This is a genomic window from Vibrio sp. QJM3NY_15, from assembly GCF_057785995.1.
On the sequence record NZ_CM173517.1, the window covers coordinates 2,249,190 to 2,306,860 of the forward strand.

A 57,671-nucleotide genomic window follows, 5' to 3' on the forward strand; every position below is an offset into this window, starting at 1 on the left:
ATCTCGATCGAACTCTGGGAAATCAACCGCGATCATCGAGGTATCAACACCGATCAAAGCAATACGTTCAACAAGAGTCGCCTTGTCTGAAAGCGGGTCACCCAATCGCTTCAAACCTTTCTGTTTATAACGTTCAATATTGAGTTCAGAAGCGGTTTCTAGCACGGAATAGGTCGCCTTGAATTGGTCAAAATCTCCAACAGGCGGAGCGTAGGACAATACCATTTCTAATAAGTAATCGTTGGTGACACTGCTTTTCAATCTCATCAGAATATGAGGAGAAGGCGCAGGTAATTTAGAATGCAGCTTACCCGAGAAATACCACTCTTTACCGGCAAGTGGTGCATTCTCAATATAGCTTAGGTAATAGATAAAGGTGTCGGTTAACAAGATATCCAATTCTTGCCATTGACCACGAGATTGATACTGGCGGATTTGTTTTAACTGACGATCAAAAAGAGGCGCCATTTGTGCTTGTTCTAAAAGCGACAATTGGAATTCAAACGCCTTAACAAGTTCAGGCGAATCCCAAAGAATTGGAAGAGAAGAGTCTTGATAAATGCTCTGGGTTAGCTCTGGATAAATCAGCATAAAAGAGAGCTCTGAATCAGCCGGAATAAATCGGCTCTCGTCAGAACTCGTATAGCCCCATGCATGCACAGAAACTAACACCAATAATCCACAGAAGTATTTCGCTAACATGCTTAACCCCATCACCAATCATCTCATAAGTATGGCAAAGAAATAGGAGTAAGCATGTTATTTTTTAAGGAGTTTTATGAACTAAATTGCACTCCAGTGGTTATCCCACTGGACCGATGATTGTTGACTGGATTTCTCATAAGGCTTGCGTTGGCTCACCACACTGCCCGCTCCAGAGCTGAGTCGAAATTCACCATCAAGCAGCACGGCACCAGAAGCATCAGACAGCGCAGAGAGTTCTACCAATTCTTTGGTTTCTTTAGACCAAATACCGTAGCAGTTGCCTCTTGGCGAAGTCGCAATAATCCAATCATCTGACGCAGCAATACTTGCGATATAGTGATTAAATCTTGCCCATTGCTCAGGCTCCGCATTCAGTGATTCAAACTGTCCACCTTTAGTATGCATCGCCAACAGCGAAGGATACTCGTCTGGCTCGCCACGATATTGCTGACCACAAAGTACAGTTTCAGCACCATCATGGGCTAAGTGTCTAATGCTCAGCTTCTTGTCGAGCAATTCAACCTGATCAAGCAGCGCACCTTCAGGTGAAACATAACTTAGACTCGGTTGCATCGAATCGAGGTTTTTCGGTGTTCTACCGTCAGTATGAACGCCGCCAACGCCAATCGCGAGGTTTCCATCCGGCATGATGATCACTTCATGAGGGCCAATACCAAAGCCAGTGAATTCCTCGACCTTACGATAGCCTTGTGCGACATCGTAAACGCCAATCACACCTTGGCTGCTGTCCGTTTTCCCTTCAGTGGCATATAGTAACTTGCCATCTAATGAGTAAACGCCATGACCATAGAAGTGGCGATTGTTACCTTTCACGACCATCTTTATCTGCTGACCATTTTTATAGTCAAACACCATAAAATAGTCACCAGGACGACGAGCAAAAACCGCCGCATGTGATGATGTTGGGCAAATCGCGACGCCGTGACCACGAGCGGGAATCTGCAATTGATTCAATGGCATTCCATATTCGTCAGCCACAACTGCTGAATATTGGCCACGACCATTAAGCGCACAACCAATCAACTGGGGATCGTTCGACGCACTCGCCCCATCCTTTCGACTCGCACAGCCAAATGGAAGCACAGGAACAGCTGCACAACCCAGTGCAGCCTTGAGTAGCGTTCTTCGCGTAGTATCAGTCACCATCGGTAGCATTAAATCCTATTACCACGCCAAGCTCTATCGCCACTTCTTCATGAATCAGGTACTTCAAACGTTCTAGTTTGTTGTATTGAGTCAGCACATCTCGGTAGCCCTCTTTGCTCTGCAATAACTCAAACAAGCTAGAGTCTGTAGGCCAAGTATCTAGCGTCAATGTGAACTGCTCAGCAACACGATCAGCAAGGTCGTTTAAGCCCTTCTCTCTTAACAAGCCATCAAGACCATTGCCATCAGCCAGATAAAGCTTTTGAAGTGCTGCTACATTCGCTTTTAATTGAGTCATCGAGGTTTGTGCACGCCATGATTCAGAGAAGTAAGGACGCGGATGACCGATTTTCGCCATCGGGCGACTCAGCTTTTTCATGCTGTAATCAAGTTGGTTGGTCAATAAAGCGATGTATTCAGACTCCCAACGGGTCTCGTCTAACGCTAACCAAGGGTTAACCTGCCATGCCTGTGCAATCGAAGATGACTTAATCGCTAAGTTTTCAGTAATTGCTTGTGACGACTGGCAACCTAGCGCTTTGTCTTGAAGCAGTGGCGATTGCTCGTCATAAAGCGACCACTCCAATGCGCCAAGTCCTTGCACTGTCACACTCTGGTGAGCAATTTCGTCTTGAGACCAAACTTTATCTTGCTGAGTCAGCTGGCGCATTTTTAGGCCTGTGGTGTTCTTTTTGTCTGGCCAGAATTGAACATTCCAGCTCTCTTCAAGCGCCGCTGTTGGGCCTCTTTCTTGGCCTTGCAGTGCCATCCAACTGTTCATGGTGAGCTGCCACTGATTTTTCAAGGCATCTAACTCAACATCATTGGTTTGGCAGTAACCCTGCATCAAGACTTCTAGCTCATTTGCTTGCTTGGCGAATAGAACGGCTGAATCAAACTCTTGTTGATAGACACTGCGACTGATGTGATCGGTCGTGTCTGCTTGATAAGACACACCGTTAACCTCAGATGAAGCGGCTTGCTCACCCGATGATTGGCAGCCTGCCATGATTAATACCGACAAAGGCATTAACAAAAATTTATGTGTCATGCTGTTACCTTACTTCCTAATTTTTCTTCTAATTATATGAGTTCATTAAATACGAAACGACCGCTGACCCCGTATTCCTACAAGTTCAGCGGTTATGTGCTTTAGGTTAACTTATGCTTCGGGTTAACTTGTTCTTTGGGTTAACTCGATCGTTGAACGACTGAATCTCAGACCGACTATAGCGAATTCAAAAACGCCAGTAGTGCTTCACGCTCAGTGGCATTCAAAGACAGAACGTTTTGTTTCGCCATTTCTGCTTCACCACCATGCCAAAGTACCGCTTCCATAACGTTTCTTGCTCGACCGTCATGAAGCAGGAACGTATGACCATTCACTTCTTTGGTATAGCCTAATCCCCATAAAGGTGTTGTGCGCCATTCTTGGCCATTGGCAAGATACTCAGGTCGATTGTCGGCTAAACCTTCACCCATATCGTGCAACAACATATCTGTATATGGGCTAATTAACTGATTAGACAATGCAGGTAAGCCTTCACGCTCAGCCGTGCGGAATTCAGCTTGGTGACAACTTTGACAACCCGCGTCTTTAAACAGCTTTTTACCTTGCACAACAGCAGGGGTATCGATGTTACGACGAATAGGCACGGCTAAATGCTGCGAATAGAACTCAACAAAATCTAAGATGTTATCGCTGACTTCTGGCTCGCCACCATTCGGAAAATCATCACAGGTTGATTGCGCTGATGTGCAGTTCTCATTCGGGAACAAGCGACTGGTTAAGCCTAAATCACCATTAAATGCCGCCGCGTTTTGCTGCATTAGATTTGGTTGTCCTGCTTTCCAACCGAAACGACCGAGCGTCATCTCATTGGTTTGAACATCAAGAACATGATTAGCTTTACCTGAAATACCTTGCTTGTCCGCTAATTGCTGCTCAGCAAATCCAAGAATCGTTTCTTTTGAAATGCTCTCAAGTAAGCCAAGGCCAATCATTGGCGGCGCAACTCGAGCAGAAAATTCAGTTTTAGGATGCATCTCGCCGAAGGCAAGATCCGTAATCTTTAAAGTAGGTTTACGCAGAGTAACGACGGTGCCGTCTTTGAATTCAACAGGTACATCGGTGTAACTGATGTTCACTTTACCCTCTGGTTTCACACCTTGAAGCGCGAAATCTTGTAACTGGCCGCCGTATGTCGGTTCTGGAATGCCACCATCGCGTATAAAGGCTTGTCGCTGCTCTGGCGTTTCAGCAGGAATGCTTAAGCGAACCAACATTGAAACCGCGTTCTCATCGCCTTTTTCAGGCGCGTGACCACGACCATCTTTGATGTGACAGTTTTGACAACCGTTAGTATTGAACAATGGACCTAATCCATCACGCGCATCGGTTGATGATGGCGCAGGTACCCAAGGGTTTCTAAAGAAGCTGTTACCTACGCTGAAATCCAAGCGCTTGCTCATTGGCAAGTTGGCGGCAGGAAGAGAAAAAGCGTTCGCGCCCTCTTTCTTTACTGTGGTTTTGCCACCAGAGTAGGTTTCATGGGCGTGCAATGGAGATAAGAAAAACAGTGCGGTTAATAGTGAGGCTGAGAGATACGACTTCATACATTGCCTTGCTGTGTTTTGATTTTAGTTTTTATGTGGGTGTCACTTTCTTGAGTAGCAAACAATTAAGGGCTCCATAAGAGCCCTTATATTGGTTCTATACCAATCACAGTAAGTAAGTGTTCAGAAATTGCGCAGGAAAAAGGCTTGAGAACAAGGCGTAATTTTCTGATAAGTAGTTATTCTACAATCAAAAATTACAACGCAGTTATCGAGCGTTTTAACTAGCTAGGCTGACCAGTTATTTACTACGATTGGTATTAGCCTCGGGTTCTTAGAACTCGTGATCCGCTGTGTCTGGGTTTAGGCTATCAATGCCAATAACACCCGCAGCACGCTCAATTGCAGCTGTTTGAGACACTAGAGCAACAATTGTTTTGTTTACTAGTGCATTACCTGCAGCGTTGTCAGCAGCAATTAGCTGATCGAAGTGCTGGTTGTTTTTCTCTGCAGAAACAACAAGCTGACCAACTTGTGCACGTGCTAGATCAAACTGCTTTTGAATCTCTTTTGCAGCTTGCTCGTCTTTTTGTTCAACTAGGTCAAACAGGCTAGGGCCTGAAAGTAGAGAACCATCTTCACGCTTGTACAAGCCAGTGTATACGTTGTAGATACCTTGCTCGTTGTAGTAGTGAGAGTTGTGCGTGTTATCAGAGAAGCAGTCGTGCTCATCTTCAGTAGAGTTTGCTTCTAGTGCAACCTTCATACGCTCACCCGCTAGTTCACCTAGAGACAGTGAACCCATGCCAAATAGCATTTTACGTAGGCCGTTCTCGCTAGATTCAGAAAGAAGCTCTTGACGGTAGTTGCCTTTCTCGCCTTCAGCCCACTGCTTTTCCATCCATTCTAGGTCTTGGATAAGAAGTTCAGCTGATGCTTTTAGGTATGCACCACGACGGTCACAGTTGCCATTAGTACACTCTGCGCCAACAACGAAATCAGTGTAAGCACGCTCACCTGCACCGCTGTTTGTGCCGTTTAAATCTTGGCCCCAAAGTAGGAATTCAATCGCATGGTAACCAGATGCTACGTTTGCTTCAGAACCACCGATCTCGTTAAGATCTGCGATTAATTCAGGAGTGATGTTGGTTGCGTCTACTGTAGTTTGACCAATTTGGAATGTTTTGTTCGCAACGATGTTTGCGCTAGCGCCTTCGTTACCAAGCTCATATTGGTAATCAGAAGAAACGTAATCGATAAGGCCTTCATCTAGTGGCCATGCGTTCAATTGGCCTTCCCAGTCATCAACAACAACGTTACCAAAGCGGAATACTTCAGACTGTTGGTAAGGTACACGAGACTCAAGCCAAGCTTGTTTTACTTGTTCGAAATTGCCAGCAGAAGGAGAAGCTAAGAAGGTATCAATAGAAGAGTTCAACGCTTTTGCTGTAATTACTGAATCTGCAAACACTGCATGAGCAATATCTGCGTAATGTTCTACAACTTGATCTTGAGTTACTGCTGCGAAAGAAGAAGCAGAGGCAAAAATGAGTGACGAAGTTACGGCTTTGGTCACTAAAGATTTAATGGTCATGAAGCATCCTTGTTGAGCTTTAAATTATTATTCGTAGTAATAGTGCAAACCATTATCATTTACACTACGGATTGGAATAATACAAACTTACAATTTTATTGCAAGATAAATACAAAAAAACCTCACATTTGTGAGGTCTTTAAACATTTTTGTGTTAGGCGCAACAGTGGAGGCTAATCAGATGTCCAGATTATGCTTACCGTGTGAAACTTTGGCCTTCAAGTAGCTTTCGTTACCCGATTTAATGTGGGCCGAAGTGTTGACCACTTCTGCAATCTCAATACCAAACTCTTTAAGTTCGTTGATTTTCTTAGGGTTGTTGGTCACCAAGCGGATTTTTGTGGTACCCAAAGCACGCAGCATTTCTGCAGCTTCGGTGAAATCACGTAAGTCGTCGCCAAAACCCAAGTGGTTATTCGCTTCGTAAGTGTTCATCCCTTCGCTTTGAAGGCGGTACGCATCAATCTTGTTGTATAAGCCGATACCACGACCTTCTTGGCGTAGATAAAGAATCACACCGCCAGTTTCACCCATGATTTGAATGGTTTCGTCTAGCTGCTCGCCACAATCACAGCGAGATGAATGAAAAACATCACCAGTCAGACATTCAGAGTGCATACGAACAAGAGGTATGTCTTGTGTCTTATCGGCTGATTTAAATATCACAGCAACATGCTCTTTATCTGTTTTCAATCCATGAAAAGACAGAAGCTCAGCATCAATACTGCTTGTTACCCCTACTTTGAAATCTATTCTGGCACGTACTTCCGCCATATTTATACTCACTTGAAAATTCGATGTATTTAAAAACACTACATTATTTGTCTAAACAAGTTTTTGTAGCCAACTATCTAATGATAGACACTATGGGGCTGTTAACAATTTTTTTCAAGGTCGACTACGCACAAAGTGTTACATTATAACAATTAATCATCAAACAAGAAAAAACCCCACATTGGTGATACCAACATGGGGTTATAAATTAATCAGTTGCGGCTGAGGTTCTACTTTTTACAGAACGATCAACTTACTTGAGTTTGCTTCCAAATGACGAGTTGAACCCAAGCATTCTCCAGCTCTGTCAGTTCTTCTTGCGTGAGTGTAGAAATACTCGACTTGGCACTGTATTTTTCTCCCCACTTGTCCGATTGGACATGGGTATGGAATTCTTTTTTCAAATTTGAGATTAGGTTATCCACAAATACATCCTTATATAACAGTGCTCAGCCTTTATAATCTCTTAATGTTACAAAATACAGGTTAATTGGTAAACAGTAATACGTAATTTTTATGAGCTCTTTCTAACACTTTTTACTGATAAATATATAAATAAGAGAAAAAGAACGACCGGTAAGAGCCAAAGTAATAGCGTTGAAGCACTCATTGCGGGCTTGTAGAGTACAAATTCACCAAACCTTTCCGTCATGTATTGAGTGATTTCGTTATTACTCTTCCCTGCTTTCACCATATTAAACACAACAAGACGCAAGTCTTTTGCTATTGGAGAGTTCGATTCAATCAGATTTTGATTCTGACATTGTGGGCAGCGCAGCGATTTTGCCAAACTAATAGCACGCTGTTGTTGGTTAGGGCTTTCAAACTCAAATAACTCTACCTGAATGCTTGTATCTTTATCACCCGCCGTAAACAGATCTTCAGCTAATACAGGGAAGTTGACGACAATAGTAGCGCTCAGTATGAGCACTATGTTGAGCAGGAACTTCATCATCCATTTGTACCTTTAAAATAGTGAGCGAGTTCTTTGCGCCAAACCGATTCATTAATCACGCCTAGCAACTTCTTAACTATTTGGCCTTCAGCATCAACTAGATACGTCTCAGGAGTACCGATTACGCCCAACTCTAACGCCAACTTCCCTTTAGTATCGCTGATCACAGTTGAGTACGGGTTGCCGTCGTTGGACAATACATTAAGCGCAGCACCGGGGTTATCTCGATAATTGAGACCAACAATTGGAATGCCTTTCTTCTGTAGTTCGAGTAAAAAAGCGTGCTCGGTTTTGCATATTCCACACCATGAAGCCCATACATTGACCAGTTGATAAGGGTGTTGAGTAATATCAGCGAGCGTAAGCTTAGCCGTTTCAGAGCTTAATATTTCAGAACTTAATGCTTCAGAATCGAATGGCTCATTTGTAACGAGCTTTGCTGCCGTAAATTCAGGGAAAGCCCTTTTTTGCTCTGAAACGCTGGTCGTTTGTTGCTTACTGTCGAGCGCATATGAAAATGCAACGACCAAAGCAACAGCCACTGAAAATAGAGCAATGAGTTTATTACGAACGCTGGTATGCATACTGTGCAGCCTTAACGGTTTTCTTTTTACGATTGATCAGTGAAAGCACAGCACCTAGAATTGAGAACAGCCCACCAAACCATATCCAACGAGCATACGCTTTGTACTGAACTCGAAATGCATAAGCGGTAGCGTCAACTTTCTCACCCATGGTGATATACACATCGCCATGCCAGAACCATTTCATTGCGGGCTCGCTCATGTTCATCACTCGAACTTGGTAATGTCTTCTTTCCGGCGAAATAGAAAAACTTTGCTCGCCAGTATCTAGCTTAAGTATCGCCTTTTCAGCGGTAAAATTTGAGGCGACATAAAGCTCTGTATCTTCATGAGTAAGCGTCCAGTCCATAAACTCCACTTGTTCATCTGGGCTTAATTTATAACTGCGCTCAAACGAGTGGTAACTGTTCATTGCAGCGCCTACAGCCAAGACCGCGACACCAACATGGGCAAAGGTCATCACCCAGACTTTTCGTTGGAACTTGGAACTGCGCGTTACCGCTAAGCCATAAACATGAGTGAGTAAAACCCAAAATGCGAGTGACCATGTCATCAGAGCCATCACTTGTCGGTGGACTTGTTCCACTTGCCATGAATAACAAACGTAACCCAATGCCAACGACACCAAAGCTAACAATGAAATAACACCTTTGGTTGCTTGAGGTTTAACACTCAACAATGGGGCTAAGCCAACCACGCCAAGTGCGAGCAAAGCCAAAGGCGCAATCAACAGATTAAAGTATGGTGCACCGACCGATATATTACCTAATCCAAGCAGCTCAAAGACCATTGGATAAAACGTACCAAACACCACAACAGCGGTCGCCAGTACAAAAATGAGCACCGCAACTAGGCTTAAAAAGCTCTTACTGGCGAAGCTAGTAATCGGGTTAGATTCAAAAGACTCCCCTCTAATGATAAGAAGAGAGAAAGAGCTCACTAGCACCAACATCAATATAAGCAGCAGTGCGATACCTTTGGTCGGGTCGACAGCAAAAGCATGCACCGATGTGAGTACGCCGGAACGAACAATAAAGGTGCCTAAGATACTCAAACAAAATGTAATGAAAGCAAGGCTTAGAGACCACTTCAGAAGCTGTTGTTTGCCCTTGGCAACACCTAAACAATGCAGCAGGGCTGTCGAAGTGAGCCACGGTAACAAGCTGGCATTTTCAACAGGGTCCCAGAACCACCAGCCGCCCCAACCTAATTCGTAATACGCCCACCAAGAGCCAAGAATGATCCCGGCGGTTAAAAAGATCCAAGCGACTAGACACCAACTGCGACAATGGGCAACCCAATCAAACTCAATAGGATCAACCAGCAAAGCGGCAACGGCAAATGCCAGCACCACAGAAAAGCCGACATAGCCAAGGTAAAGTAATGGAGGGTGAAAGATCAGGCCGACATCTTGCAACATTGGGTTAAGGTCACGCCCTTCTAGCGGCAAGATCGAATTCATTTCAAATGGGTTTGATGCGAATAAGGTGAACCAAGAAAATATCGCGAGCAGTAGATTCATTACCCACAACACACGGCTTTGGTATTCATTCGAATAGTGTTTTTGTAAGGCAATCACGCCAGACCAGACGCTGATCGTCAGTACCCAAAATAACAAGGAACCTTCATGGCCCGCCCATACGGCTGCTAGCTTAAAAAATGAGGGTAATTGAGTATTTGAATGTTCAGCGACATAGAGAATAGAGAAGTCATCACTGACAAAAGCATAGCCAAGCAATGCGACAGAAGTGAGAGAAAACAATGCACTTGAAAGAGAGAAACTGCGGATTAAACTTATATTTTGCGTCCGTTTGTTTAGCATTTGATAAAACGAATGCACACCAATAATGCTACTGAGTACAGCAACCAACACTAAACTAAACAGCCCCAAAGAACCGACCATATCACCTCAATAAGGCTCCGCTAGAGCAGAGCCGATCTGAACACACATCTCATGCTTACTAAAAGCATGTTCATTAATAAGCAGATGTCTAGTATCCAACATCTGCTCACTAATAAACTTGCGCGAAATTAAGCTATCGTTAACTGCCCTGCATAAAGGACAAAAGTTCGCAGCATTAATACGCCCATTAGGCTTAGCGAAGTCACGGAGAAAATATACACCGAGCTATGGCGGATTGAGGTTGGTGTCACTGCATTCAGCAACAACGGTAAAACCATACCAACACCGATGACGCCATACCAGAACCAACTCGCCCAGAAACCACTGCCAATTGCGTTCCATACTGCTTGTTCACTTTGACCACCAGCGAAGATAAGTCCAGTAAAGAAAGTAATAAGAACAAACAACTCAAACATCACTACCGGGCGTTCAAATCCGTGGATCCATGAAATACTCGGGCTATGAGGTGATTCTTTAAAAACCAACACACCGAATAAAATACACGCCGCCGCACCCGAAGATAAACTCGAGAACAAGAACAAAATCGGCAGTACTGGGTTATTCAATAGTGGGAAGGTATTTAAAGCTGATAGCAAGAATCCGGTATAAGCGGCAAGCATCAGAGCAAGAACAGCTAAGAATATTTCCAAAGCATTCTCGAACACTTCTAATTTGCCAATCCAGTTACCAACAAAATCGAGTCGTCCTTTTAACCATGTTTGGTCATTCAAGAACACGACAATTTGATCTCTAAATATAATGCCGATCCAAAGGAACAAGATCACCATATACACTTGGAATAAGATCACACCCATCGACATCACAGACGTTGGATTATAGAAGATCATGATCTTCCAAAATGACAGTGGTTTTGTCAGGTGGAAAACCAAAATCAGCAGACCTGAAATGATCCCAAATGGCGCAAGAAAAGCTGTCGCCTTTAACACACCATTATGAGCAGGATCGCCTTCAATAACCTTGCGCTTAAGATAAATAGAGATCATTACGGCACCCGCCGACATCCCCGCGAGAAATAGATAGATTGCTATAATCCAGTCCCATACCACGGTACCAGACTGAAAAGCTGCGTCCCATGCACTCATAATCAAATCTCCCCTTTTTGGTGTGGCACTTTATAGAGTTTTGGTTGAGTGCCTAGATAGGCTTTATCTCTGTAAACCACCTCGGATTGAAGTACTTGGTTTATCTCACTCTTAGGGTCATTCAAATCGCCGAATGTCAGCGCTTTGGTTGGGCAAGATTCGACACAAGCAGGCAACTTCCCTTGTGCTAGATTGGTATCACGACAGAAGTTACATTTATCGGCTGACTTGTTCTCTGGATGGAAAAAGCGCACTTGATATGGACACGCTAACAAACAGTAACCACAACCGACACACTTCTCTTTGTGGACATCAACAATGCCCGTTTTTTCATCTTTGTAGGCTGCACCTGTTGGGCAAACCATCACACACGGCGCGTTATCACAATGTTGGCAAGAGTTACGAGTAAAACGGTAATCAACATTTGGATATTCGCCTTGGGGTTCACTCTTAATAATTTCTAAGCGCGACACGCCTTCAGGCACTTTATTCACTTCACGACACGCTTCTGTACAAGCAGTACAACCAATACACGCGGTTTCGTCATGAATCATTCCATAACGTTTAGCACCATCTTCTTGAACATTGGCCAACGTTTTACGACTTGTCACCGCCGCAGTTCCCGCTACACCCGTGGTAAAAATAACGGCACCAGCGCCTGCTAAAAAGTTTCTTCTTGAGCAGCTCATAGATTACTCCCCTTCTTTCTTCTGGTTGAAGTCTGAATGGCAATCCACACACAGCTTAATGGTTTGCTTTTTATCTAAGCCCAACACCTTTGCTTCAGTCGCATGAACATCATGGCAATTTGAACACGTTAAGTTTTGCGCGTGAACATCGTGGGTCCAGCTAGCTTCACGCAGATCATCAGGTTTGTGACAATCGATACATTGGCTATTGGCATCCAAAATTAAGCTAGGATCGAGGAAAACCTTTTCGGTTCCTGGTTGTGATTGAGCCGCGCGATACTTCACCACTTCTGGTGCACCTTCACGGTGATCGGGGCTAATTGAACTATGACAATCGGTACAATTTACTTCACGGCCAAGTAAAGCGTGTGCACTTTCACCATGTGAACCCAATACCGTTTCTTTTGAATCTTTATGGCATTGAACACACTTGTAGTCTTTGTCGCGGATTAATTCGACTTCATGTCTTGTTGATTCTCCTACTGGCGTAACAGCAGGCTCAGCAACAGCATGAATGGAATAACCATAGAGGCAGAATGCTAGAAGGGATTTAAGCATTATGACTATGGCCAATTTAATATTGCCCATTTTATCCTTTCCTTATACCGGCATTATTTAACTCTCAACTAAATAATATTCCGGTTAAACAAAAGTACCCTTAAACGATATTATTACCGCTTAAATGATATCAATTCTTATTTTGGATAAGCCACAACGCTTTCTATAGTTAGAATATACCTCTAATTAGGTAATACGAAATTTGGATGGGTTAATCTGTGAACGCAATCACCCTATTTATATCATGGTCAATCTAGGTAATTGATTGTTATATATGATAATAATTCTCAATTGAATTTTAATACCACTAACCACCAATACCTCTTTAGGGGTATATAAACTTCAACGTGATTGAAGTCACTACCGTTAATTGATCTAAGACAAGCTATATCCAACACGTAACAAAATGTGTTTGTTTATGAATTAATATAAACAGGAATTCTCCAGTTCTTAATTTGAATAGCAAACTCACAACGCTTGGTATAAGAATCAGTATATTGGAGATATCACTGTGAAAAAGCATTGGATACGTAATTCGGTCACAGCACTATTAATGGTTAGCGCATCACTAGCAAGCGCGACCAGTTTTGCTGCGTCTGAACAAAAAGAAATTGGCGACCCTCGTAACGACCAGTTCGAGCAAAACCACCCAGATCAATATCATTCATGGAGACAGACTTCAGAAAGCGAAGTTATTGAAGACGCACTAAAAGAAGATCCAAACATGGTCATCATGTGGGCTGGCTACGGCTTCGCAAAAGATTACAACAAAGCACGCGGCCACTTTTATGCCATTGACGATGTAAGACAAACACTTCGTACTGGCGGCCCAACGGACGAAAGCTCTGGCCCAATGCCAATGGCGTGTTGGAGTTGTAAGAGCCCAGATGTCGCTCGTGTTATTGAAGAACGTGGCGAAGATGGTTATTTCGAAGGTAAATGGGCGCGTCTTGGCAACGAGATCATTAACCCTATTGGCTGTTCAGACTGTCACGATACCCAAAGCGAAGGCTTTAAGAATGGTGAGCCAGCACTGAAGGTGACTCGTCCTTATGTTGAACGTGCATTTGAAACGATTGGTAAAAAGTTTGATGAACAAAGTCGTTTAGACCAACAAGCTTCTGTTTGTGCTCAGTGCCACGTGGAATACTACTTCACAGGGCCAACCAAAGGTGTGAAATTCCCTTGGGACCAAGGTACAACCGTTGGCGACATGGAACGTTACTATGATGCAATCAACTTTAAAGATTGGACGCATAAAGTATCGAAAGCACCCATGCTGAAAGCACAGCACCCAGGTTTTGAAACATGGCGCGAAGGCATCCACGGTAAGAACAAAGTCGTTTGTGCTGACTGTCATATGCCGAAAGTGACCAAAGAAGATGGCACCGTTTATACCGACCATAAAGTGGGTAATCCATTCGACCGCTTCGAAGATACGTGTGCAAACTGCCACACTCAATCGAAAGAAACCATGCGTAACATCGTTTCAAGCCGTAAAGCACAAGTACTGAACATGAAGCTGACAGCAGAGAAACAAATCGTTGCTGCTCACTTTGAAGCAGGCGCAGCATGGGAAGCGGGTGCGACAGAGCAAGAGATGGAGCCTATCTTACTCGATATCCGTCACGCTCAATGGCGCTGGGACTACGCTATCGCGTCTCACGGTATTCACATGCACGCACCTGAAATCGCTCTAGAAGTGCTAGGTACTGCCGTTGACCGCGCCGCGGATGCTCGTACTAAGATTGTTCGTTTACTGGCGAAGAAAGGCATCACCGATCCAATCGAGATTCCAGATATCTCGACAAAAGAAGCGGCTCAAAAAGCGCTTGGAATGGACATGGATAAGATGAACGCTGAGAAACAACACTTCTTAGACACGGTTGTTCCTAAATGGGAAGAGCAAGCTGAAAAGCGTGAAGCCAACTACGAATACTAGTTTCTTCAATTAGACCATTAAGTAAAAACCAGTCACACTATTGTTGTGTGGCTGGTTTTTTTAGGTTTTGGGGGAATACACATCAATATCGCCCCCCCCCCCCGATTCGCTCGCCAATTCAAGGAATAAACAATGAAAATCTTACTTTCACTTTCGGCATTATGTATTGCACTACTCAGTTCAAGCGTTCACGCATCTGAGCGTGCTGAAACAGGGTGGGAATTAATAGAGAAAGGCGCATTAGTGGTTGATGTCAGAACACCTGCAGAGTTCGAACAAGGGCATCTAGACAACGCCATCAACTACCCTCTTTCTGAAGTGGCTACTCACTTTGCTAAGATAGATAAAGACCAACCCATAGTATTGTATTGCCGTAGTGGCAATCGTTCAGGGCAAGCTTATCAATTCTTGCGTGCTCAAGGGTTTACTCAAATCCACAATGCTGGTGGCTTAATCGAAATGCGGGAAAACCAATAGTCTTAGAGATGAGAGCTTAAGTAAGATCGCCTCTTTAGCAATTAGCCAAGCTTAACGGATCATCTGTTTGGCTTGGTTGATCGAATGGATAATAGAGACACGATCAATGCCCTTCTGATTGGAATCTAAGATTTGAGTCCACGCATCGATCGCTTGTTGATAGCGCATGCTGATGAAGTGATCGGTCGCAATCAGCATCAATGCCGTACGATCATTGGGATCAAGCTGCATGGAGTGCTCCAACAACGCATTAACATCATCACTCATCGCTTGAGAGCTCAGATAATAAAGTGCGGTTGCTTTGGCAGCATAGAGGCCAGAAGGCGCTTGAGGATCTAAGCGAATCGCATAATCGTAGCAAGTGAATGCCGCATCAAACTCCCCTCTCTGCATGTACACACCACCAAGCTTAAACCACAAGTCGGATTGATTCGGGTCTTGTTTGAGGCTTTGTTGCAGCTCATCTTCGAAATCTGTCGCCGTGTAGTTATTGCTGTCATCCAAAGGAAGTTGAGGTAACTCTTGTTTCAGTTGAGACCAGACCAGCACGCTCAAAGCCACTGCAGTAAGAGAAATCACCACATTGCCTTTTAGATGGCTGCCATTGTTGCTCGCGGCAATAACGACCGCGATCAAAAACAGACTCATTAGTACCAACGCAACCAACAACCAGATATCCATTCCACATCCCTTTTATTTAGATCCATCTCTACTCTATCGTTTTCGTACTGCCTCGTTATTGATCAAAGTTTAGCGTTCGAGATTTAGTGATCAAACTTTCGCATAAAAGCGACGGGGGAAGGTTGGTACTGAGACCTAAGCCATAATCCAGAAGAGAAGAAAAGTGAAATGACAGGCAATAAAAAACCGAGCACTTAGGCTCGGTTTTTTCATTGGTAAGCTTAATTACTTAACGTAATCGAGATTACTCAGTGTCTTGCTCGCTATCACTTTCAGAGTCAGAAGCATCAGATGCTTGCTCTTCACTTGATTCAGAAACAACAGCTGTTTCAGCGTTTACTGCGTCAGCATTTGCTTCTTCAGTCTCTTCGCCTTCAACAATCTCCGCTTCTTCTACTTCGTCGATACGTTGTAGACCTACAACATTCTCGTCTTCAGCAGTACGAATCAGTGTTACACCTTGAGTGTTACGACCAACTTGGCTTACTTCCGCTACGCGAGTACGTACTAGTGTACCTGCGTCGGTGATCATCATCATTTCATCGCCTTCTTCAACCTGAACAGCACCAACTACTGGGCCATTACGATCAGAGACTTTGATAGATACTACACCTTGCGTTGCACGGCCTTTCGTTGGGTATTCAGCCAGCTCAGTACGCTTACCGTAACCGTTTTGAGTCACAGTTAGGATATCGCCTTCGTTTGAAGGAACAATCAGTGAAACCACTTGATCGTCTTCTGGAAGCTTCATACCACGAACACCAGAGGCAGTACGACCCATTGGACGTACTTTGTCCTCGTTAAAGCGAACAACTTTGCCCGACTTCGAGAACAGCATGATGTCGCTATTACCGTCAGTAATATCAACGCCAATCAGTGAATCATCGTCACGTAGGTTAACTGCAATTAGGCCGTTAGCACGTACGTTTGCGAATTGATCCAGTGATGTCTTCTTAACGGTACCGTCGCCTGTTGCCATGAAAATGAATTTCTCGTTAGAGAACTCAGAAACAGGCAGGATAGCCGTAATACGCTCACCTTCTTCTAGAGGAAGAATGTTAACGATAGGCTTACCACGAGCGGTGCGGCTTGCTTGAGGCAGTTGGTAAACTTTCAGGCGGTACGTTTTACCACGAGTAGAGAAACATAAGATGTTATCGTGAGTATTAGCAACAAGCAGACGCTCAATGTAATCCTCATCTTTCATCTTAGTTGCACTCTTACCTTTACCACCACGACGCTGAGCTTCGTAGTCGCTTAGGATTTGGTACTTAACGTAACCTGCGTTAGAAAGCGTTACTACAACGTCTTCTTGAGCGATTAGCTCTTCCATGTCGATGTCATGAACCGCTGCTGTGATTTCTGTACGACGTTCGTCGCCATAGATATCACGTACCGCTTCAAGTTCTTCACGGATCACTTCCATCAAACGCTCAGTGCTTGCAAGGATATGCATTAGCTCAGCGATCTCTTCTAGAAGTGCTTTGTATTCGTCTAGAATCTTCTCGTGCTCAAGGCCAGTTAGGCGGTGAAGACGAAGTTCTAGAATAGCTTGAGCTTGAGTTTCCGTTAGGAAGTATTGACCATCACGGATACCGTATTGGTCTTCAAGCCAATCTGGACGAGCTGCATCAGTACCAGCACGTTCAAGCATTGATGCAACGTTACCAAGATCCCAACCACGAGATACTAGACCAACTTTAGCTTCTGCTGGTGTTGGTGCGTTCTTGATCAGTTCAATGATCTCATCAATGTTTGCAAGCGCTAAAGATAGAGCTTCCAAGATATGTGCACGGTCACGCGCTTTCTTCAATTCGAAGATAGTACGACGAGTCACAACTTCACGACGGTGATCAACAAAACACTTCAACATATCTTTAATGTTGAAAAGTTGCGGTTGGCCGTTGTTCAGAGCAACCATGTTGATGCCGAAAGTTGTTTGCAGTTGAGTTTGTGAGTAAAGGTTGTTTAGTACAACTTCACCGACAGCATCACGCTTACATTCAATAACAATACGCATACCATCTTTATCAGATTCGTCACGCAGTGCACTGATGCCTTCAACTTTCTTGTCTTTTACAAGTTCTGCAATCTTCTCGATCAGACGAGCTTTGTTCACTTGATATGGAATTTCAGTAACGATAATTGTTTCTTTACCGTTCTTTTCCATTTCAATGTTCGCGCGAGAGCGCATGTAAACTTTGCCACGACCAGTCTTATATGCATCAACAATGCCCTTACGGCCACTGATTAATGCTGCTGTCGGGAAGTCTGGACCAGGGATGTAGTCCATTAGCTCATCAATAGTGATGTCTTCATTATTGATAAATGCTAAACAGCCATCAACAACTTCGCCAAGGTTATGTGGCGGGATGTTGGTAGCCATACCTACTGCGATACCAGAAGCACCGTTAACCAATAGGTTTGGTATTTTTGTTGGTAAAACTGCTGGTATTTGCTCGGTTCCATCATAGTTAGGAACGAAGTCAACCGTATCTTTATCAAGATCCGTTAATAGCTCACCAGCTATTTTTGACATACGAACTTCGGTATAACGCATTGCCGCAGCTGAATCGCCGTCAACCGAACCAAAGTTACCTTGGCCATCGACTAACATATAGCGTAGTGAAAACGGCTGAGCCATACGAACAATTGACTCGTATACCGCACTATCACCGTGTGGGTGATATTTACCGATTACATCGCCTACTACACGAGCAGACTTTTTATATGCTTTGTTCCAATCATTACCTAGTACATTCATCGCGAACAAAACGCGGCGGTGTACTGGTTTTAGGCCATCACGCACATCTGGAAGGGCACGACCAACGATGACGGACATCGCGTAGTCTAGGTATGAACCTCTAAGCTCATCTTCAATATTTACGGGCGTGATCTCTTTCGCTAGATCGCTCATAGAGCCATTTTCCCTCTATAGTCAGATCGTATTTTTGAATACGTATAAGACCGAAAAATATAACACAAATTTACCTACGGAGGCATCACTTTCCCTCTCCTTTTACCATCTTGTGACCCTTGTAGCCAATCTATTGATGAGAAATTGCACCTCAGCGTCATATCTTGCTGAAACATGGTCACTTTACATCCAATAAACTAGCAAAATTGTAGATCTTCTGGTCAGCAGGAAAAGGCAAGTTATAATGCCTGCAATTTCATGGATGCATTATTTAACTTGGAAATGCCGATTATGACTAAATCACAGAACGTAGACCCAGCAGAAATCAAAAAATTCGAAGACATGGCGTCGCGCTGGTGGGATCTAGAAGGGGAGTTTAAGCCACTACATCAAATCAATCCGCTGCGCTTAAATTACGTGCTAGAGAAAACCGAAGGCCTATTTGGCAAGAAAGTCCTTGATGTTGGCTGCGGTGGCGGTATTTTGGCTGAGAGCATGGCTGTAGAGGGTGCGGTAGTTACCGGCCTAGATATGGGTAAAGAACCGCTAGAAGTCGCTCGTCTGCACGCATTAGAAACCGGCACCAAGCTAGATTACATCCAAAGCACCATTGAAGACCATGCTGAGCAAAACCCACAAACTTACGATGTGGTGACGTGCATGGAAATGCTAGAGCACGTACCAGATCCACAATCGGTTATCTCGGCTTGTTCAAAGTTGGTTAAACCGGGCGGACATGTGTTCTTCTCGACATTGAACCGTAACTTTAAGTCTTACCTGTTCGCTATTGTTGGTGCAGAGAAGCTACTTAAGATTGTGCCAGAAGGTACTCACGACCACGAAAAGTTCATTCGACCAGCTGAACTCATCAAGATGATCGACAATACACCTCTGCAAGAATTAGGCATTACTGGGCTGCATTACAACCCACTAACAGACACGTATCGTTTAGGGTCAAATGTCGATGTGAATTACATCGTCCACACTCAAAATTTCGCCCAATAACTGTTCCTATCTCTAACAGTATCCCTACCGTAAAATCTTTTATAAAAAAGCCCCATGAAAAGAGTTGCAATTACCATAAGATTGCGACTTTTTTCAGTCTAAATTTCGTGCGCCAGCTTCCATTTTGACCACCTCGATTTAAATTTAATCACCTAAAATCCATCGCCCATTTTGCCCAAAGATCAAGGGATTTTTTTTTATGGGAGTGCAAAAATAAAGCATCATTAAAAGGCGGCTTTTATACAATCAAGTCACATCTAACCTCATCAGTTAGTGGTCACTTACAGTTTTTTTTAATCCACCACTTATCCACAAGCAACCCAATTTCTTTACCTTGAAAAATATCAGTTGTAGCACTATCTTGTAACCCAACAAACAAATGACCCCCATATGTTGTGTTTGAACTACAATGTATGGGTAGACCAAGATCACAAAGCCGAAACGTAATTTACAAAAATTACACAGAAATACACAAAAACACGGCCTTGTTCAGTTTTGTTAGGGAAATTAAGCAGAATGAACCAACAACTTACTGTTACCAAGCGTAACGGGCGCAAAGAAACGATCGATTTAGAGAAAATCCATCGAGTGATCACATGGGCAGCTGAAGGCTTGCACAATGTTTCTGTATCACAAGTAGAATTGAAAGCTCACATTCAGTTTTACGATGGCATTACCACGACTGACATTCATGAGACAATCATTAAGTCAGCAGCGGATTTAATCTCTGAAGAGACTCCTGATTACCAATATCTAGCAGCACGTCTGTCAGTGTTCCACCTACGTAAAAAAGCGTACGGTGAATACGAGCCGCCTGCTCTTTATGACCACGTTGCAAAACTGGTTGATATGGGTAAATACGATAGCCACCTTATGGAAGACTACACGAAAGCTGAATTCGAAGAGCTTGACGCGTACATCGACCACAAGCGTGACTTAAACTTTTCTTACGCGGCGGTTAAGCAGCTTGAAGGTAAATACTTCGTGCAGAACCGTGTAACAAAAGAAATCTACGAGAGTGCTCAGTTCCTTTACATCCTAGTTGCTGCGTGTTTATTCGGTAAATACCCGAAATCAACTCGTCTGGATTACATCAAACGTTTTTACGACGCCTCGTCTACGTTTAAGATTTCTCTACCTACACCAATTATGTCTGGTGTACGTACGCCTACTCGTCAATTCAGTTCATGTGTACTGATTGAGTGTGGTGACAGCCTTGATTCTATCAACGCAACAGCAAGCTCTATTGTTCGTTACGTATCTCAACGTGCTGGTATTGGTATCAACGCAGGTCGTATCCGTGCGCTTGGTTCTGAAATTCGTAATGGTGAAGCGTTCCATACTGGCTGTATCCCTTTCTACAAATACTTCCAAACAGCAGTAAAATGTTGTTCTCAAGGTGGTGTTCGTGGCGGCGCAGCAACCGTGTTCTACCCACTATGGCACGGTGAAGTTCAGTCTCTATTAGTACTGAAAAACAACCGCGGCGTTGAAGAGAACCGTGTTCGTCACATGGACTACGGTGTACAGCTGAACAAGCTTATGTACTCTCGTCTTGTTCAAGGTGGCAACATCAGCCTGTTCTCACCTTCTGACGTACCTGGCCTTTACGACGCGTTCTTCGAAAACCAAGAGCGTTTTGAAGCGCTTTACGTTAAGTACGAAAACGATCCTTCAGTGAAGCGTGAAACGGTTAAAGCCGTTGAGCTATTCTCTCTGCTAATGCAAGAGCGTGCTTCTACTGGTCGTATCTACATTCAGAACGTTGACCACTGTAATACACACAGCCCGTTTGATTCTGAAGTAGCTCCTGTTCGTCAATCGAACCTATGTCTAGAAATCGCGCTACCAACTAAGCCGCTTTCTAACGTAGAAGATGACGAAGGTGAGATTGCACTATGTACGCTTTCGGCGTTTAACCTAGGCGCAATCAACGAGCTAGACGATCTGGCTGAACTTTCTGAACTGGTTGTTCGTGCTCTAGATGCACTACTTGATTACCAAGACTACCCGCTTCCAGCAGCACGTAAGTCGACAATGAACCGTCGTACTCTAGGTGTGGGTGTAATCAACTACGCATACTACCTAGCGAAGAATGGTGTTAAGTATTCTGATGGCAGCGCAAATGGCCTGACTCACCGTACTTTTGAAGCAATTCAATACCACTTGCTAAAAGCGTCTGTTGACCTAGCGAAAGAGCAAGGCCGTTGCCCATCTTTCCACGAAACCAACTATGCGAAAGGCCTACTGCCAATCGATACTTACAAAAAAGATATCGACTTAGTATGTGAAGAGCCACTGCACTACGATTGGGACACGCTACGTGAAGAGATCATGGAGCACGGCTTACGTAACTCTACACTGACAGCGCTTATGCCTTCTGAGACTTCGTCTCAAATCTCGAACGCGACTAACGGTATCGAGCCACCACGTGGTTATGTATCAGTTAAAGCGTCGAAAGACGGCATCCTGAAACAAGTTGTTCCAGATTTCCTAAATCTTAAAGACAACTACGAGCTACTTTGGAACATTGGTACTAACGACGGTTACCTGCACTTGGTGGGTATCATGCAAAAATTCGTTGACCAAGCTATCTCTGCAAACACTAACTATGATCCAAGTGTTTACGACAGCGGTAAGGTACCAATGAAGCAGCTGCTTAAAGACTTGCTAACAGCGTACAAGTACGGTGTTAAGACGCTTTACTACCATAACACGCGTGATGGTGCTAAAGACGACCAAGGCGATGCAGTTCAAGTGCCGGAAGAAGATTGTGAAGGCGGCGGTTGTAAGATCTAAACCGCAATAAACATTAAGACCCCAGAGCAGTTATCTTCTCTGGGTTTAAAGCATTAACAGGGTTCGTTTTATTACGGGTCCTTAAAGGATTTGAGGCATTTATGGCTTACAGTACTTTTTCTCAACAAAAAAATGACCAATTAAAAGAACCTATGTTCTTGGGTCAGTCGGTAAACGTTGCACGTTACGACCAACAGAAATTCGAAATCTTCGAAAAATTGATCGAAAAGCAGCTTTCTTTCTTCTGGCGTCCAGAAGAAGTAGACGTGTCTAGCGACCGTATCGACTACAACAAGCTTCCTGAGCATGAAAAGCACATCTTCATCTCTAACCTGAAGTACCAAACTCTTCTAGATTCTATCCAAGGCCGCAGCCCGAACGTTGCCCTACTTCCTTTGGTATCACTGCCAGAAGTTGAAACTTGGATTGAGACATGGTCATTCTCTGAAACGATTCACTCTCGTTCATACACGCACATCATCCGTAACATCGTGAATGATCCAGGCGTAGTATTTGACGACATCGTTGAAAACGAAGAGATCCTAAAGCGTGCGAAAGATATCGCGTTTTACTACGACGACCTAATCAAGCTGACGGCTGACTACCACCGTTACGGCGAAGGTAACCACAACATCAACGGCGAAGACGTTAAGATTTCACTTCACGACCTGAAGAAGAAACTTTACGTATGTCTAATGTCTGTAAACGCACTAGAAGCGATTCGTTTCTACGTGAGTTTTGCATGTTCATTCGCATTCGCTGAACGTGAGCTAATGGAAGGTAACGCGAAGATCATCAAGCTAATCGCTCGTGATGAAGCACTTCACCTTACTGGCACACAGCACATGATCAATTTGCTGCGTAACGGCCAAGATGACTTCGAATTCATGCAGATCGCTGAAGAGTGTAAGCAAGAATGTTTCGACCTATTCAAAGAAGCGGCAGAGCAAGAAAAAGAGTGGGCAGAATACCTATTCAAAGATGGCTCTATGATCGGTCTAAACAAAGACATTCTTTGCCAATACGTTGAATACATTACCAACATCCGTATGCAAGCGGTTGGTCTAGGTACTGCTTACCCAGAAGCGACATCGAACCCAATCCCATGGATCAACGCTTGGTTGTCTTCAGATAACGTTCAAGTTGCTCCACAAGAAGCTGAAATCAGTTCTTACCTAGTTGGTCAAATCGACAACGAAGTAAAAGCTGACGACTTTGAAGGATTTGAGCTGTAATGCCAACAATCAAAATCAACAAGCTGACTTCGATTGAATCTAACCCGTCGAATACTCTATTGGAAACGATGGAACAGGCGGGCTTAGAACCAGAATACAACTGCCGAGATGGGCACTGTGGTGCTTGTCGTTGCACGTTGGATTCGGGTGAAGTTGAGTACGTTGGTTTTGCTATGGCTTACACACAAGGCGATGAAATTTTGCCATGCATCTGCAAAGCAAAAACCGATTTATCGCTGAGTAACGTAACTCACAGAAGTAAGCAGAAGCGCGCCTAAGCCAATCAGCTTAAGTTTGTTTCGTTTCATTTAGAGTTGCGTGAATTCAAATGTTTTTAAACACTTTAGGTTTAAAGCAACGCTTCTTCAAAGATAACAAGTATTAAAAAGGGTCCGCCTCCTCTTGGAATGCGGACCCTTTTTCTATTTATGCCTTTAGGTATCTGAGACGACTCTCCTATCACTCTACCAAAGTCTTCCTGTTGGTTTGTGTCATACGAAGCCAAACGTTTATTGCTGAGTCAGGCTAAGAGTCACAGAGCCAATGTAACAAGCGCTTCGGCACTCTCCGCAACCATTACACTTATCTTTGTCCACTGTAGGCAACTCTCCTACTTCAATGTGTATCGCACCTGCTGAACACGCAATTTGGCATGCTGAACAATCCATTTGCATGTAATTATTGCAGCTATCAGCAAAGCTCGGCTTGAGATCAATATAAGGCGTGACCGTTGGATGAAGTGCGCCAGTCGAGCACACTTCACTGCACTTATCACACAGCGAACAACTGTTGTAATCCAAATTCAGCAGCGCACTGCCCTCTAGCATCTCAATAACGCTATTTGGACACGCTTGCTCACACAAACCACAACCGTCACAAAGACGCTCAAACAGCACCTCATCAACCGCTCTTGGCGGCCTAGCATGTAGGCGCAGTGATTTCTCTTCATAACTTGCCGCAGCTTTAACCGGCTTAGAGAGTCGAGTTAAGAAACCACGCCTATTTGAATTTATTTGCTCAGGCATTAGTCGATATATAACTTTTTGGTGGCTACGTTTAAATTATATTCAGATGTTAATTGATTAAGCCAATTTATTACATCGCTTGATAGCTTCTTATAAAATGATAAATCTGATGCTGTATTTAATTTCTCTAAATAAACAGAAGACCAAGTCAATAAATGACACTCAATCAATTCACGGGCTGAATTAATATTATTATTTTCTAACAAATACGCATGGGCGAATAGCATTAAACCAAATTGATCTTCTGGCTCTCTTAACCCCGTGTCTAGTTCAATCTGATTCAATTCTAAAAACTGGCGATACTCAACCGTAGAAGCGCCGAACACAACGCGGTCTTTATCTAGGTACACAGAGCCCCAAGGTGGTGCAGGCATGTCTCCAACACCTTCAAACAGGCGGCTAAACTCTGTAACTAACGCATCTTCCTGTTCATTTTGAAGTGCCAGCAAGCACGCTTCTGATAGTACTTCACTCTCGACCAATGCTTCGACAATGGTTAACAACTGTTCTTTACTTGCCGCTTGATAAAATAGCGAACCCAATAATTTATGCGTATCGATAATCATTATTATTTATACCGTAATAGGTTTTAACGACAATTATATTAATTAAACCATTCCATTCTTTGATCTAATTTATACATTCAATTCATAAACTTTAAATTGAGCACTTATTTGATTCCTATCAATCAACATTTAAAAATTAAAAGACAAAAACAAAACTACCTATAAAGTGCTAGTCATCAATAACAAAAGGCATCTTAGAATGACGAATAAGAAAGAATCTGGGGTAATGAATCTTACTCGAAGAGGCTTCATGAAAGCTTCTTCTGCGGTAGGTAGCGCAGCAGCTCTCGCGGGCGGCATCGCTTTACCTTTCAAATCCAGACCAGTAGCGGCTGCAGTTGCTGAGAGTGTGGATGAGAAAATCGTATGGAGTGCATGTACGGTAAACTGTGGCTCTCGCTGCCCATTACGTATGCATGTGCAAAACGGTGAAATCAAATACGTAGAAACCGACAACACAGGTACTGACGAATACGGTCATCACCAAGTTCGTGCTTGTCTACGTGGACGCTCTATGCGCCGCCGTGTTTACAACCCAGATCGCCTGAAATACCCAATGAAACGTGTTGGTAAACGTGGTGAAGGTAAATTCAAACGTATTAGCTGGGAAGAAGCTTACGATGAAGTTGCTGGCACCATGCAACGCCTTATCAAAGACTACGGTAACGACACCATCTACCTAAACTACGGTACAGGTACGCTAGGTGGCACTGTCACAAAATCTTGGCCACCAGCACAAACGCTGATTGCTCGTCTAATGAACCTAAGTGGTGGTTACCTGAACCATTACGGTGACTACTCAACAGCGCAAATCGCGAAAGGTTTGAGCTACACCTACGGTGGTTGGGCAAACAACAACTCTTTCTCTGATTTAGAGAACACTAAGCTTAACATCCAATTTGGTAACAACCCTGCTGAGACTCGTATGTCTGGCGGTGGTCTGATCCACCACTACGTAGAAAGCAAAAACAAATCGAACGCAAGAACGATCATCATCGACCCTCGCTACACCGACACTGCTGGCGGCCGCGAAGATCAATGGATCCCAATCCGTCCTTCTACGGATGCTGCATTGGTTGCTGGCCTTGCGCACGTGATGATCACTGAAGACCTTGTCGACCAACCGTTCTTAGACAAATACTGTGTCGGTTACGACGAGAAGACGCTTCCAGCATCTGCACCAAAGAACAGTGACTACAAATCTTACATCCTAGGTTTAGGTGAAGACGGTGTAGAGAAGACGCCAGAGTGGGCTTCTAAGATCACAGGCATTCCCGTTGATACTATCGTCAAGCTTGGCCGTGAGATGGGCACTGCAAAACCATGTGCTATCCATCAAGGTTGGGGCTTACAACGCACTGCAAACGGTGAGCTAGCTTGTCGTGCAATCGCAATGCTGTCGCTACTAACCGGTTCTGTTGGTGTATCAGGTGGTTCTACAGGTGCTCGTGAAAGTGACATCAACATTCCATTTGTTCGCTTCCCTACTGTGCCAAACCCAGTTGAAACTTCCATTTCAATGTTCATGTGGACAGACGCGATTTACCGTCACGATGAAATGACCGACATCACTGATGGTGTTCGCGGTGCAGAGCGCCTTAAGAACCCTATCAAGATGATCTGGAACTATGCAGGTAACTGTATTATCAACCAGCACTCAGACATCAACAAAACACACGAGATCCTTCAAGATGACACCGCGTGTGAAATGATTGTTGTGGTCGATAACCATATGACATCTTCTGCAAAATACGCCGATATCATCCTGCCTGATTTAACAACATCAGAGCAAGACGACTGGTGTATGGATGGTAAAGCAGCAAACATGCCTTACTTCATCTTCGCGCAAAAAGCGATCGAGCCTCAGTTCGAAGCCAAATCTATCTACGAGATGTGTTCTCAATTGGCGAAACGCATGGGCGTGGAAAAAGAGTTCACAGAAGGCCGTACTCAAGAGCAATGGATTGAGCACCTTTACGCGGAAACTCGTAAGAACGATCCAACACTACCAACCTTCGAAGAGATGAAAGAGCTGGGTATCTACAAGCGTAGCTACGACCACCACTACATCGCTTACGAAGATTTCCGTAAAGACCCAAAAGCGAATCCACTGACCACACCAAGTGGCAAGATCGAGATCTACTCAGAGCAACTGGCTGATATCGCGAAAACGTGGAAGCTGAAAGAAGACGAAGTGATTCACCCACTTCCTATTTACGCGGATTCTTTTGAAGGCCACAACGACCCACTAGCAGAGAAGTACCCACTTCAGCTAACGGGTTTCCACTACAAGGCTCGCACCCACTCGACATACGGCAACGTTGCAGAAATCAAAGCAGCAGCACCACAAGAGTTGTGGATCAACCCTATTGATGCGAAAGAACGTGGTATCGAAAACGGCGACATGGTGAGTATTTTTAACGACCGTGGCGAAGTTCATATTCCAGCGAAAGTGACACCTAGGATTCTTCCTCGAGTTGTCGCGCTAGGCGAAGGTGCATGGTACGCACCAGATGGTCAGAAGATCGACCATGCAGGCTCTATCAACGTGCTGACCACTCAGCGCCCGAGCCCACTTGCTAAGGGTAACCCTCAGCATACAAACCTAGTTCAAATCAAAGCGCTAACGAAAGCATAAGGTAGGTTGGAATGAAACAATACGGCTTTTACATTGATTCAAGTAAATGCACGGGTTGTAAAACCTGTCAGCTTGCTTGTAAAGATTATAACGATCTAGACATCAAAACGAACTACCGTCGCGTATACGAATACGCAGGTGGTGGCTTCACTCAAGATGGCGATACCTGGGTTCAGAAAGATGTCTTTTCTTACTACCTTTCTATCGCTTGTAACCACTGTACTAACCCTGCGTGTGTGAAAGTATGTCCTTCGGGCGCGATGCACAAGCGTGATGAAGACGGTTTGGTTGTGGTTGATGAGAGCGTGTGTATTGGTTGTCAGCACTGTAGTAATGCATGCCCTTACGGCGCACCGCAATACAATGCGAAGAAAGGACATATGACCAAATGCGATGGTTGTTACCAACGTGTTTCTGAAGGCAAGCAACCTATCTGTGTTGAGTCTTGCCCACTTCGTGCATTGGAGTTTGGTGAAATCAACACACTTCGCGAGAAGTACGGATCTGGTGCAGACGTGGCGCCACTGCCATCTTCAACCGAAACACTGCCAAACATCGTGATTAAGCTGAACAAGAACGCGAAGCCGACTGGCGATACCAGTGGTCACCTAGCAAACCCGAAGGAGGTGTAAGATGATTTTTCATGAGTGGTCTTTGATCTTCTTTACGGTACTGGCTCAAACTGCGGTTGGTGGTTACTTACTGATTGGCGCACGTGCACTGGTACTTGGTCATGACGAAGAGATGCTGAACAGCTACAAGGTTCCAATGTTCATTCTATGGGCACTGATGGGGCTTGGTTTCATGTTCTCGACAACGCACCTTGGTTCTCCACTGCGCGCGTTTAATGCCTTTAACCAGCTAGGCTCTGCTTGGTTGTCTAACGAAGTGTTCTTCGGTGCAGCATTCTTCGCTGTCGGTGGCCTGCAATGGCTATTGTCTGTGCTTAAGAAAGGTGGCGTTGCTATCCAGAAAGCACTGATGGTTGGCGCGATGGTGTTGGGTGTTATCTTCATGTACGCGATGATCAACGTATACATGATCAACACCGTACCGACATGGGACAACATCTACACACCACTGAGCTTCATCATGACCATGGTTGTGGGTGGTTTGCTGCTGTCTCAGTTCGTGATTGTATTCGCCAACGACAGCCGCTTTACCGTTGACCGCAACATCACGATGCTGGCTGTTATTGCCGTTGCTATTAGCTTGATTGTGACAGTAGGAAAACTGAACCTAATCGGCGACATCCAAACTTCAGCAGCAAAAGCCTCTGAGTTGGTTGACGGTTTAGGTAGCTATGTAATTCTTCAAGTGGCATTGCTGATGGCAAGCTTGCTAGTTTGGATTCTACCTATGCTGAACAAAGCAAAAGTGAACCCAGTAAACCTTGGCTTAGCATTGGTACTGTTCTTAGCTTCAGAACTCATTGGCCGTGGTTTGTTCTACAGCTTACATATGACAAGCGGTTTGTAATCACAGCCCTCTTGTTTAGTTATCTAGAAGGCTAGATAAACTAAAGGCCCAACACCTATTTAGATGTTGGGCCTTTTTATTTGTTCTGATTTAACCTTAGTTGCAGAGGTCTTGGCTCAAGAGGACCTGGTTAACTAAAAGAGCTGCTTACTTGATGATAGCTGAAGGAATAAACATGTCTTTCAATCGCTTAACCGAAGAGTAAGTGCCAAACATAGGTTTGTTGTCTAAGTGTCTTCTCAGCATATCTGCCGCAACGGTTTTGATGATAGTACGCGCGTCTTCACGATTGTACTGGCGGTAAAACTCAAGCACTTGGCCCCACTCGCCTGCTTCGCTCGACAGTGCAATACTGAATGTATTGCCTTCCAACTTGCCCGTCACCAAGGCTAATTCAGTACCACACTTTTCTCTTGTTGCGCCTGCTAATGCAAAAGTCGCCGCTAATGGATCGCTCTTTTCAAGCTCACTATCTTTTGGTTCAGCCATAACCCAAGAATGCCCAAAGCAATCTTCAACCTGCTCATTCGATTGTAACCAAGCCGACAATGCACCTTTGGTCGACACTTCAGACACAGACAAGGTTTTCTTTCTCTCCGCCATGATGTGGCCAATATGATCAATCATCGGCTCATCAACACTGACTACATTGCTCTCTAACAGCTTGTACACCATTTGTAGCAGCTTAACGCGGGTTTCTAAGCCAGACTTAGGGCCAAACAGTTTAACTTCAATGAACGGCAAATAAGAGCGATAACCCAACTCATAGCCTTCAGGAAGCTTCAGTTGGTCCAACACATCAGAGATACCTGACTCAGATAAGCCAAAGGTAAATAGACGACTGCACTCAGAGGCAACCACTTGAGGATAAGCGCGCGACAAATCAGGTAGGATTTCAAACGTCACCATGCGCTTGAATTCACTCGGTACACCCGGCGTGAAATAGAACGTCGCATCATTGATTTTCAGCTTGAAGCCACATGCTGTGCCGACTGGATTATCGACAATCTCAGAGCTTGCTGGCAACAAGGCTTGTTTAAGGTTGCTGTCAGGCATCGGCATGCCACGTCCAGCAAACATCTCTTCCATGCGATCTAGCCATTCAGGGAACATGACTAACTTCTGCTCTGACGCTGCTGCAGCGGCGGCCGCACTCATGTCATCCGTTGTTGGCCCTAAACCGCCATTGACGATAACCACATCATAGTTAAAGCTCAGCATCAGCAGTTCTTCAATGAGAGCATTCATTTGGTCACCCACAGTAGAACGTTTGGCGAGAGCAAAGCCGTGTTGGTAAAATTCTCCAGACATCCAAGCTGCGTTTGTGTCTACAATGTCTCCATGAAGAACTTCTTCACCTGTGCTTAACATTGCGATTTTCGTCATATTTCTATCCCTTGTGGTCATAAAAAGACACTGCATTATTCATAAACTGGTCTATGGTTGAATTTGAGACATTCCAGCTTTTCACAAATATTATTAATGTTAAATCTAAGGTTTTCTTAGGAAAAGCGACAAATTATTAGTTCCCTAAATCAGGCATTTAATAGATAATTGTGACTCTGATCAATTCTTAACTTCTCATGGAGACCCTTGTGGCCAAATCACCGTTACTAGCGAAGGTTACTGCTGCATTTTCAATGCTAATGTCAGTTAACTCGGTTGCAAGCCAATACGACTTCGACCAGCCAATCAACCTTTCTTATTCGGATGAATGTGCTCAAGACTACTGTGTTAATGATAGCTTGTACACCTACAAGCCAAGTGCCAATTACGCACTGAGCGAATCAAGTGACGAGTACGACTTCTCAATCCAACAACCAAAACATATGTTGGTGAGTCAAGAGAAGGATTGGGATTATCTAATGGGTCAAACCTACACTATTCTGGGTTTAAGTGTCGCTACAGTGGGTCTAATGACTCTGCTACCTGAAAGTATCACTAAGTGGGATGATGACCAACGTGATATCAGCTCATTAGGTAAAAAGTGGAAAGATAACGTGTCTGAAGGCCCAGTATGGGACCGCGATGAACACTTCCTAAACTACGTGATGCACCCATATTTTGGTGGTGTTTACTACACCGCAGCTCGACACGCAGGTTACGATGAGTTTGAGTCTTTCTTATACTCTTGGACCATGTCGACCTTCTTCTGGGAATACGGTGTAGAAGCATTCGCTGAAGTGCCTTCTTGGCAAGATCTGTTCATCACTCCATTCTTTGGTGCGGTTGTCGGTGAATTGATGCTAGAAGCTGAGCAAGACATTGTGGCTTCAGGTGGCGAAGTGATGGGCTCTCAAACCATGGGTGATGTTTCTCTATTCTTCCTAAACCCTGTTGGCCATATCCACTACTGGGTAAGTGACGCTTGGGGCGGTGATGCAGAAGTTAACCTGAATACCAACCCTTGGTGGGATAACCAAGATGCAGCAAGATTCGCATACGATGCAGGCGCACCTTATGACTCTCAGTTTGTTGGTATGAACTTTAAAGTTACGTTCTAAAATAGCTTTCAGTCTCTGAACTCTAAGTTACTGCATTCCCAGTAACAACGACGACTCTTCTAAAAAGCGGCTCTCTAGCCGCTTTTTTTGTGCCCTACTCTCCATTCTCTTTTTTTGCATCACAGCTTAGTTTCAAAAATTGACGCAGGTCAAACATTGTTCGATGTAAACTTCTACACTGAAATTAACGAACTTTATCGCGTGATATCAAACATTTAATTAGCAACGATTAATTGAGACTTTGGGGGCTGATATGAACAGTACATTTATCGTAAACTTTATCGGAAAAGCATCACCAGCAACAATCAAGCAACTTGCTGCGGTTACTCACGAAAACGACGGGAAATGGCTCATTAGTAAAGTTAACTTTATTGAAGACCAAGTCGCAGGCGTACTCAAGGTTCAACTTCCAGCCATCAACGAATCAATTGTGAAAGAAGCTTTCAGCGCCAATGCTGATCTTATCGTGCAATTTGTTGATTCAGACCATACTCACAACGCACAAGATACGATCCATCATCTACGACTCGACTCTAACGACCGAGCTGGTATCGTGAATGAAGTAACACACGTATTAGACAGACAAGGCATCAGCATTCTAGATATGGATTGTCACCGCGTGTTTATCGCCGGAGGCGGTGGTGTTAGCTCTAGTTTATTTACTTCCAAGATTGCGGTTAAGCTACCAATCGAAGTTCAAATTGATGACGTGGTTAACGAGCTAGAAACACTCAGCGAAGATACTCGAGTGATGATTGAGGGTTAGTTGTTAGCACTTAACAACACAAACTAAGCGTTATCTAAAAATAAAAAAGAGCAGCTCATCGGCTGCTCTTTTTATTGTTCTAAAGTAAGATTTCGCTACTTAACCGACCATTGTGACAATGAACGTTTGAAGTCTTCATAGCCGAATTCATTTAGCTTCTGAACTTCGCCACTGCTACGTTCGCAGTAGATTGATGGCATTTTTAGGCCATTGAACCAGTTTAGTTTCACCATGGTGTAACCCGCACTGTCTAACAGATGCAGTCTTTGACCAATTTTCAGCGGCTCATCAAAGCTTGCTTCGCAGAACTGATCGCCTGCCAAGCATGAACATGAACCAATCACGTAGTCATGGTTACCGTTTTCAGAGGCTTCCAATACGGACGCTGGTTCATTGTAGATAAGCGTATCAAGGCGATGAGCTTCGGTTGCCGAATCGACAATTGCCGTTTTCTTCACGTTCTCGACAATATCAACCACAGTCACTACTAAGTCAGTTGTCTTGGTAATGATAGCTTCACCCGGCTCTAGGTACATCTGCACGCCGTGCTTTTCAGAGAAGGCTTTTAGCGCAAGACCCAGTTTCTCGATGTCATAACCCGGCCATGTGAAGAACACACCACCGCCCATACTCACCCAGTCCAACTTATCTAAGTGCTCACCAAACTGTTCTGAGATTGAATCAAGCAGGCCGATAAAGGCATCGACGTCTTTGTTCTCACAGTTCATGTGGAACATCACACCATTAATCTCATCGAAGATCTCTGGTTTGATGTGATCTGCTTGTACACCCAAACGAGAATATTGACGCGCTGGGTTTGCCAGATCTTGTCCTGCGTAGCTCACACCTGGATTTAAACGTAAACCCAGCGAAGCCTTACCTTCAACAATATGACGGTAAGCGGCAAGTTGGCTTTGAGAGTTGAAGATCATCTTGTCGCAGATATCCGCAACTTCTCTCACGTCATCTTCGCTGTAACCCACACTGTAAGCGTGTGTTTCACCACCAAAGGTTTCGTGGCCAAGCTTCACTTCGTATGGGCCAGAGCTTGTCGTGCCATCGAGGTAAGGTTTGATGATGTCAAACACACCCCATGTCGAGAAACACTTGAGTGCCAATACCAACTTCACACCTGAAATCTCTTTCAGCTGCTTAGCTATCTCTAAATTCGCGATCAACTTGTCTTCGTTGATCATAAAATAAGGCGTTTTTAGTTCGTTGTTTTGCATGTTAATACCTTGCGGCCCTCAAGTTCACGAAGGCACATGATAATCGAACAAAGCCGACGCAACAGCATCGGCTTGTAATTATACGTTCTCGTCAATCATATGACGTTGAATGGAATTCGCAGAGCTTTGACCTTGTCGCTAGGACATCGCGCGGAGTTTACGAACGTAAATGAGCACGATGGACAACGCGACGAGGGCAAAGAGCCAGAAATTACTTCAAAGTGTGGATCAGAGGTAAACCAGCTGTAGGCTCTAGCTCTTGAACGTGCCAATCTAGACCGATTTCCGGCATAGTTGCTAGGAACGGGTCTGGGTTTAGCTGTTCCATGTTGAATACGCCTTTATCAGCCCATTCGCCACGGAAGAACTGAAGTGCAGCAGTAATTGCTGGAACACCTGTTGTGTAAGAAATCGCTTGGTGCTCTACATCTTCGTAAGCCACTTCATGGTCTGCGTTATTGTAGATGAAGACACTGCGCTCTTTACCGTCTTTCTTACCTTGAACCCAAGTACCGATACACGTTAAACCAGTGTAACCCGGAGCTAGAGATGTTGGATCTGGTAGTAGTGCTTTAAGAACATGTAGAGGCTGAACCACAGTGCCGTCATGTAGCGTTAGTGGATCAGGGCTAAGAAGACCGATGTCACGCATGCAGTTGAAGTAGTTCAGGTATGCATCACCAAAGCCCATCCAGAATTCGATACGCTTAGCTGGGATGAACTCTTTCATTGAACGAACTTCATCGTGCGCCATTGAGTAAACTTTGTGAGAACCACAGTTCGGGAATTCAAACTCAAGCATACGAGAGTGACAAGGTACTTGCTTCCACTCTTCATTTTCCCAGTAGAAAGAATCACCTTGGATCTCAAGCATGTTAGTTTCTGGGTCAAAGTTTGTCGCAAACTTCTTACCGTGGTCGCCAGCATTCACGTCCATTACGTCAATTGAGTCAATCTCATCGAACAGGTGCTTAACCGCGTACGCTGCAAAGATTGATACCACACCTGGATCGAAACCCGCGCCAAGAATACCTGTGATGCCCGCTTCAGCGAACTTCTCACGGTAGCCCCACTGCCAATCATAAGCTTGTGGTACTTGTTGGCCTTCAGAACATAGATCAACCGCAACCGATGTATCTAAGTAAGATACTTTCGATTGGTAACACGCTTCCATGATCGCCATGTTTACCCAAGGAGGACCAGCGTTGATCACTAGATCAGGTTGAACTTCTTTAATCAAAGCAACAAGTGCATCAACATCGTCAGCGTCTACTGAACGAGCTTCTAGTTTCTTAGTAGAATCTTTAAGGTTGTTTTTGCCCTTGATAGATTCGATGATTTTTTCACACTTCGCGATTGTGCGAGAAGCGATTGTGATATCACCCAGTACTTCGTTATTTTGTGCTGCTTTGTGTGCAACAACCCAACCAACGCCGCCTGCACCAATTTGTAGAATAGCCATAGTTTTAATTACCCTTGTTGTTCTGCTAGCTCAATGGCTAGAGTTTGAATTTTGTTAATTAAAGATTTGAAATCTGATGTCGTTAAGCACGGATTCAAGATGGTGAATTTCAGCGCGCTTTTACCATCAACGACCGTTTCGCCAAGTACTGCAACGCCACGAGTCAGCGCCTCCAGTCTTAACATTTGATTCAGTTTGTCCAAATCCATAGCGCTGTTTGCTGATTGCCCATTGCTAGGCACCGAACGGAACAGCACAGTCGACAGTGACGGCTCAGCAAGAAGTTCAAAATCATCATGCTTCTGAATCAGGTCGGCAACCTCAAGCGTCTGCTCTAGAAGATGATCGTACATATCACCCAGTTGCTTTGGTCCAACACTTTGCATCGTCATGAAGACTTTCAGTGCATCGAAACGCTTGGTGGTAGCGATAGACTTATCGACTAGATTTGGCAGCTCATCGTGCTCGCGATTCAAGTAGTCTGCGTGATGCAGTAGGTACTTAAAGTTCGCTTTGTCTTTCAGCAGCACAGCGCCACAGCTGATGGTTTGGAAGAACAACTTGTGGAAGTCGACACTCACTGAGTCCGCTTTTTCGATACCTTTTAAACGAGCTTTGTGGCTACTTAAGATAAGCGCGCCACCGTAAGCACTGTCGACATGGAACCAAAGATCTTGTTGGTTGGCGATGTCAGCAATCGCTTCAAGATCATCAATAGCACCGTGATCGGTTGTGCCCGCAGTACCAACCACAGCAAAAGGAATCAGACCTTGAGCTTTAAGTGCTTTCACTTCTGCGTCTAGCAAATCTGGCTTTATGGTGCCATTTGCATTCGTATCAATGCAGCATACTGCCGCTTCGCCTAGCCCTAGTAGAGAGGCTGACTTTTGAACCGTGAAGTGAGATTTCTTTGAACATAAGATACGAAGCTTGCTTGCGTAGTCTGGTAAGCCAAGCTTTTGGATTGAGTGGCCATTGTGCTTATCTGCAACCCAGTCTCTCGCAAGCAATAAGCCCATTAGGTTACTTTGCGTGCCACCGCTTGTGAAAACACCGTCAGCTTGTGCGCCAAGTTGGTATTTGTCACACATCCAATCCACCACACGCTGCTCAACATAAGTCGCAGCAGATGCTTGGTCCCATGAATCCATTGATTGATTCAACGCCGCGATAATCGATTCCGCAGCTACCGAAGCCATAAGAGGAGGAGTGTGAAGGTGCGCAATGCAGTCTGGGTGTTGCACGAAGATGGAGTTTGCAGCGACAAGGTCTGCAGTGCTATCTACAACATCAACCAAAGCGTGTTGATTGTTATCGAGATCAACAGCATTGATAGCAGCTTCTAGCACTTTTGGTTCTAAACCTGAATAAGGGGTTTCAACTTGTTCAAAAACGGCTTTCATCGCTTGAGTGGTTTGGTTCATCACGCTAGCAAATTCGTTGCTACCGCCTAAACCTGTCTGGATGAAATGCTTATTCCATTCTTGGTTAGTCTGTTCGCTTGAAGCTGGGTCTTGTTGTAAACCACCACCCGCTGCGATGATCGCTTCTTCCATGACGCGTAACGCAAAGTCGATCTGCTCAAAAGAGATAATCATTGGCGGAAGGAAACGAATGACAGAACCATCACGACCACCCTTTTCAACCATCAAGCCGCGCTCTAATGCTGCTCGTTGAATCGCTAACGTCAGTTCGCCGTCTGATTGTGGTTCGCCAAATTTGTTGAGTTCACCGTTTGGTTGTTTGATCTCAGCGCCAAGCATCAGGCCTTTACCACGAACTTCAGCAATACAGTTCACACGCGATTGAATCTTCTCAAGCCCATGACGTAAATATTGGCCTGCGATGTTCGCGTGCTCAACCAAACCATCACGTTCGATGATTTCCAACGCCTTAGCGCCAGACACCATTGCTAATTGATTACCACGGAATGTGCCAGTGTGCTCACCCGCTTTCCAAGTATCGCTGCTCTTATCGAATACAAGCAGCGACATAGGCAGTCCGCCACCAATCGCTTTAGACAAGCACAAAATATCAGGATTAACGCCTGACTCTTCAAACGCAAATCGATGACCTGTTTTGCCGACACCACACTGGATTTCATCAAAAATCAGTAGGATACCATGCTCATCACAGATGCGACGTAGACCTTGTAGCCAAGACGCCGGAGCTGGAATCACACCGCCCTCACCTTGTACAGGCTCAACGATCATCGCGGCAGGTTTCATGATGCCAGATTCGTCGTCATTCAACATACGCTCGATGTAACGAATGCTCGCGTTAGCACCCGCTTCACCACCAATGCCAAACGGGCAACGAAGGTTGTATGGGAAAGGCATGAAATGTACGTCAGACATTAAGCCACTACGACGTTCTTTAGTGCCAAGGTTACCCATCATGCCCATGGTGCCGTTAGTCATGCCGTGGTAAGCACCACGAAAAGCAAACATGGTGTTGCGACCTGTAGTTTGCTTGGCTAGCTTGATCGCGGCTTCCACAGCATCAGCGCCAGACGGGCCACAGAATTGAAGAACCGAGTTCGTTGAAAAGTCTTGAGGGAGAAAAGCTTTAACTCGCTTGATAAACGTCTCTTTTGCTTGAGTCGTAATATCAAGAGTCTGGTATGGCAAACCTGAATCGAGTTGGTCTTTAAGTGCTTGGTTAATCTCAGGGTGGTTGTAACCCAGAGAAAGTGTACCAGCACCGGCTAAGCAATCGAGAAAGAGTTGGCCACGAGTATCTTCAACTAAAACACCACATGCTCGTTTAATAGCAATCGGTAGGCGTCTTGGGTATGAACGAACATCCGATTCATGCTGTTCTTGCTCAAGCAAAATAGCGTCAGGTGTTAGGTCGTAAGTTCCCTCTACGATAGGAACCATAGTTGAAAATGAATTTGCGATAGTATTAATATCGACTTCAAAGGCGGTAGTCATAAAAGTCCCCTTGAATGTGTTCATACTCACCTCCATCAGACGCAATTGCACACCGTCCCTCTATTGATTTAGAGAGAATTCATAGTGAAACACGCGTATTGTCTAGAAATGAGATATAGCTGTACGCTCGCATAAGTCAAATGACGAATACGAAATTAGGCCGTCTTAGGACAGCAAAAATTAGTTAGCGTGAGCTCAAGGTTCAGTAATGCTACTGTTTTGAAGAATTGGACATTTGTGCAGTATCGGACAGCTATGAAGAACTGGCCCTTTTGGAAATGCAGAGCTGATTAGCAATGTTGTTATTAGTGTGTTCAATGTTGGGTTTCCCATTAGCATGGCGAATTGCGCCATAAGTATCCCGTCTATCAGCTAAAGGCTAGCTGATACCTACCCTACGTAATGTCCCAATCAGCAAGAATGGTCACTACGCGTATCCCCCAGAAGCAATCGTTGCTCTTCTTGAACATTGTTCATTCCGAGATTGCGCGGGAAAGTAACATAAAGTGAAATGAACGATCAATAGTTTTTAATAATCGCTTGATAAATAGGAGCGGTGACCGACAAATTGCTGAAAATATCGTCAACACTATCGTTAGGGAAAGAGGTCCCCGGTTCATTCGTTCCTCATGCCCGAGGATGACGACGCGTGTGTAAAAACGTTGCTAGTGAGGTTTTGAGATCTCAGCATCCTTTCGTCACTCCCTAGTACGAAGAACGAGCTCAAAGGGAATCTCGCAGTTAATGAGTCTTAAAGACCAACAAAGTAATAAGATGAGTCAGCCTCAGAGGTCATTTGAGCACAAACGTCATTCCCTAGCACGAGGAACGAGTTCATAGGGAATCCCTCTTTTAAAAACTAACTTATCTAAACGAACTTGATTACGAAATTATGAGATAGAGATAGGTATGAATTCTAAGTGTGGGTTCGAACAAGAAGAGTACTGACATGTAAAAGCTAAAAGCCAAAAACCAAAAAGCCCGAACATTTCTGTTCGGGCTTTTTAATTTGGAGCGATACATCGGGTTCGAACCGATGACCTCAACCTTGGCAAGGTTGCGCTCTACCAACTGAGCTAGTATCGCATTTGCTACATCCGTTAAGACGTAGACTTTAATAGATGGTGCCCCGGGCCGGACTTGAACCGGCACAGCGCGAACGCCGAGGGATTTTAAATCCCTTGTGTCTACCAATTCCACCACCAGGGCACGCAATTCTTTATTGCGATGCCGATTACTGAAAAGTAAAACACCATCTTAATGCTGACGCCAATCAACATTACAAATTTTGGAGCGATACATCGGGTTCGAACCGATGACCTCAACCTTGGCAAGGTTGCGCTCTACCAACTGAGCTAGTATCGCATTTTCATTACTCTACGAAAGAGATAATGGAGGCGCCTCCCGGAGTCGAACCGAGGTCCACGGATTTGCAATCCGCTGCATAGCCACTCTGCCAAGGCGCCTTAGTAACTCCAATCGAATCGCTTATTGCCATCCTCTTGGGTACGGGATGCATTCTACGGATTCGAGCGTTTGAGTCAATATTATTTTTGTATTTTTAATTCGTTTGAATAGATTTCATACGAAACAGGCTAAATAGCTGACTTTGTGTGCAAAGCACTTTGTGGACAGGCTATTCAAAGGAGATCTATATCACATTAGATATCCACTATTGATAACTTAACCTTAGGTTAAAGATCAAAAAAGCGAGCCTCAGCTCGCTTCTTCATCAATGGTGTTTTTCGTCTAACAAATCATCTTTGGCCGCCATCAAGTATTGCGCCATTGACCAGTAAGTAAGAACGGTTGCAACATAGAGTGCAATGTAACCCACCCAAACCATCCAGTCGTCGTATCGCCAGATAAGTACCCAAAGAGCAAACATCTGAGAAACGGTTTTCACTTTACCAACCCAAGATACCGCAACGCTTGCACGTTTGCCGATTTCAGCCATCCATTCACGAAGCGCCGAGATAATAATTTCACGACCAATCATGGTCACCGCAGGAATCGTCACCCAGATCGAGTGATAATGCTCGGTAACTAAGATAAGAGCAGTAGCAACAAGCACTTTATCCGCCACAGGGTCAATAAAGGCACCAAAGCGAGACGTTTGTCCGAGTTTACGAGCCAGCATGCCATCTAGCCAGTCAGTAAAACCCGCTACCCAAAACACCATTGCAGCAGCAAAAGGAGCCCATTCATAAGGTAGGTAAAAAACAACAACGAATACTGGGATCAAAAATAGTCTCAGTAAGGACAAAATGTTAGGTATATTCAAACGCATATTATTAGGCTCTTATCAATTGCGCTTTAATGGTGCGGGATTTTTACTATTGTTTCAATGCTTGATAAATGTTTTCTGCCAAAGAATGACTAATGCCCGGCACTTTGGCTATTTCTTCGACAGTTGCACGCTTAAGTTCTTGTAAGCCACCCATATATTTCAACAAAGATTGACGACGTTTAGGTCCTACCCCTTCGATTCCTTCCAAAGCACTGGTTCGGCGAGTTTTACCTCGTTTCGCTCTGTGCCCTGCTATCGCGTGATTATGACTTTCATCACGGATGTGCTGGATAAGGTGCAACGCTGGTGCATCGCTTGGTAAGTTAAATTCCTCACCTTCAAGAGTAACTAAGGTTTCTAAACCCGGCTTACGGGTCACACCTTTCGCGATACCCATCATTCTTGGTCGAAATGGCCAATCACCCCAATATTGAGAAATGATCTCATGAGCGCGGTTGAGCTGACCTTTACCACCGTCGATAAAAATGATGTCTGGGATCTTATCGACATCAAGTTGCTTCGAGTAACGCCTCTCAAGCGCCTGAGCCATTGCTGCGTAATCATCACCACCAGTGATGCCAGTGATGTTGTAACGGCGGTATTCCGGCTTAACAGGGCCTTCCTGATTGAACACCACACAAGACGCTATCGTGCTTTCACCCATGGTATGACTGATATCGAAACATTCCATGCGCTTGATAGCATCCATCGACAGCACTTCTTGAAGCTCTTTAAAGCGCTGGTTGATGGTCATCTTGTGATTAATCTTGGTGGTAATAGCCGTCAATGCATTGGTATTCGAGAGTTTAAGGTAACGACCTCGAGTACCTGAAGGGTTGGTATTGAAGTGAATCTTACGACCCGCCACTTCACACAAGGCTTCTTGAATCGGTGTAATATCTTCCATCAAATCGGCATTGAGAATCAAACGAGTTGGGATGGTTCTCGCTTCATTATGCGCAAGATAGTATTGGCTTAAAAAGCTCGAAAAAACCTCTTCTCGCACCGTATTGTTGGGAATTTTTGGGAAATGGCTTCTACTGCCTAAAACCTTGCCTTGGCGAATCATCAAGATATGAATACACGCTACGCCATTCTCTTGAGCAAAGCCCAACACGTCCATATCTTCCATTGAATCGTCAGATACATATTGTTGTTCTTGCACGCGTCGAATCGCTTGGATTTGGTCACGGAACGCGGCAGCTTGCTCAAAGCGAAGCTCTCGGCTTGCTGTGTCCATCTTATCGATGAGCGTCTCAAGGACTAACTTGTCCTTCCCTTGCAAGAACAGACGAACGTAGTCGATAAGTTCACTGTACTCTTCATCAGAGATGATTGAGCTGACACATGGCGCAGCACAACGGCCAATCTGATACATCAAACACGGGCGCGTTCTGTTGGCATAAACCGTATCTTCACACTGGCGAGCAGGAAAGATTTTTTGTAGTAGGTGCAACGTCTCACGCACAGCGCCGGAATCAGGGTAAGGACCAAAGTATTCGCCCTTTTTCTTTTTAGCACCACGATGCATCGACAAACGAGGATGCTTGTGACCGCTAATAAAAATATAAGGGTACGACTTATCATCACGCAAAAGTACGTTGTATTTAGGCAAGTACTGCTTGATGTAGTTATGCTCAAGGATGAGCGCTTCTGTTTCCGTGTGCGTTACAGTGACATCGATCTTGTCAATATTGCTGACTAAAGCGCGTGTTTTTTCACTGTCGACTTTTTTACGGAAATAACTGGAAAGGCGTTTTTTGAGGTTCTTAGCTTTACCGACGTAAATAACAACAGCCTCGGCGTTATACATTCGATAAACGCCGGGCTGCTCTGTTACTGTCTTGAGGAATGAGACTGAGTCAAACAAGTTGGTCACTATACGATCTCAGTGTTAAAGGGTCTCAGTGTCTAACATTCCATGTCTAATCGCTAAATGCGTCAGCTCTACATCGCCACTGATATCCAGCTTACTGAACAAGCGGTAGCGGTAACTGTTGACTGTTTTAGGACTTAGATTGAGTTGTTCTGAAATATCCGTCACTTTCTGACCTTTGGTAATCATCATCATGATTTGAAGTTCACGTTCAGATAAGTCTGCGAATGGATTTTCAGACGCAGGCGAGAATTGGCTCAAAGCCATCTGCTGCGCAATTTCTGGCGAAATGTATCGTTGGCCACTATTAACCACTCGAATTGCATTTACCATTTCATCCGGACCTGCCCCTTTAGTAAGGTAACCAGCAGCTCCAGCTTGCATCACTTTAGTTGGAAACGGATTTTCCGTATGAACAGTTAAAACGATGATTTTAACATCAGGGTTGAAACGCAAGATTTTCTTGGTTGCTTCTAAGCCACCAATACCAGGCATATTCATATCCATCAAAATAACGTCAGTATTGTTAGTACGACACCATTTTGCAGCATCTTCACCGCTTTCAGCTTCCCCTGCTACGTTCATTCCACGGACGTCTTCAATAATACGTCGTATCCCTGTGCGAACCAGCTCGTGATCATCTACAAGGAAAACATTTATCAAACTTGTATCTCCACACTATTAATTGGCTCTGCAACCACTGTGTCATTTCATCTGTTTGAAACAATTGAACAAAGGAACAGTGAATCGCAGCATTGAGTATATCTTAACTTAATTACTAAAAAAAAGCTCTGTTGAATATGTGCTGAAACACGAACTTTAGCAAGTACTTATTAACAAACAAGCCAACTAAAACAACAAGCTTTTTCTAAAAATCAACCAGTTAAAACAACACCCAATAAAATTACACAAGATAAAGATATTTTCAATACCATTGAATAGCCATTCGCGACAATTTCACTTATTTGCTTATAGAGTCCCGTTATTTGCCTCTGTTAACTAGGATTTAGTTAGTATTTTTGCTGCCTGTTATGCGCTGAGGGTCGCTAGGTGGTAGTATTCGATTCCCAATTTCAATAGGTTACTACATTGGATATTCAGCAAGGCTTTGTACTCACAAGACAAGCAAGAGACTTTTCAGGGCGCACACAAATCGACTTGTGGTTAAGCACTCCTCAAGGCCCTACTCTACTGACTATTCAAAATGAAAAGCCTGTATTTTTTGTCGCGCAAAATGATGTTGAAGCATGTCAGGCTATCGCAGCGAAAGAGTCTATCAATTGCCAGTTAAAGCCTTTAGAGCTAGCAACATTTGACCAAACCCCTTTAGCCGCTTGTTACACCTCTCTGTCGAGAAGCAGCTTCGGGTTAGCTCAAGCCTTTAACGGTGAAGAGATCCAAACCTTTGAAAGTGATATTCGACTGGCCGATCGTTTCTTGATGGAACGCTTTATCAAGGGCAGTATCGAATTCACAGGCACTATCACCCCAAAAAGACAGCATCGCAGAGTATCGAACGCAAAATGTCGAGCTGGCGATTACTTGCCAAACTTGTCTGTGGTTTCGCTTGATATTGAGTGTTCGGAAAAAGGTGTGCTTTATTCCATAGGCCTAGACAGTCCAATGGATAGCCGAGTGATAATGATTGGCGATCCACAAGAAGCAGACACCAATATCCAATGGGTTGCCAACGAGAAAGCGCTGCTTGAAGCTATGATTGCGTGGTTCTCCGAGTTTGACCCGGACATCATCATTGGTTGGAATGTCATTGATTTCGACTTTAGGCTGCTGCACAAGCGTTCAGAATGGAACGAAGTGAAACTCAGTATTGGTCGCGACAATCAACCGAGTTTCTTTCGCAGCTCCGCACAAAATCAGCAGGGCTTCATTACCATTCCTGGTCGCGTGGTTTTAGATGGTATCGATATGCTTAAAACAGCAACCTACCATTTCCGCTCTTGGTCTCTTGAGTCCGTGTCACAAGAGTTGCTGGGCGAAGGCAAAGACATCCATAATGTTCATGACCGCATGGATGAAATCAATCGAATGTTTAAGTTCGATAAGCCTTCACTTGCCAAGTACAACCTTCAAGACTGTGTGCTCGTAAACCGAATCTTCGAACACACTCACCTACTCGATTTTGCTATTGAACGTTCTCGCTTAACTGGTGTTGAACTTGATCGCGTTGGCGGCTCTGTCGCTGCGTTTACTAACTTATACATGCCTCAGATACACCGAGCGGGTTACGTCGCGCCTAATTTAGAGCCCGAGAACTGGATCGCTAGCCCCGGTGGTTATGTGATGGATTCCATCCCTAACCTGTACGACTCGGTTTTGGTACTCGATTTTAAGAGCCTTTACCCATCGATCATTCGATCTTTCTTGATTGACCCAATGGGCCTGATTGAAGGGCTAAAGCTAGAGCTAGGCTCCGAAGAAGACCAAGCAGTGGCTGGATTTCGTGGCGGTCAATTCCACCGCTCTAAGCACTTTTTACCAGAGATGATCGAAAATCTCTGGGCAGCGCGTGATGTCGCAAAGAAAAACAACGAGAAAGCTTTTTCTCAGGCGATTAAGATCATCATGAACTCTTTCTATGGCGTGCTGGGTTCTTCTGGTTGTCGTTTCTTTGATACTCGCTTGGCATCCTCTATCACCATGCGTGGGCATGAGATCATGAAGCAAACCAAGGTTCTGATCGAAGATAAAGGGTATCAAGTAATTTACGGAGATACCGATTCAACTTTCGTGTCTCTTAATGGCAGTTTTGAGCAAGAACAAGCAGACGAGATTGGTCACTCCCTTGTGGCTTACATCAACGACTGGTGGACGAATCACCTGAAAGAGGTCTACAACCTCACCTCAATACTTGAATTGGAATACGAAACCCATTACCGCAAGTTTCTAATGCCGACCATTCGAGGCTCAGAGACAGGATCGAAGAAACGTTATGCAGGTCTAATCAATCAAGGTGGCCAAGAGAAGATCATTTTCAAAGGTCTTGAGAGTGCAAGAACCGATTGGACGCCTCTCGCACAGCAGTTCCAACAAACCTTGTATGAGATGGTCTTTCACGACCAAGATCCAAGTGATTATGTTAGACAGTTTGTCGATGAAACATCCGCGGGCAAACACGATGACCTACTGGTTTATCAAAAGCGCTTGCGCCGTAAGTTGCATGAATACCAGAAGAACATTCCGCCACAAGTTCGCGCTGCTAGATTAGCCGATGAGATCAATGCCCAGCTTGGTCGCCCACTTCAATACCAAAACAAAGGACGTATTGAATATTTGATTACGCTGAGTGGCCCAGAGCCCAAGGAGTATTTGAAGAGCGGTATCGATTATCAACATTACATCGACAAGCAGATTAAACCGGTCGCAGAAGCAATTTTGCCGTTTATAGGATTGGATTTTGAAAGAGTTAGCGGGCAGCAGCTAGGTCTGTTCTAGATTGAATTCTCTTTTCGAAGCGCCATGAGACTCGAGATATCTATTAAAGCTCGAGCCAGACATAAAAACGAAAATAACAGATGAGTGCTTAACTCACTCTGCTTTTTCATATCAATGGATAGCTTACGATCTTGATAGCTTACGACCCCCTACCCGATTCGAAACTCAGTTTTCTGATACTGCTTAACCAGCCATTCACCAAAACCATCAAGAATTCCTATCACTGAACGTTTTGGAATCGCTCGCCCAGACAGCAATATACCCAACCTTTGAATCTCAACTTCTTTCTCTGGATGATATCTCAAGAACTGTTGACCGCACTCCATAGGCGCATCGAACCAGTTCTTATCTCGGTACATAATCAAAGAGTAACTGGCTCGCAGAAGCTTCTTGGCAATAATCACCTGCGCGGCGACTTGTTGTTCTGGCGTTGTTGCTCGGGCAATCTTATTACGATAAACCGCTAACCAATTCTCCGCGTCCATATTCCAGTGTTTGGCAATTTCCCAACTCGTTTCGAAATCGCCATAGCAGTCTGATAAATCTTCACCATGCACACACACCGCTAAATGCTTAAGCATGAAGCCCCAGGTAAAGATATTGTCGAAATCAACTATCTCGCTCACCAAGGTGGTTTTGATCGCCACTTGAGTGACCTGAGGGAAGCTCTTTTGGAAGCGCCATTTGATGGTATTCAGCAGCGTGGTTCGTTGATCTGGGAAAGGACGATGGGTAACCACAACCACATCTAGATTCGAGCGACCGACAACGGCTTGTTTGCGTGCCACGCTGCCATAAACATAGACACTGTGCAGATTAGAACCTAACCCACCTTTTAGAAAGGTAATCAGATCGTTAACCACAGGTTGAAATTCAGGTTGAAATGGCTGTGTTGGGTCAATAACAGGTAGCTGCATAGGTCGTTTCGGTAAATAAAATAATGATTTAACTGTCTCTCTATGATCGCTTAGGTGACTTTATGATTCAAGCTATTCCTATTTATAGCATCTACGAGATATAATCACCGGATAGACCCAATAAGGACAAACACAAAATGCCTAGAGCAAGTGAGATTAAAAAAGGTTTTGCGATCAATGTTGATGGCAAAACAGTACTAGTTAAAGATATCGAAGTAACAACACCAGGTGGCCGTGGCGGTCAAAAGATTTACCGCTTCCGTGGTCACGATGTAGCAACTGGCGTTAAAACAGAAGTTCGTCACAAGGCTGACGAAATCGTTGAAACGATCGACGTAACTAAGCGTGCAGTGATGTTCTCTTACGTTGATGGCAACGAGTACATCTTCATGGATAACGAAGATTACACACAATTCATCTTCAACGGTGAAATGATCGAAGACGAACTGCTGTTCATCAACGAAGATACGCAAGGTATGTACGCGATTCTTATCGACGGTACTGCGGCGACTCTTGAGCTACCAACTTCAGTTGAGCTAGTAATCGAAGAGACAGACCCTTCAATCAAAGGTGCATCTGCTTCAGCTCGTACTAAGCCAGCTCGTCTGTCTACAGGCCTTACTGTTCAAGTTCCTGAGTACATTGCAACTGGCGACAAAGTTGTTGTGAACACAGCTGAACGTAAATACATGAACCGCGCAAGCTAAGATACTGATTATGACCGAAGCTAACGACCTAATGTCTTACGACGACGCAATTGACACTGCATACGACATCTTTCTAGAGATGGCTGCTGATAATCTTGAACCTGCAGACGTGATCTTATTCACCGCTCAGTTTGAAGATCGTGGCGCTGCAGAACTTGTTGAAACTGGTGACGATTGGGTTGAACATGTTGGCTTTGAAGTCGACAAAGAGATCTACGCTGAAGTACGCATTGGTCTTGTAAATGAAGCTGATGATGTCTTAGATGACGTATTCGCTCGTCTGCTGATCAGCCGTGACCCTGAACACAAGTTCTGTCACATGTTGTGGAAACGCGACTAGGCTCTTCTTAAACCAGCTCAGAGTACTGAGCTGGTTTTCTTACGACTTCATAGCCTCATCACTTTACCAAACTGCAACTCTACAAAATTATGACCAAAGCAAAGACAGATACCCTATCCAAAGGCTATGCCTGTGTTGGATTAGTAAATCCCAAAACCCCTGAAAATGTTGGCTCAGTAATGCGAGCAGCTGGTTGCTACGGAGCAAACTCTGTATTTTATACTGGCACCCGTTATGACCACGCTCGACAATTTCATACCGACACCAAAGAAAAGCATCTTGAGTTGCCTTTGATTGGTGTTGAAGATCTTAAAGACATTATTCCTGTTGGCTGCGTGCCCATCGCAGTTGATTTAATAGAAGGCGCTAAGCCTCTACCTGATTATAAGCACCCACCTCGTGCTTTTTATATCTTCGGCCCTGAAGATGGGACTCTAAAAAAAGAGATCACGGACTTCTGTCGTGAAACCATCTACGTTCCGACTAATGGCTGCATGAACCTTGCTGCCGCGGTCAATGTTATTTTGTATGACCGCATGGCGAAGGGTGACAACTTCTCGAATCATTTGAAAGTGACCTAATACCAATCGTAGTCCATAGTTAGTCACCCTAGCGAGTGAAGCACTTCTAGCTAGTTATTCACTTCTACTTGGTTAAGCACTTCCACATGATTTGAACTGCGTCATATTCAAGACATAAAAAAACCTGCTAAGTTAGCAGGTTTTTTGTATTCGAAACGTTGGATTAAGCTTAAGAACTGTAGCAACTACTGGTGTAATTACTTACGTGATCTTGGCTTAGCCGGTTTAGCCGGGCGTCCGTTGTTCAGTTTAGGCTTTTTGGTAGACTGAGGTTTACCATTGGTCGCTGGAGCACTACGACCTGAATCAGGTGTTGTAGTACCGCGAGTTGCAGGCTTCTTACGCTTAGTCTGGTTGCTACGGCCTTTAGGAGCATTTGCGCGCTCTTCGTGACGCTTAACAGCACGACGAATTTTCTGGCTGCGAGAACGCTCACGCTTACGAGAAGTGTTTGCAGGATCAAGGTCCAACAATGTCTCTTTTTCTGGCTGAAGTTCAACAAGCTCACGCAAGTAGTTTACTTCTTGAAGATCTAGCTCTTTCCAACCGCCACGAGGCAGTTTCTTATCAAGGTAGATATCACCGTAACGTACACGTTTCAGACGGCTTACTGTTGTTTCTTGTGATTCCCAAAGACGACGAACCTCACGGTTACGACCTTCGTTAATTGCTACGTAGAAAGTATGGTTCATACCTTCACCGCCAGCGTAAACCACATCTTCGAAACGAGCCATACCATCTTCAAGTTGAACGCCACGAGTCACGTTCTTAACTTTTTGCTCGGTTACTTCACCAAATACACGTACTAGGTACTCACGCTCAACCTGACGGCTTGGGTGCATTAGGCGGTTAGCTAGTTCACCATCGGTTGTGAACAACAGTAGGCCTGATGTGTTTGCATCAAGACGACCAACTGAAATCCAACGAGAACCACGGATCTTAGGTAGACGATCGAAAACAGTACGGCGACCTTCAGGATCGTGACGAGTACAAAGCTCACCTTCAGGTTTGTAGTAAGCAAGTACACGACAAACCACTTCTTCAGAGGCTTTGCCTGTAATTGTGTGGCCATCGATACGGATCACTGAGTTCTCGTCTTCAAGACGCTCACCCAATTTCGCAACTTGACCGTTAACACTTACACGACCAGATTTGATTAAACCTTCTAGTTCACGACGAGAACCGTGACCAGCTCGCGCTAAAACCTTCTGTAATTTTTCGCTCATTTACTCTTTTCTACCTAATTGTCGTCTTCACAGACGTCGAATGAATTTTTCGCGACCAAATCGCGGTCGCGTATTATCGCAAATAACCTGCCAAAAAGCACTTGTTATTTACTCTGGCAGGTTTGCTGTTTCGTTACAGACTGTTAATCAGTAACGCTATTATTCAAACGGCGCTGGATCACCGGCACCACGACGTAAAACAACAGCGTCATCGTCACTGAAGTCAATAACCGTAGTAGGTTGTTCACCTAAGTAGCCGCCATTCAAAATGACATCAACCGCATGCTCGAGGCTGTCACGAATTTCTTCAGGATCCGATTCAGTTGTCTCGTTACCCGGAAGAATCAGAGACGTCGACATCAATGGCTCGCCCATTGCTTCTAGAAGGTCTAGGGCAATTTTGTTGTCTGGTACACGAATACCGATCGTTTTACGCTTAGCGTTCATCAAACGCTTTGGCACTTCTTTTGTTGCTTTGAAAATAAACGTGTAAGCACCTGGCGTGTGCGCCTTAAGCAGACGGAAAGCCACGTTATCTACTCGTGCATACAGTGACAACTCAGAAAGATCACGGCATAACAAAGTGAAATTGTGCTTATCATCGATTCGACGAATTTTACAGATGCGTTCGAGTGCTTGTTTATTCTCAAGCTGACAACCCAGTGCATAACCTGAATCTGTTGGATAAACCACAACGCCGCCATTGCGAATAATCGCAACCGCTTGAGTAATTAAGCGCGCTTGTGGGTTATCTGGGTGTACATAAAAAAACTGGCTCATTGTTGATCCTCGTTATCGAATCTCTCGACTCTATCATCAGAAGGAGCTGGTTCACCTAAAGACTATTCAGATGGTGAAACCGTTTGAAACTCCCAATCTTTCCATACTTCTTCGACCCCAGAAGGTAGCCAGAGATTACGTCCAAGTTCCATCCATGGGGATGGGTAATGGAAGTCGCTGCCTTGGGAGGCTAATAGTTTGTATTGTATAGCATAATCTGCAAGTGTGCGTCTTTCTTGTTGCGCTTGCTGAGGTTGAGCCACTTCCATAGCGTCACCATTTGCTTCAACAAATGCAGCTAATAGACGCTTAACCCACTTGGCGGTAAGGCCATATCGCGCAGGGTGAGCTAATACCGCTTGACCACCAGCCGCATGAATAGCCGTGACAGCATCACTCATTGAGCACCATGTTGGCGGCACATAACCTGGATTGTTGCGCGTAAGAAACTTTTTAAACACCTGCTGCATGGTTTTCGCGTAGCCATTGTCGACTAACCATTTCGCAAAGTGTGCTCGAGTAATTGGTGCATCACCTGCAATCAACTTAACCTCTTCTAACACACCTTCACGGGTCGCTTTCTCAAGACGTTGAGCAATCATCTCTGCACGTCCGACACGGTGTTGCTTCTGTTGTTCAATTAACGCTTTCAATTCTGGTGATTCAGGATCGACATTTAACCCAACAATATGGATATCTTTGTTTTGCCAAACGGTTGAGATCTCGATGCCGTTAATCAACTGAATAGGAAGATTGTTATCAGCAATATAGCTGCGTGCTTCTGCAAGCCCATCAGTCGTATCATGATCTGTAATCGCTAACGCTTCGATGTTAAAGCCTAGCGCTCGGTCAATCAGTTCAGGTGGAGTAAGTCGGCCATCTGAGGCTGTTGTATGACTATGTAGATCAATTCTCATATATTCTTTTTCATTGTTTTCAATTTTTATCGTTATATTTGTGTCAACGCACTTGACCTGCAAGCGCAAAACTAGTTAACTAGTACACAAATACGAAGTGTCACATTTGATAGGTTCACTATGTTACAAGAATTTAACCAAAACCATAAAGATAAAGTTTTAGAACTTTCTTCAGTAGAAGCAAGTTCAGAGCTTAATTGGTGGCGCACTTGGACAAGTTCTTGGTGGGCCAACGTGTACTTCTAATTAAACAGTTTGTTTATAAAAAAGTTATCACTAAGCCCGCTTTCATAGCGGGCTTTTTAATTTGTCGAACATCTCACATTCAACTGACTAACAAATCAACGAATTGACCATATTCTAGATTGGGTGAAAGGTATCTTTATGCGACTATGTACGGCAGGAAATTTAAAGAATCATAAAGGAGGTCTTGTGAACAAGGCCATTGAAATCAAAAAGCTGGGAACCATTGAGGTCATCAACTCTTCCGTTCCTTACTCGCAAGATCCAACCAGTGTTTTTCATACTCTGTGTGAAAACAAAACAGACAGTCTGTTGTTGGAATCTGCTGAGATTGAATCTAAACAGAACCTGACAAGCCTACTCCTTATCGACTCTGCTGTTCGCATCGTATGTCGCGGACATGAAGTAACCTTTCAAGCGTTGACTCAAAATGGTCAAGCGCTAATCGAACACCTAGCTCAAAACGTCAAAACAGAGATAAAATCTGACCTTACGGATAACGTATTGACGCTGACTTTTATCGAACCAAGCAACGAATTAGACGAAGATTCACGCTTAAGAGAAGCGTCTTCATTCGATGCACTGCGTTTGGTTCAACACAGCTTTGAGCAAGACGCGGATAACAAACACGCGTTATTCATGGCTGGCCTATTCGCTTACGACATCGTGGCGAACTTTGAACCGCTAGGCGATGCTGAAGCAACAAACAACTGCCCAGACTTTGTTTTCTACGTTGCCGAGACACTATTGCGTTTCGACCACCAAGAAAACGAAGGCCTGCTTCACGCGAGCTTGTTTGCTCAAGATGAAAGCATCAAAGCGCAATTAACAGAGCGCCTAGCCGACATTCAAACACAGTGTCAGTCATTGAAAGCCATCACCGAAGTAACACCGCTCGACAACGTTGACGCTGTACCAAGCGTTTCAGATGAAGACTTCTGCCAAACGGTTCGTAATTTAAAAGAATACGTCGTTAAAGGCGATGTATTCCAAGTGGTACCTTCGCGTCGCTTTACGCTACCTTGCCCTGCTCCACTGGCGGCTTACAAAGAACTCAAGCAAAGTAATCCAAGCCCTTACATGTTCTACATGCAAGATGAGCTGTTTACTCTGTTTGGTGCTTCTCCAGAAAGTGCACTGAAGTACGAAACTGAAACCAACCAAATCGAAATTTACCCAATTGCAGGTACTCGTCGTCGCGGTAAACGCCCAGACGGTCAAATCGATTTCGACCTAGATAGCCGTATCGAACTTGAACTGCGTACCGACAAGAAAGAAAACGCTGAACACATGATGCTGGTCGACCTAGCACGTAACGATGTGGCACGTATTGCAGAAGCTGGCACTCGCCACGTAGCAGACTTGCTGAAAGTTGATCGCTACAGTCATGTGATGCACTTGGTTTCTCGTGTTGTTGGTCAACTACGTGAAGACTTAGATGCCCTGCACGCTTACCAAGCTTGTATGAACATGGGTACGCTAACAGGCGCACCAAAAATCCGTGCAATGCAGCTTATTCGTGACGTAGAAAAAACACGTCGTGGTAGCTACGGCGGTGCAGTTGGTTACCTAACTGGTGAAGGCACGTTAGATACTTGTATCGTGATTCGCTCTGCTTACGTTGAAGATGGCGTAGCTCAAGTACAAGCGGGCGCGGGCGTGGTGTTCGACTCTGACCCGCAAGCAGAAGCAGATGAAACTCGCGGCAAAGCTCAAGCGGTCATCTCTGCGATTCAAGCTGCACATACTAAGAACATCTCAAATAAGAAGGAGTCGTAATCATGGCTGATATTGTATTCATCGATAACTTCGACTCATTCACTTACAACCTTGTAGACCAGTTCCGTTCATTAGGTCACAGCGTGAAAATTTACCGTAACAACATTCCTGCAAAGGTTGTTGAAGCGGCGATCAACGAACTAGACAACCCTGTTGCACTGCTTTCGCCAGGCCCTGGTGCTCCGGCTGATGCGGGCTGTATGCCTGAGCTGATTCAGCTACTAAAAGGCAAAGTGCCAATGATTGGTATTTGCTTAGGCCACCAAGCGATTGTTGAAGCCTACGGTGGCACCGTTGCAGGCGCTGGCGAAATCATTCATGGTAAGGTGTCGATGATGGAACACCAAAATCATGCGACTTACCAAGGCTTACCTTCGCCGCTGGCTATCGCTCGCTACCACTCTTTAGTAGCAACGCATGTATCTGATAGCTTAACAGTGACCGCTGAAGTCGATGATTTGGTAATGTCTGTGGTTCAAGAACAAGACAAGGTTTGTGGATTCCAATTCCACCCTGAATCAATTATGACGACCTACGGTGCAACGCTTCTGGCGAACGCTATCGAATGGGCTCTTGAGAAGAACGCCATGCTTGATAAAAAGACTAACTAGGACGAAATCATGGAACAGATTAATAAGCTTTACGAACAGCAGTCTCTTACTCAAGAAGAAAGCCAACAGTTATTTGATGTGATCATCAAGGGTGAGCTAGACCCAATCTTGATGGCTTCTGCTCTGACTGCATTGAAAATCAAAGGCGAGACGCCAGACGAAATCGCTGGCGCGGCGAAAGCGCTGCTTGCGAATGCAAACCCGTTTCCACGTCCTGATTACGATTTTGCAGACATCGTAGGTACAGGCGGCGACGGTCACAACACCATTAATATCTCAACGACTTCTGCTTTTGTTGCCGCAGCGTGTGGCTTAAAAATCGCGAAGCACGGTAACCGCAGTGTATCGAGCAAATCAGGTTCTTCTGACTTACTGGACTCGTTCGGCATTAACCTAGCGATGACAGCGGAAGACACCCGCACGGCTGTTGATGAACTTGGCGTAGCATTCCTATTTGCTCCGCAATACCACGGTGGCGTGCGTCACGCGATGCCTGTTCGTCAAACTATGAAAACGCGCACTATCTTCAACATCCTTGGTCCACTGATTAACCCTGCTCGCCCTAACATCGAGCTTATGGGTGTTTACAGCAAAGAACTTGTACTCCCTATCGCGGAAACCATGCTGCAAATGGGCATGAAGCGTGCTGCCGTTGTGCACGGTAGCGGCCTTGATGAAGTGGCTATTCATGGCGAAACCATCGTTGCTGAAATTAAAGATGGCGAAATTCACGAATACACAGTGAGACCGGCTGACTTTGGTTTGAACACTCACCCGCTTGAAGCTATCAAGGGCGGCGAGCCAGATGAAAACAAAGCCATTACAACGGATATCCTGACGGGTAAAGGCACTGAAGCCCAAGTTGGCGCAGTAGCCGTCAACGTTGCTCTACTGATGCGTCTATTTGGTCACGAAGATCTAAAAGCCAACACACAGCAAGCGATTGACGCGATGAACTCTGGCAAAGCGTACGAGCTTGTACAAAAGCTTGCTGCACACGCCTAACGAACGACGAGACAAAGAACATGACACAGACTACCGATAAACTGTCGACCCACGTTTCAGTCAAAGAAGCTGAAATGGCGGAAGTATTAGCAAAAATCGTTCGTGACAAATACCAATGGGTTGAAGCGCGTAAGCAGACCCAACCATTGGACGAGTTTAAAGCGGCGTTAACCGCAACAGACCGCAGCTTTTATGATGCTCTGAGCGGTGAACAAACCGTTTTCATCACTGAATGTAAGAAGGCATCACCGTCAAAAGGTTTAATCCGTGACGAGTTTGATTTGGACTACATTGCATCGGTTTACAACAACCACGCAAACGCGATTTCAGTGCTGACAGACGAGAAATACTTCCAAGGTGACTTCGAGTTTTTGCCAAAGGTTCGCAGCATTGCTAAGCAGCCTATCCTGTGTAAAGACTTCATGGTTGATACCTACCAGGTTTACTTAGCTCGTCACTACTCTGCTGATGCTATCTTGTTGATGCTATCGGTATTGGATGACGAAGAGTACCAAGCACTTGCTGAGGTTGCTCACTCGCTCAACATGGGTGTACTAACCGAAGTCAGTAACGAAGAAGAGCTTCACCGCGCAGTCGCTTTAAAAGCAAAAGTGATCGGTATTAATAACCGTAACCTACGTGACCTTTCGACGGATCTGAACCGTACTAAAGAGTTGGCCCCGTTGATTCGCGAACTGGCTCCAAACGCAGTCGTGATTTCAGAGTCTGGCATCTACACGCATCAACAAGTTCGTGACCTTTCAACATTTGCAGACGGCTTCCTAATCGGCAGCTCTCTTATGGCTGAAAAAAACCTAGAACTTGCGGTGCGTAAAGTAACACTCGGTGAAAACAAGGTGTGTGGTTTAACTCATTCTGATGATGCCGCGAAGGCTTATCAAGCTGGTGCGGTATTCGGTGGTTTGATTTTCGTTGAAGCGTCTAAGCGTCATGTGGATATCGAAGCGGCTCGTTTAACTATGAGTGGCGCACCGCTGAACTACGTGGGTGTGTTCCAAAACCACAGCGTTACTGACGTTGCAAAAACGGTATCTGAGCTAGGCCTATTCGCTGTGCAACTGCACGGTGATGAGTCTCAAGCATTTGTCGATGAGTTAAAACAATCACTACCTGAAAGCGTTGAGATTTGGAAAGCTTACGGTGTTGCTTGCAGTGCTGAAAACGGCGCTGAAAGTGCGCTACCAGAATTACTGGAAAGCAACGTGACTCGTCACCTACTAGATACTAAAGTGGGTTCTCAAACGGGTGGTACAGGTCAGGCGTTTGATTGGAGCCTAATCAACAACCAAAGCGCAATCATGTTGGCAGGTGGTCTAAACCCAGAAAATGCTAACCAAGCGGCTAAGTTGGGTTGTTTAGGATTAGACCTAAACTCTGGCGTTGAATCCGCTCCAGGTAAAAAAGACGCAGACAAACTGCAACGCGCTTTTGCAGCGATTCGTAATTACTAGTCCAAGCTCGGCTCTAGGAATTAGAAAGCAGAAACTAAAAACATATTTGTGGGCTTTGCCTTTTGCGAAGCTCAAACAAGATTGAATGACTTGGTGTGAAGACACATCAATAGAATTGAAGGAATAACACAATGGCTAAACTCGATGCCTACTTCGGTGAATACGGTGGTCAATACGTACCGCAGATCCTAGTGCCAGCACTAGACCAACTAGAACAAGCATTTATCGATGCACAAGCCGATCCTGAGTTCCGCAGCGAATTCATGACGCTTCTGCAAGAGTACGCAGGTCGACCAACGGCACTAACGCTAACGCGTAACCTGACTAAAGGTACAAAAACCAAACTGTACCTAAAGCGTGAAGATCTACTTCACGGCGGCGCACATAAAACAAACCAAGTACTTGGCCAAGCGCTGCTTGCTAAACGTATGGGTAAGCAAGAAATCATCGCTGAAACTGGCGCGGGCCAACACGGCGTTGCTACTGCTCTAGCGTGTGCTCTATTAGGTCTTAAGTGTCGTGTTTACATGGGTGCAAAAGACGTTGAACGTCAAAGCCCGAACGTGTTCCGTATGAAGCTAATGGGTGCAGAGGTTATCCCTGTTCATTCTGGCTCTTCAACGCTAAAAGACGCATGTAATGAAGCACTACGTGACTGGTCTGCAACTTATGAAGACGCGCACTACCTATTGGGTACTGCAGCGGGTCCTCACCCATTCCCAACGATTGTTCGTGATTTCCAACGCATGATTGGTGAAGAAACGAAGAACCAAATTCTAGCTCGTGAAGGTCGCCTTCCAGATGCCGTTATCGCTTGTGTTGGCGGTGGTTCAAACGCTATCGGCATGTTCGCTGATTTCATTGAAGAAGAGTCTGTTCGCCTAATCGGTGTAGAGCCTGCTGGTAAAGGTATTGATACTGACCAACACGGCGCGCCGCTTAAACACGGTAAAACCGGTATTTTCTTCGGTATGAAAGCCCCACTGATGCAAGATGAGAACGGCCAAGTAGAAGAGTCTTACTCTGTATCTGCGGGTCTAGATTTCCCATCAGTTGGTCCTCAACACGCGCACCTAAATGCCATTGGCCGTGCTGAATACGACAACGTGACCGATGACGAAGCGCTAGAAGCGTTCCAATTGATTGCACGTAAAGAAGGTATTATCGCAGCGCTAGAGTCATCTCATGCTTTGGCTCATGCAGTTAAAATGGCTCACGACGACCC

At 44.7% G+C, this 57,671-nt stretch carries 49 protein-coding genes, 4 tRNA genes and 1 other annotated feature (2 of these 54 cut by a window edge); of the genes, 21 read left to right on the forward strand and 32 right to left on the reverse strand.

The window, feature by feature from the left end; all coding sequences use genetic code 11:
* From AC3CKG_RS10030 to nrfB, 13 genes are all read right to left on the reverse strand, one after another.
* A protein-coding gene (locus AC3CKG_RS10030; protein ID WP_488528286.1) for a L,D-transpeptidase family protein crosses the window boundary here: on the reverse strand, positions 1-702 show its 5' end (the start). Its footprint begins 837 nt before the window's first position; only the first 702 of its 1,539 coding nucleotides appear in the window; the start codon lies at positions 700-702; its stop codon lies beyond the left edge, outside the window.
* A gap of 81 nt (positions 703-783) precedes the next feature.
* Positions 784-1,872 carry a DUF1513 domain-containing protein gene (locus AC3CKG_RS10035; protein ID WP_488528287.1) on the reverse strand — a complete coding sequence of 363 codons (1,089 nt, stop codon included), beginning with the start codon at positions 1,870-1,872 and terminating at the stop codon, positions 784-786.
* Positions 1,862-2,923, reverse strand: a complete 1,062-nt coding sequence (locus tag AC3CKG_RS10040; RefSeq protein ID WP_488528288.1) for an imelysin family protein — start codon at positions 2,921-2,923, stop codon at positions 1,862-1,864. Before AC3CKG_RS10040 ends, AC3CKG_RS10035 begins: the two co-directional genes overlap by 11 nt.
* 176 nt (positions 2,924-3,099) lie before the next feature.
* Complete coding sequence (locus AC3CKG_RS10045) at positions 3,100-4,488, reverse strand: di-heme oxidoreductase family protein (protein WP_488528289.1); 1,389 nt, start codon at positions 4,486-4,488, stop codon at positions 3,100-3,102.
* A gap of 274 nt (positions 4,489-4,762) precedes the next feature.
* Positions 4,763-6,022 (reverse strand): imelysin family protein, encoded by a 1,260-nt coding sequence (locus AC3CKG_RS10050; RefSeq protein WP_017110962.1) that lies wholly within the window; start codon positions 6,020-6,022, stop codon positions 4,763-4,765.
* Between the two features lie 177 nt (positions 6,023-6,199).
* Positions 6,200-6,835 carry a GTP cyclohydrolase II gene (locus AC3CKG_RS10055; RefSeq protein ID WP_318532737.1) on the reverse strand — a complete coding sequence of 212 codons (636 nt, stop codon included), beginning with the start codon at positions 6,833-6,835 and terminating at the stop codon, positions 6,200-6,202.
* Between the two features lie 209 nt (positions 6,836-7,044).
* Positions 7,045-7,221: a hypothetical protein gene (locus AC3CKG_RS10060; protein ID WP_017106656.1), complete on the reverse strand. Its 177-nt coding sequence runs from the start codon at positions 7,219-7,221 to the stop codon at positions 7,045-7,047.
* Between the two features lie 89 nt (positions 7,222-7,310).
* Positions 7,311-7,751 (reverse strand): heme lyase NrfEFG subunit NrfF, encoded by a 441-nt coding sequence (nrfF, locus tag AC3CKG_RS10065; protein ID WP_488528290.1) that lies wholly within the window; start codon positions 7,749-7,751, stop codon positions 7,311-7,313.
* Positions 7,748-8,335, reverse strand: coding sequence for a DsbE family thiol:disulfide interchange protein (locus tag AC3CKG_RS10070; RefSeq protein WP_488528291.1), 588 nt, complete (start codon positions 8,333-8,335; stop codon positions 7,748-7,750). The genes nrfF and AC3CKG_RS10070 overlap by 4 nt, the downstream gene beginning before the upstream one ends.
* On the reverse strand, positions 8,316-10,238 hold the full coding sequence (locus tag AC3CKG_RS10075; RefSeq protein WP_488528292.1) for a heme lyase CcmF/NrfE family subunit: 1,923 nt from the start codon (positions 10,236-10,238) through the stop codon (positions 8,316-8,318). The genes AC3CKG_RS10070 and AC3CKG_RS10075 overlap by 20 nt, the downstream gene beginning before the upstream one ends.
* Before the next feature lie 128 nt (positions 10,239-10,366).
* On the reverse strand, positions 10,367-11,341 hold the full coding sequence (gene nrfD / locus AC3CKG_RS10080; RefSeq protein WP_029223547.1) for a cytochrome c nitrite reductase subunit NrfD: 975 nt from the start codon (positions 11,339-11,341) through the stop codon (positions 10,367-10,369).
* A 2-nt stretch (positions 11,342-11,343) separates the two neighbouring features.
* A complete protein-coding gene (gene nrfC / locus AC3CKG_RS10085; protein ID WP_009848842.1) occupies positions 11,344-12,030 on the reverse strand; it encodes a cytochrome c nitrite reductase Fe-S protein in 687 nt (228 codons plus the stop codon).
* Between the two features lie 3 nt (positions 12,031-12,033).
* Positions 12,034-12,618 carry a cytochrome c nitrite reductase pentaheme subunit gene (gene nrfB, locus AC3CKG_RS10090; RefSeq protein ID WP_009848843.1) on the reverse strand — a complete coding sequence of 195 codons (585 nt, stop codon included), beginning with the start codon at positions 12,616-12,618 and terminating at the stop codon, positions 12,034-12,036.
* A 481-nt stretch (positions 12,619-13,099) separates the two neighbouring features.
* Between nrfB and nrfA the strand changes: the two genes are divergently transcribed.
* Both nrfA and AC3CKG_RS10100 read left to right on the forward strand, forming a co-directional pair.
* A complete protein-coding gene (gene nrfA / locus AC3CKG_RS10095) occupies positions 13,100-14,530 on the forward strand; it encodes an ammonia-forming nitrite reductase cytochrome c552 subunit (RefSeq protein ID WP_017101428.1) in 1,431 nt (476 codons plus the stop codon).
* Positions 14,531-14,662: 132 nt separating this feature from the next.
* Positions 14,663-15,007, forward strand: a complete 345-nt coding sequence (locus tag AC3CKG_RS10100) for a rhodanese-like domain-containing protein (protein ID WP_488528293.1) — start codon at positions 14,663-14,665, stop codon at positions 15,005-15,007.
* A gap of 51 nt (positions 15,008-15,058) precedes the next feature.
* On the opposite strand, the gene AC3CKG_RS10105 is transcribed toward AC3CKG_RS10100, so the two are convergent.
* A complete protein-coding gene (locus AC3CKG_RS10105) occupies positions 15,059-15,688 on the reverse strand; it encodes a TPR domain-containing protein (RefSeq protein ID WP_372313026.1) in 630 nt (209 codons plus the stop codon).
* Positions 15,689-15,932: 244 nt separating this feature from the next.
* Positions 15,933-18,605: a DNA topoisomerase (ATP-hydrolyzing) subunit A gene (gyrA, locus tag AC3CKG_RS10110; RefSeq protein ID WP_017106649.1), complete on the reverse strand. Its 2,673-nt coding sequence runs from the start codon at positions 18,603-18,605 to the stop codon at positions 15,933-15,935.
* Positions 18,606-18,863: 258 nt separating this feature from the next.
* Between gyrA and ubiG the strand changes: the two genes are divergently transcribed.
* From ubiG to yfaE, 4 genes are all read left to right on the forward strand, one after another.
* Positions 18,864-19,610 (forward strand): bifunctional 2-polyprenyl-6-hydroxyphenol methylase/3-demethylubiquinol 3-O-methyltransferase UbiG, encoded by a 747-nt coding sequence (gene ubiG, locus AC3CKG_RS10115; protein ID WP_102297551.1) that lies wholly within the window; start codon positions 18,864-18,866, stop codon positions 19,608-19,610.
* Between the two features lie 516 nt (positions 19,611-20,126).
* Positions 20,127-22,409: a class 1a ribonucleoside-diphosphate reductase subunit alpha gene (gene nrdA / locus AC3CKG_RS10120; RefSeq protein WP_017110974.1), complete on the forward strand. Its 2,283-nt coding sequence runs from the start codon at positions 20,127-20,129 to the stop codon at positions 22,407-22,409.
* A gap of 101 nt (positions 22,410-22,510) precedes the next feature.
* Positions 22,511-23,644 (forward strand): class Ia ribonucleoside-diphosphate reductase subunit beta, encoded by a 1,134-nt coding sequence (gene nrdB / locus AC3CKG_RS10125; RefSeq protein WP_004733365.1) that lies wholly within the window; start codon positions 22,511-22,513, stop codon positions 23,642-23,644.
* Positions 23,644-23,922, forward strand: a complete 279-nt coding sequence (gene yfaE, locus AC3CKG_RS10130; RefSeq protein ID WP_017110975.1) for a class I ribonucleotide reductase maintenance protein YfaE — start codon at positions 23,644-23,646, stop codon at positions 23,920-23,922. Before nrdB ends, yfaE begins: the two co-directional genes overlap by 1 nt.
* 231 nt (positions 23,923-24,153) lie before the next feature.
* Here yfaE and napF read toward each other — a convergent pair whose 3' ends face one another.
* Positions 24,154-24,669, reverse strand: coding sequence for a ferredoxin-type protein NapF (gene napF, locus AC3CKG_RS10135; RefSeq protein ID WP_488528294.1), 516 nt, complete (start codon positions 24,667-24,669; stop codon positions 24,154-24,156).
* Complete coding sequence (locus tag AC3CKG_RS10140) at positions 24,669-25,235, reverse strand: molecular chaperone TorD family protein (protein WP_488528295.1); 567 nt, start codon at positions 25,233-25,235, stop codon at positions 24,669-24,671. Before AC3CKG_RS10140 ends, napF begins: the two co-directional genes overlap by 1 nt.
* Positions 25,236-25,434: 199 nt before the next feature.
* Here AC3CKG_RS10140 and AC3CKG_RS10145 point away from each other — a divergent pair, with 199 nt between their 5' ends.
* From AC3CKG_RS10145 to AC3CKG_RS10155, 3 genes are read left to right on the forward strand one after another with little or no spacing between them, the layout of a single operon-like run.
* Complete coding sequence (locus AC3CKG_RS10145) at positions 25,435-27,873, forward strand: DmsA/YnfE/YnfF family dimethyl sulfoxide reductase (RefSeq protein WP_488528296.1); 2,439 nt, start codon at positions 25,435-25,437, stop codon at positions 27,871-27,873.
* Between the two features lie 11 nt (positions 27,874-27,884).
* Positions 27,885-28,505: a DMSO/selenate family reductase complex B subunit gene (locus tag AC3CKG_RS10150; protein ID WP_004733360.1), complete on the forward strand. Its 621-nt coding sequence runs from the start codon at positions 27,885-27,887 to the stop codon at positions 28,503-28,505.
* 1 nt (position 28,506) lies between these two features.
* Positions 28,507-29,352 carry a dimethyl sulfoxide reductase anchor subunit family protein gene (locus AC3CKG_RS10155; protein ID WP_488528297.1) on the forward strand — a complete coding sequence of 282 codons (846 nt, stop codon included), beginning with the start codon at positions 28,507-28,509 and terminating at the stop codon, positions 29,350-29,352.
* 147 nt (positions 29,353-29,499) lie between these two features.
* On the opposite strand, the gene AC3CKG_RS10160 is transcribed toward AC3CKG_RS10155, so the two are convergent.
* Positions 29,500-30,738, reverse strand: a complete 1,239-nt coding sequence (locus tag AC3CKG_RS10160; RefSeq protein ID WP_488528298.1) for a CinA family nicotinamide mononucleotide deamidase-related protein — start codon at positions 30,736-30,738, stop codon at positions 29,500-29,502.
* 209 nt (positions 30,739-30,947) lie between these two features.
* On the opposite strand from AC3CKG_RS10160, the gene AC3CKG_RS10165 reads away from it, so the two are divergent.
* Both AC3CKG_RS10165 and AC3CKG_RS10170 read left to right on the forward strand, forming a co-directional pair.
* Positions 30,948-31,856, forward strand: a complete 909-nt coding sequence (locus AC3CKG_RS10165; RefSeq protein ID WP_017110981.1) for a DUF3943 domain-containing protein — start codon at positions 30,948-30,950, stop codon at positions 31,854-31,856.
* A 253-nt stretch (positions 31,857-32,109) separates the two neighbouring features.
* Positions 32,110-32,622 carry a glycine cleavage system transcriptional repressor gene (locus AC3CKG_RS10170; RefSeq protein WP_488528299.1) on the forward strand — a complete coding sequence of 171 codons (513 nt, stop codon included), beginning with the start codon at positions 32,110-32,112 and terminating at the stop codon, positions 32,620-32,622.
* 95 nt (positions 32,623-32,717) lie between these two features.
* On the opposite strand, the gene nspC is transcribed toward AC3CKG_RS10170, so the two are convergent.
* From nspC to uvrY, 10 genes are all read right to left on the reverse strand, one after another.
* The gene (gene nspC / locus AC3CKG_RS10175) at positions 32,718-33,851 is read right to left on the reverse strand and encodes a carboxynorspermidine decarboxylase (protein WP_488528300.1); all 1,134 of its coding nucleotides are present in this window, start codon (positions 33,849-33,851) and stop codon (positions 32,718-32,720) included.
* 211 nt (positions 33,852-34,062) lie between these two features.
* On the reverse strand, positions 34,063-35,313 hold the full coding sequence (locus AC3CKG_RS10180; RefSeq protein ID WP_050621275.1) for a carboxynorspermidine synthase: 1,251 nt from the start codon (positions 35,311-35,313) through the stop codon (positions 34,063-34,065).
* Between the two features lie 8 nt (positions 35,314-35,321).
* The gene (locus AC3CKG_RS10185) at positions 35,322-38,273 is read right to left on the reverse strand and encodes a diaminobutyrate--2-oxoglutarate transaminase family protein (protein WP_488528301.1); all 2,952 of its coding nucleotides are present in this window, start codon (positions 38,271-38,273) and stop codon (positions 35,322-35,324) included.
* Between the two features lie 986 nt (positions 38,274-39,259).
* Positions 39,260-39,335 (reverse strand) — tRNA-Gly (locus tag AC3CKG_RS10190).
* Positions 39,336-39,371: 36 nt separating this feature from the next.
* A tRNA-Leu gene (locus tag AC3CKG_RS10195) sits at positions 39,372-39,458 on the reverse strand.
* A gap of 80 nt (positions 39,459-39,538) precedes the next feature.
* Positions 39,539-39,614 (reverse strand) — tRNA-Gly (locus AC3CKG_RS10200).
* Between the two features lie 27 nt (positions 39,615-39,641).
* Positions 39,642-39,715 (reverse strand) — tRNA-Cys (locus tag AC3CKG_RS10205).
* Positions 39,716-39,981: 266 nt separating this feature from the next.
* A complete protein-coding gene (pgsA, locus tag AC3CKG_RS10210) occupies positions 39,982-40,539 on the reverse strand; it encodes a CDP-diacylglycerol--glycerol-3-phosphate 3-phosphatidyltransferase (RefSeq protein WP_012604331.1) in 558 nt (185 codons plus the stop codon).
* Between the two features lie 46 nt (positions 40,540-40,585).
* A complete protein-coding gene (gene uvrC, locus AC3CKG_RS10215; protein WP_102311444.1) occupies positions 40,586-42,418 on the reverse strand; it encodes an excinuclease ABC subunit UvrC in 1,833 nt (610 codons plus the stop codon).
* Between the two features lie 15 nt (positions 42,419-42,433).
* A complete protein-coding gene (gene uvrY / locus AC3CKG_RS10220) occupies positions 42,434-43,078 on the reverse strand; it encodes a UvrY/SirA/GacA family response regulator transcription factor (protein WP_004729778.1) in 645 nt (214 codons plus the stop codon).
* Positions 43,079-43,504: 426 nt separating this feature from the next.
* On the opposite strand from uvrY, the gene AC3CKG_RS10225 reads away from it, so the two are divergent.
* Positions 43,505-45,868, forward strand: a complete 2,364-nt coding sequence (locus AC3CKG_RS10225) for a DNA polymerase II (protein WP_102311443.1) — start codon at positions 43,505-43,507, stop codon at positions 45,866-45,868.
* A gap of 149 nt (positions 45,869-46,017) precedes the next feature.
* Here the strand turns inward: AC3CKG_RS10225 and AC3CKG_RS10230 are convergent, their stop codons facing one another.
* Positions 46,018-46,785: a nucleotidyltransferase family protein gene (locus AC3CKG_RS10230; RefSeq protein WP_065111105.1), complete on the reverse strand. Its 768-nt coding sequence runs from the start codon at positions 46,783-46,785 to the stop codon at positions 46,018-46,020.
* A gap of 137 nt (positions 46,786-46,922) precedes the next feature.
* Between AC3CKG_RS10230 and efpL the strand changes: the two genes are divergently transcribed.
* The 3 genes from efpL (at position 46,923) to AC3CKG_RS10245 (ending at position 48,413) form a co-directional block, all read left to right on the forward strand.
* Positions 46,923-47,492, forward strand: a complete 570-nt coding sequence (gene efpL / locus AC3CKG_RS10235; RefSeq protein WP_009848748.1) for an elongation factor P-like protein EfpL — start codon at positions 46,923-46,925, stop codon at positions 47,490-47,492.
* 10 nt (positions 47,493-47,502) lie between these two features.
* Positions 47,503-47,832: an HI1450 family dsDNA-mimic protein gene (locus AC3CKG_RS10240; RefSeq protein ID WP_012604336.1), complete on the forward strand. Its 330-nt coding sequence runs from the start codon at positions 47,503-47,505 to the stop codon at positions 47,830-47,832.
* Positions 47,833-47,921: 89 nt separating this feature from the next.
* Entirely contained in the window at positions 47,922-48,413 is a 492-nt protein-coding gene (locus AC3CKG_RS10245; RefSeq protein ID WP_004729783.1) for an RNA methyltransferase, read from the forward strand.
* Positions 48,414-48,610: 197 nt separating this feature from the next.
* On the opposite strand, the gene rluB is transcribed toward AC3CKG_RS10245, so the two are convergent.
* From rluB to rnm, 3 genes are all read right to left on the reverse strand, one after another.
* Positions 48,611-49,639 (reverse strand): 23S rRNA pseudouridine(2605) synthase RluB, encoded by a 1,029-nt coding sequence (rluB, locus tag AC3CKG_RS10250; RefSeq protein WP_017104066.1) that lies wholly within the window; start codon positions 49,637-49,639, stop codon positions 48,611-48,613.
* Between the two features lie 159 nt (positions 49,640-49,798).
* Positions 49,799-50,419 carry an L-threonylcarbamoyladenylate synthase gene (locus tag AC3CKG_RS10255; RefSeq protein ID WP_009848751.1) on the reverse strand — a complete coding sequence of 207 codons (621 nt, stop codon included), beginning with the start codon at positions 50,417-50,419 and terminating at the stop codon, positions 49,799-49,801.
* A gap of 62 nt (positions 50,420-50,481) precedes the next feature.
* Complete coding sequence (gene rnm / locus AC3CKG_RS10260; RefSeq protein WP_009848752.1) at positions 50,482-51,336, reverse strand: RNase RNM; 855 nt, start codon at positions 51,334-51,336, stop codon at positions 50,482-50,484.
* A gap of 120 nt (positions 51,337-51,456) precedes the next feature.
* On the opposite strand from rnm, the gene trpL2 reads away from it, so the two are divergent.
* The 6 genes from trpL2 to trpB form a co-directional block, all read left to right on the forward strand.
* Positions 51,457-51,582 carry a tryptophan operon leader peptide gene (trpL2, locus tag AC3CKG_RS10265; protein WP_009848753.1) on the forward strand — a complete coding sequence of 42 codons (126 nt, stop codon included), beginning with the start codon at positions 51,457-51,459 and terminating at the stop codon, positions 51,580-51,582.
* Positions 51,529-51,643: a sequence feature (Trp leader region), on the forward strand. Its footprint overlaps the gene before it by 54 nt.
* Positions 51,644-51,768: 125 nt before the next feature.
* The gene (locus AC3CKG_RS10270; RefSeq protein WP_488528302.1) at positions 51,769-53,358 is read left to right on the forward strand and encodes an anthranilate synthase component 1; all 1,590 of its coding nucleotides are present in this window, start codon (positions 51,769-51,771) and stop codon (positions 53,356-53,358) included.
* Positions 53,359-53,360: 2 nt separating this feature from the next.
* The gene (locus AC3CKG_RS10275) at positions 53,361-53,969 is read left to right on the forward strand and encodes an aminodeoxychorismate/anthranilate synthase component II (RefSeq protein WP_488528303.1); all 609 of its coding nucleotides are present in this window, start codon (positions 53,361-53,363) and stop codon (positions 53,967-53,969) included.
* 9 nt (positions 53,970-53,978) lie between these two features.
* Positions 53,979-54,974: an anthranilate phosphoribosyltransferase gene (gene trpD, locus AC3CKG_RS10280; protein WP_488528304.1), complete on the forward strand. Its 996-nt coding sequence runs from the start codon at positions 53,979-53,981 to the stop codon at positions 54,972-54,974.
* Positions 54,975-54,994: 20 nt separating this feature from the next.
* A complete protein-coding gene (trpCF, locus tag AC3CKG_RS10285) occupies positions 54,995-56,446 on the forward strand; it encodes a bifunctional indole-3-glycerol-phosphate synthase TrpC/phosphoribosylanthranilate isomerase TrpF (RefSeq protein WP_488528305.1) in 1,452 nt (483 codons plus the stop codon).
* A 131-nt stretch (positions 56,447-56,577) separates the two neighbouring features.
* Positions 56,578-57,671, forward strand: the 5' portion of a protein-coding gene (trpB, locus tag AC3CKG_RS10290; RefSeq protein WP_009848758.1) for a tryptophan synthase subunit beta. 97 nt of this gene lie beyond the right edge of the window; 1,094 of the gene's 1,191 nt are visible here — the first part of the coding sequence; its start codon is at positions 56,578-56,580; its stop codon lies beyond the right edge, outside the window.

Bases quoted from the DNA above. Each gene is read 5' to 3' on its own strand.
- AC3CKG_RS10245 (WP_004729783.1), top strand. From the start codon at position 47,922: ATGACCAAAGCAAAGACAGATACCCTATCCAAAGGCTATGCCTGTGTT.
- rluB (WP_017104066.1), bottom strand. From the start codon at position 49,639: ATGAGCGAAAAATTACAGAAGGTTTTAGCGCGAGCTGGTCACGGTTCT.
- gyrA (WP_017106649.1), bottom strand. From the start codon at position 18,605: ATGAGCGATCTAGCGAAAGAGATCACGCCCGTAAATATTGAAGATGAG.
- AC3CKG_RS10070 (WP_488528291.1), bottom strand. From the start codon at position 8,335: ATGCATACCAGCGTTCGTAATAAACTCATTGCTCTATTTTCAGTGGCT.
- AC3CKG_RS10185 (WP_488528301.1), bottom strand. From the start codon at position 38,273: ATGAACACATTCAAGGGGACTTTTATGACTACCGCCTTTGAAGTCGAT.
- nrfD (WP_029223547.1), bottom strand. From the start codon at position 11,341: ATGAGTGCATGGGACGCAGCTTTTCAGTCTGGTACCGTGGTATGGGAC.
- AC3CKG_RS10170 (WP_488528299.1), top strand. From the start codon at position 32,110: ATGAACAGTACATTTATCGTAAACTTTATCGGAAAAGCATCACCAGCA.
- nrdA (WP_017110974.1), top strand. From the start codon at position 20,127: ATGAACCAACAACTTACTGTTACCAAGCGTAACGGGCGCAAAGAAACG.
- AC3CKG_RS10040 (WP_488528288.1), bottom strand. From the start codon at position 2,923: ATGACACATAAATTTTTGTTAATGCCTTTGTCGGTATTAATCATGGCA.
- AC3CKG_RS10255 (WP_009848751.1), bottom strand. From the start codon at position 50,419: ATGAGCCAGTTTTTTTATGTACACCCAGATAACCCACAAGCGCGCTTA.
- AC3CKG_RS10180 (WP_050621275.1), bottom strand. From the start codon at position 35,313: ATGGCTATTCTACAAATTGGTGCAGGCGGCGTTGGTTGGGTTGTTGCA.
- nrfF (WP_488528290.1), bottom strand. From the start codon at position 7,751: ATGATGAAGTTCCTGCTCAACATAGTGCTCATACTGAGCGCTACTATT.
- AC3CKG_RS10045 (WP_488528289.1), bottom strand. From the start codon at position 4,488: ATGAAGTCGTATCTCTCAGCCTCACTATTAACCGCACTGTTTTTCTTA.
- pgsA (WP_012604331.1), bottom strand. From the start codon at position 40,539: ATGCGTTTGAATATACCTAACATTTTGTCCTTACTGAGACTATTTTTG.
- nrfB (WP_009848843.1), bottom strand. From the start codon at position 12,618: ATGGGCAATATTAAATTGGCCATAGTCATAATGCTTAAATCCCTTCTA.
- yfaE (WP_017110975.1), top strand. From the start codon at position 23,644: ATGCCAACAATCAAAATCAACAAGCTGACTTCGATTGAATCTAACCCG.
- trpCF (WP_488528305.1), top strand. From the start codon at position 54,995: ATGACACAGACTACCGATAAACTGTCGACCCACGTTTCAGTCAAAGAA.
- napF (WP_488528294.1), bottom strand. From the start codon at position 24,669: ATGCCTGAGCAAATAAATTCAAATAGGCGTGGTTTCTTAACTCGACTC.
- AC3CKG_RS10105 (WP_372313026.1), bottom strand. From the start codon at position 15,688: ATGGATATCTGGTTGTTGGTTGCGTTGGTACTAATGAGTCTGTTTTTG.
- AC3CKG_RS10140 (WP_488528295.1), bottom strand. From the start codon at position 25,235: ATGATTATCGATACGCATAAATTATTGGGTTCGCTATTTTATCAAGCG.
- AC3CKG_RS10035 (WP_488528287.1), bottom strand. From the start codon at position 1,872: ATGGTGACTGATACTACGCGAAGAACGCTACTCAAGGCTGCACTGGGT.
- AC3CKG_RS10160 (WP_488528298.1), bottom strand. From the start codon at position 30,738: ATGACGAAAATCGCAATGTTAAGCACAGGTGAAGAAGTTCTTCATGGA.
- AC3CKG_RS10145 (WP_488528296.1), top strand. From the start codon at position 25,435: ATGACGAATAAGAAAGAATCTGGGGTAATGAATCTTACTCGAAGAGGC.
- rnm (WP_009848752.1), bottom strand. From the start codon at position 51,336: ATGAGAATTGATCTACATAGTCATACAACAGCCTCAGATGGCCGACTT.
- nrfC (WP_009848842.1), bottom strand. From the start codon at position 12,030: ATGAGCTGCTCAAGAAGAAACTTTTTAGCAGGCGCTGGTGCCGTTATT.
- nspC (WP_488528300.1), bottom strand. From the start codon at position 33,851: ATGCAAAACAACGAACTAAAAACGCCTTATTTTATGATCAACGAAGAC.
- nrdB (WP_004733365.1), top strand. From the start codon at position 22,511: ATGGCTTACAGTACTTTTTCTCAACAAAAAAATGACCAATTAAAAGAA.
- AC3CKG_RS10150 (WP_004733360.1), top strand. From the start codon at position 27,885: ATGAAACAATACGGCTTTTACATTGATTCAAGTAAATGCACGGGTTGT.
- ubiG (WP_102297551.1), top strand. From the start codon at position 18,864: ATGGATGCATTATTTAACTTGGAAATGCCGATTATGACTAAATCACAG.
- AC3CKG_RS10230 (WP_065111105.1), bottom strand. From the start codon at position 46,785: ATGCAGCTACCTGTTATTGACCCAACACAGCCATTTCAACCTGAATTT.
- AC3CKG_RS10050 (WP_017110962.1), bottom strand. From the start codon at position 6,022: ATGACCATTAAATCTTTAGTGACCAAAGCCGTAACTTCGTCACTCATT.
- efpL (WP_009848748.1), top strand. From the start codon at position 46,923: ATGCCTAGAGCAAGTGAGATTAAAAAAGGTTTTGCGATCAATGTTGAT.
- AC3CKG_RS10100 (WP_488528293.1), top strand. From the start codon at position 14,663: ATGAAAATCTTACTTTCACTTTCGGCATTATGTATTGCACTACTCAGT.
- AC3CKG_RS10275 (WP_488528303.1), top strand. From the start codon at position 53,361: ATGGCTGATATTGTATTCATCGATAACTTCGACTCATTCACTTACAAC.
- AC3CKG_RS10075 (WP_488528292.1), bottom strand. From the start codon at position 10,238: ATGGTCGGTTCTTTGGGGCTGTTTAGTTTAGTGTTGGTTGCTGTACTC.
- AC3CKG_RS10240 (WP_012604336.1), top strand. From the start codon at position 47,503: ATGACCGAAGCTAACGACCTAATGTCTTACGACGACGCAATTGACACT.
- trpL2 (WP_009848753.1), top strand. From the start codon at position 51,457: ATGTTACAAGAATTTAACCAAAACCATAAAGATAAAGTTTTAGAACTT.
- AC3CKG_RS10155 (WP_488528297.1), top strand. From the start codon at position 28,507: ATGATTTTTCATGAGTGGTCTTTGATCTTCTTTACGGTACTGGCTCAA.
- trpD (WP_488528304.1), top strand. From the start codon at position 53,979: ATGGAACAGATTAATAAGCTTTACGAACAGCAGTCTCTTACTCAAGAA.